Raw genomic sequence first — 56,761 nt, forward strand, 5'->3', positions numbered from 1 at the left:
TTCATGCGGTCCTGCTCGATCAAGCACCGGATGGCCAGCGTCATCTTCTCGCTGCAGATGAGCAAGTTCGAGATCGTCATGCGACTGCTCTCGGCGGAGGCCAGGATCAAACTCGCCGATATGCGCTCGGTCGGATGAGCGACGAGGACTGGACCAAGTTGGCCCCCGGATTAGCCAGATCAGCGCGGCGCCGCTGTTCATCGACGATTCGCCGAACCTGACCATGATGGAGATCCGCGCCAAGGCCCGACGGCTGGCCCAGAAGACGGACCTTCGGCTTGTCGTCGTCGACTACTTGCAGTCGATGAGCCTCGGGCAAGAAGTACGAGTCACGTCAGCAGGAAGTGTCGGACTTCTCGCGAAGCCTAAAGCTGATGGCCAAGGAACTCGACGTGCCGGTGATCGCGATCAGCCAGCTGAACCGAGGCCCGAGCAACGCACCGACAAGACGGCCGCAAGTGTCTGACCTTCGCGAATCGGGCACGCTGGAGCAGGATAGTCGACATGGTCCTGCTGCTGCACCGCCCCGACGCGATCGACCGGGAAGATCCGCGTGGTGGTGAAGCAGACATCATCCTGGGCAAGCATCGTAACGGCCCGACGGCGAATATCACTGTGGCGCACCAGCTTCACTTCTCGCGATTCACCAATATGGCGCGTAGGTCGTAGCTGTGTAGGTTCTCACGGAACGTGGCGGAATCTCACGAGTGATGGCGGAGCGATGGCGGATCCGCCAGGTTCGTGAGACACGCGGGTTGGTCAATCCGAGGCCTGCGCCGGCGGCTATGTGATGATCGGGCCGTCAGAGCAGTTAGATCCGATTGCAGGGCAGAGGTGGTTGCGATGGGCCGCAGTGGAGACAAGGTGCCGACTGCCTCTGTCTCATACCGACGTGCTGACGACCTCAGTGAGGTTGCCCGAGAGTGGGCTTCGGTGGGTATCAACGAACTTGCCAACGCGGCTCCGTGGCGGACGTTTCGGTGGCACCGCGGGCAGAAGCACTACTCGGGGACCTACTGGTCGAGCACCGTTGGCCGTCACGTCATCTATGAATCGCGACTTGAATTGTCCCGCTTGCTCTTTGCCGATTTTGATACCAGCGCGCGGCAAATTGTCGCCCAGCCATTCCTGCTCCGAGCTACGGTCGATCGCAAGCCACGAAAGCACATCCCGGACTATCTCTTGATCACCGATGCAGGCCCTGTAGTCGTGGATGTGAAGCCCGCCGGCCGTCTCTCGGATCCCAAGGTCGCTTTCACATTCGAGTGGACCCGCGGACTCGTTGAGGCGCGCGGCTGGCGCTATGAAGTGGCGACCGAACCCAACGCAGTTGAGTTGGAGAATGTCCGTTTCCTTGCGGGATACCGGCGCAGTTGGATGTTCCGCCCAGAGCTGCTGGCACAAGTGCGGGAGAAGAATCTGGTTGGCTTACAACTTGCGGATGCGTTCAGGTGTCTGCCAGGGGAGCCGATCAATCATGTCAAGTCTGCTGTGCTGCACCTTCTCTGGCGTCAAGAACTTCTAATCGATCTGAGCGAGCGACTAAGCGGGCGAACAGAACTGAGGATGTCGATATGACTTCAGCTGGGGTACGAATCGGTGTGGGTACTAGGCTCGTGCACGATGGTGAGTTGGTGGAGATCGTTGAGATCCACACTGGTCAGACAGGCATGGACGTCGTATTGAAAGGGACGTCGAAGAAGGCGGTCATCCGAGCCCGCCTCAATGACCTTCTCCTGTCAGACAGCACACGAGTAGTCCCGGATTCGGAGGGACCGTGCAGCGATGACGACTTCGAGCCTGCCGGGGTTGTTCTCGCACAGCTCAGCGACGTCGAGCGCAACGAGATGATCGAGCGAGCGGCGCACGTCCGCGAAGTGCTCACCGGATTCCGTTCGGGTAGTGCGGAGTTGGCGCTTCCTGGGGAGCCGCGGCCGGAGTACCAAGCCGTTGTGCCACTGTCGAGGCGTTACGCAAGCAAAGGGCGGGAGCTTGGTGCTGGGGTCCGGTCAATCGAACGTTGGGTTCAGCAGTTCCAGAAGTACGGTGAAGCGGGTCTGGCGTCGACGCGGGCGAAAAGGACTGCAGGCCCGGGGGCGAATGTAGACCCGCGGTGGACCGAGACCGCCATTGAAGTGATGGTGGAGCACACAGACCAGTCGCGTCCTTCGCAGACGATGGTAATCAACAGAACCAACGCTAGAGTCGTCGCGCGGTTCGGCGAGGGGGTCGTGGAATTACCGTCCCGCGCAACGGCATTCCGCGTCCTTGCCGAGCTGGAGAGCCGGTACCCGACGTTTCGGTTGAGCACCAAACGGAACCGCGACATTGCTGAACGGCCGGATGGTGTGTATGGAAAGCTGCGCCCGACCCGGCCGGGTGAGTACCTGTTGATGGACACCACGCGGCTGGATGTTTTTGCGATGGATCCGATCACGTTGCGGTGGGTGCAGGCCGAACTGTCGATCGGAATGGACTGGTACACCCGGTGCGTCACAGGAATCAGATTGACGCCGGTGTCCACGAAGTCGGTCGACGCAGCGTCAGTGCTGTATCAGGCTTACCGGCCCCGACCAGCGGGAAAGGATTGGCCAGCGCAAGCGGTATGGCCCGAGCACGGAGTCCCAAGGTCAGTCCTGATCGATGTCGACGCGATCGCTGGGTCCCTGGTCGGCGCGGCCGGGCCAGCGATCGTGCCGGAAACGGTCATTATTGATCACGGCAAGATCTATGTATCCGAGCATTTGACCAGCGTCTGTCAGCGGATGGGGATTTCGATCCAGCCTGCGCGACTGCGGACGGGACGTGACAAGGGCCCCGTGGAGCGATTCTTCCGCACCATCCGCGAGGACTTGTTGCAGGCGCTGCCGGGCTACAAGGGCCCGGATGTGCACTCCCGCGGACTGGATCCGGAATCTGAGGCGTTCTTCTACCTGGACGAGTTGGAGGCGATCATCCGCGAGTGGGTGGCTGTGGTGTATCACCGCCGACCGCATGACAGCTTGATCGATCCGCATGTGCCGGGATTGCGGATGTCGCCGGCGCAGATGTTTGAGCACGGCGTCGCTCGCGCCGGCTACATCGAGGCTCCGCGCGATCCCGATTTGGCCTACGAGTTCCTCAAGACCGAGTTCCGGAAGATCCAGCACTATGGAGTGGACTTCGGTTCCCGCCGCTACAACGGGCCGTCACTGAACCCGTTTCGTAACATGACCAGCCCGTACAAAGGGAAAGCCAAGGGCCGCTGGCCCATTCACTACGATCCTGACGACATCACCCGCGCCTATTTCCGCGATCCCGATACGCGCAAGTGGCACCCACTGGTGTGGGAGCATGCCCCGTCGTTGCAGATGCCGCTCAGTGAGGACGCGCTGCAGTTCGCGCGCAAGCTCGCCGCGTCGAAGTACACCTACCCCGATGACCGGCTCGCGGTGGCGGATCTGTTGGAGCGGTGGAACCTCGGACTAGGCTCTACGCTGGCCGAACGGCGAATGGCTTTGCGGCTCTCCCGCGACGCCACCCTGATCGACGAGACTGAGATACAGGACGAGGTCGCCGCTCTGCCGTCGGTCGCTCGCGTGTTGGCGACAGCAGATCCTGCCGCCGACGAGGACACGGACACGACGATCGAAGAACCCGATCCCGAGACCGGCGATGACGACGCCGAGGACGAACTCGACGACCCCGCCAACGACTTTTACGCCGACGCGCTGGACGACGCGTGATGGCCAAGAAAAATCCGGCCCAACCGGAGACCGAGGCCCGGCTGGACAATCTGACGTTGGCCCGCAAAGAGGGTTGGCAGCGATTTGTGAACACCGCTGCCCGGATTCCACCGGAGCCGTTGACCCGCAAGCAAATTGAGTCGCTCAGCGAAGATGCCCACGACGACTACAATCGGCAGCGCCGTGAGTGGCACGCCAATCTCGGCCCGATCAGAACACCGCAGCTGGCCGCCCTGCATGAAGACTTGTGGGACATCGTCGACAGTAACGTCCAAGACGGCGACAAGGCCAAAGGAGCGGTGGCGATCGATGCCTTTCCCGGACTAGGGAAGACCACATCGGTGCTGGATTTCGCCAGGAAGTTCCACCGTCGCGAGATCAAAGAATTGGGGACTGAAACCACTGAGGGTCACGAGCGGTGGCCGGTATGCCGGGTCGGGTTGACCGGCAACACCGGCATGGTCGAATTCAACCGGGCCATGTTGTCGTTCTTTGCTCATCCGGGGATGTCCCGCGGCAACGCCGCCCACTTCGCTCACCGGGCACTGGACTGCGTACTGGCCTGCGAGACCAAGCTGCTGATCGTTGATGATCTGCATTTTCTGCGATGGCGCAACACCGTCGGCGTGGAGATCAGCAACCACTTCAAATACATCGCCAACGAGTTTCCCGTCACCCTCGTCTTCGTCGGCGTCGGGTTGGCGGCGCGGGGGCTATTCTCCGAAGGGCATTCATACGAAGACGCGGTGATCGCTCAAACCGGCAGACGCACCACCAAGCTCGACATCGGCCCGTTCGTGATCAACACCGATGAGGGCCGCCGCGAATGGCGCCAACTGCTCCTCGCCCTCGAGCAGCGGATCGCGCTGGCTGACAAGCACCCCGGCATGTTGGCCGACGACCTCTCGGAGTATCTGTTCGCCCGCAGCACCGGACACATCGGTTCGCTGATGACTCTGATCAATCGGGGCTGCCAACGAGCCGTGCGCACGGGGGCGGAACTGTTATCCCGTGAGCTGATGGATCTCGTCAAGAACGACGAGGCATCGGAAAAGGCCCGCCGGGAACTCGAAACGGCCTTCGAGGCGCGAAGACTGACGACAAGGATCGGCAAGGCCGGATGAACGCCGTGCGCACACTGCCGATGCGCATTGCCCCGATCGGGGGTGAGGCGATCGACTCGTGGCTGGAAGCGATCGCTCACCGCACCCACACCGCCTTCGGAGACCTCCTGACCGCCGTCGGGCTGAGCCCCCACAACGGGATGGACACCACCGCCTGGATCGTGCGCCTGAATTCTGACGAAGCCGACATGATCAGGACGGCGACCGGAATCGACCGTGATGCGCTGGAAATGATGACGCTGCAGCACTATTCGGATCGGGCGGTGCGCATCAAGCCCGACTCACGGATGCTCAGTCGAGCCTTCCCCTGGGGCCGGGGACGGGGATCGCGGTTCTGCCCAGCATGTTTGGACACGACCGGGGGACGCTGGCAACTGAGATGGCGACTGGGCTGGACGTTCGCCTGCACCACCCATAACTGTCTACTGTCCGATGCCTGTCCACACTGCGACGCGGTCCAACGCCGTCGCACACACATCGGCGACATCATTCCGCAACCCGGACGCTGTTCGCACCCGGCCGCGGACGCAACCGGCCGCACCCCACCGAGGTGCGGCGCCGACCTCACCACCGCGACCGTCGCCTCATTCGATACAGATCACCCAGTGATACACGCACAGCGGGTCGTGAACAGCGTCCTCGACAGCGAGACCCCAACGTTCGGGGTGTACCAGGCATCGCCGCAGCCACGACTCAACGTTCTCTCGGATATCCGGGCCGTCGCCGGCCGCGCGCTGGCCTACGCCACACCCCAAGACCTGGAAGCCGTTATCCCGCAAGACCTCAACCGCATCTACCGGGCCACTGGTGAGCCCTCGGATGTCCGGCGCGGTCCGGCACGAACCGATACGAAGCCTGGGCTGGCGGCACCGGCACGGGCCGTAACTGCCGGCGTCGGCGTGGTAGCTGCCTTGAAAGCCCTTGATCGCCCCGACGTGGCGCACGCCGGGGACTCGCTGCGTTGGTTGGTGACCTCCTCGAGGGAACGCGGATCGGCTGTGAACGCCACGAACATCTCGTGGGGTAAGAACACGTCGCCGGTGCTCACCGGAGTTCAGCTCACCGCCCTGGGGCCACTGCTCAATCCAAGCGATCAATTGCGTTACCGTATCGGCACTCCAGTACCCGCTCAGCCGGCCGCTGGCGCGCAGCGCACCGCGGACATGTCGCGCCGTGTGCCCTCAATGCTGTGGCCGATCTGGTCGCTACCGCTGGCGATTGAGACGTGTCACCAATGGCAACTGCGTCCAGCACTGTCCAGCATCCTTCTGCTGGTCAACAGCAAGCTCAACCTCGACGAAGCCGCTGGCGCGATTGACTATCCCATCACGGGCCACGCCGTATCTCGGGTTCTGCAGCTGCTGCAAAAGCAGGACCAGTGGTCGAGTATTCGCGCTGCTCTCATCCGCATGGCCGACTACCTCGCCGACCATGGCGTTCCGATCAACTACCAGCGCCGCCGCCAGCTCGACTACACGATGCTGCTGCCCGACAAGATATGGACACAGATCTGCCGCGACACCGCCACCCCGGGACCGGGTCCGGCCAGGGCGCGGATCGCCCGCTGCTTTCTGTTCGAGCGCCTTAGCGGGCGTCCCGCCAGCACGTCGCCATGGGCTCGGGACGACAGCGCTTTTCGCACCAAGACCGCCGACTTCCCCGGCCACCTCACACCCGAACTGGCTCAAGCGCTCAAGGAACACGCCCGCGAGTTCTTGGCCGACCAGAACATCGACGACGAACCAGTGACATGGCACCCGCCAAAGGAAGTGCTCGACGGGCTCGATCTACCCGGACCCGACCCCGCCGTGGTCGACATCGCCCGTCTGCACCAAGTCATTGCGGCGGACAGAGTCAAGCTCGGTGCAGCTGCACAGCGGTTGAACACCAGCCTCGACGCAGTGCGCTACCTTCTGGAGACCCACCCCGTGCCCCGACCGGATCCGGATAATGGCGCGACGCTCTCGACCCCTTACAACCGCGCGTATCTGACCGCCAAGCAGACGCTTTCACGGGAGCGTTTGGCCGACCTTTACGAGCATGAACGGATGTCGCTCAAAGATATTGCGGCGTCGGTTGGAGTCAGTCGCCAGATCATCGCCCGACTCGCCCGTGATTACGATCTGGCGCTACGTGAACCTGGTCTGCAAGCCCGCACGACAATCGACCGGGACTGGCTCTACGACCAGTACGTCAACAAACGACGCACGCTACCCGACATTGCCAACGAGGCCGGTATGAGCACAGCCAACATGGCACGCTGGGCCAAAACTCACGCCATCCCGATGCGAGGACGAGGTGGCGGCAGCCACAGTTCCACCCTCGCCGCCGAGCAAGTCGCCGTTGAGGCACCGGATCTCATCCGGCCCGCACTGGCGGGAATCGGTGGACGGGAACGGCTCGAGCGATTCGCTGCGGCAACGCGTTACAGCACGCTCACGGTCGCCGCCGAAGAGCTCGGCGTCGGTCAGGCCGTACTGGTGTCTCAAATCAACCGCATCGAAAGCGAACTCGGCACCAAGCTACTCGTACGCGCTGAGCGCGGACGTCCCATGAGGCTCACCGACGACGGCGCACGGGTCGTTGCCACCGTACGGGCATGCCAACGTCGCGATTGGCAGTAGAGACTGATGCTGAATTGTGGGCGACGGCTCTGTGGTACGCACCACTTGCGCGACCGGCTGGTTACCTCAATACCGGCTCTTCAGTGGGGCCACTCCTGAGGGCCACCCGTCAAAAGTGCTACTAGTAGTGCAAAGCTATCAACGGGCCGGTACTGCGGTCGGCTGCGGCTGGGATGCGAGTAGTTAAGGCCCGGTGCCGGGGCTTGCAACGATCTCTCTACGCATTCATTGAGCGCCGAGCTCGCGGCGGTCCGAGCTCGGGGGTTTCGTGGGCAATTTCGGGCCTGTCTCGTCAACCAGCAGGTCGCCGGCCGGGATCCCGAGCACCTCCGCTAAGTCGTATAGCCGTTCGAAGAGCAGGCCACGCTTTCCATGCTCAACGTGGATCAGCACGTTGCGGGTCACTCCGGACTCCAGGGCAAGGGCCTCCTGCGTGAGCCCGCGTTCGATTCTCAAATTGCGAATGCGTTGACCTACTGCTTGTCGGCGCTGAGCCCAGAGTTCAGCGCGCTCCGGATCTGTTTGGCTGGGTCTGGTTGGCACGCCACAAGTACCCTGTGCGCCAACGAAAATGTCTGCCCTACTAACATTACGCTTATTGAGTACACGGACGAGCGCACCACTGATTGCGCCAGCATCGAGACACTAGGAGACTCCCCGCCCACGTGATGACGAATTCCCAACCGCGCAGCAGTGCGGACACGAAAAGGACCCAACGCAGCGGGTCCGAAACGCGTCAGCGCAATCGCGACTGCAAGGTCCGGCTGCTGGGTCCAGAAGCGGACTTTCTCGAGCAATTGGCGTTCGAAGAGGGAGTGTCTCGTCAGCAGCTGTTCCTACGAGAGTGGTTGTGGCCGAAGATGATCGCCGCTGGTATTGATGTCAGTGACGCTTCGTAGGGGCTCGACCCGGCGCCCTGACTGGTTGGAGAACGCCCGAATTGCGACCACCGTTCCGCTCCGGGTGCACGATCCTGCAGTCACGATCGGCGAGCCGACGATGACGCTGGTACTGACGAGACAGGAGCGATGAAGTACGACGCCGACGCACGCCGCGTCGAACTCACGACCCGAAACCTGCAGGCGCTCACCGACAAGTTGGACGACCCCCACAGCGCTCGCACCCTCGGCTCCCCGTGCGGCATGGTGCGAGTACGTGCGGTCGAAGACACCGACCGGACAGCGGCGCAGTCCCACGCCGGGACTGCGGAAGGTATGGTGCTCGTCACCCGCGGTGAGCTTGCGGCGATGCTTTCCGGGGAAACGGTGATGGTCGGCGGGATCCAAGTCGTTCCGGTGCCCGACGCCGCGCACTACGCCGATCGCCCGGCGGGTGATGTGATCATGCCGAGCACTGGCGAGCTCCGCCGTGGTGTGCTCGCGATGGTGCTCCGACACGTGTGCGAGTGCTGTGGTGTCGAGGAGGTCCTGACGCCGGACGAGGCGTACGAGGCGGGGTGGGACTACCCGCCGCGGCAAGGGCGGTTCGGCGTCATCAGTCCGCGCGTCTGTCCCGGTTGCCCGTCGACTGCCACGGTCTGGTGGGCGCTTATGTGCGATGGCTACACCCAGGAGATGCTGTCGGACCGGCAACGCGACGTGGTGGCGCGCATCCTCGCGGAGCCGGCGTCGATCATGGTGGAGCAGCCGTGAACGATCCGGTCATCCCCAGTGATCGCCCAGGCTGGCAAGCCTGCATTGACCGACTGGTCGTCGATCTCGCCGAGGTGGAACCCGCCGCCGTAGTGCAGATGATCGACGCAGCCACCCCAATTCCGAGGGCGGTCTTCACCGCCAACACCGACGCTGGGCGCGTGCTGGTCTGGGCAACGCTTGCAGAGCTGGCACACACCTGCGGCCGGTGCGGGAGGGTGGCGCCCGAGCGGATCACCTGGTGCGCGAAATGCGGAGAGGACCAGCGATGAGCCGGCTCCGGTGGACCACTGTCGCGGTGAAACCGCCCGGCGACACTGCGGTGCGGCTGACGTTCGCGGGCACTGCAGCAGTGGAATGCGACGGGCTCACCTCTTGCTTGACCGACCCAGCGGGGTCTTCGGCACACTCGCCCCCGAGTGCCCTCCCGGGCCCGCCCCACGGTCACAGTCAGCCGGTCGCGGTGGTGTACATCGCCGACGCTGGCGAGGTTCGGGCCGACATGCAGTTCGCGGATAGGGTCGGACACCTACATGGCGTCAGAGATTCGGGGAGCCCCCTTGAGCGGGCGCGGCAGCTGGCTGGCCACAGCGGGCCGGTGCAGTTACCCGTGATCTAGCCCGTCACAGGTCTCGACGTACCTAGACTCCACCGGTGAGCTCGAACGCGGTAGAACACGACACCGTTGCCTCGCGGCAGCTGCTCAAAGTCGCCCTCGACGATCAGATCAAACGTTGCAGGCGCTGCGACGGGCTGAACATCGACGGCGTTACCGCCTCCGCGCCCGGATACGGCTGCTTGACCTCACCGGTTGCGCTGGTCGGGCAGAGTCTGTGCGAGAAGTGTATGGAGACCCAGATCCCGTTCACCGAAGGCAGCGGTGACCTGATCGATGAGGCCATCGCGCTCGCCGGACGCGGCAAGAAGAATCTCTTCATCAGCAACGCGGTGCACTGCCACCCGCCGAAGAACCGCGCGTCTCATCAGCACGAGATCGTCAATTGCTCCCCGTTTCTGCACCGCGAACTGGAGATTGTCCGGCCGCGGCTGGTGATTACGCTGGGCCGTGACGCCGAACGGGTGATGAGGTTCTTCTTCCCGCGGGCGCGGGTTTCGGTGTCGCCGTTCGAGCCTCCGCGGGGACGGCTTCCGAAGGGCGTGCCGTACATCTTCAACGTGAAGCACCCGTCGTGGATCCAGCGCCAACACGACAGCGAACTGGAGGCCGGATATATGGCGAATCTGGCCGCGGCCATCCGGTGGAGTTTCGATCGCGCACGCGGGGATTCAAGGGGGTAGACGTCACGTGGAGTTTCGCTCCGACGATGAGGTTCTCGCGCACGGCTTCCGGTTTCGGCCTGCGTGGTGGACGCCGCGGGTGCCTGAGAGCTGGGGCAACTTCCTCGAACAGCTGCCCGCAGTGCACCGCGGTTACCGCACGATCACGAGGGCCGACCTGCTCGACACCGCAAACAGACACGGCCTGCCGCAGTCGCTGCTCGCTGGTTACGTCTGGGGTACCGGGAGTTCAGCGTTCCTCGTCGGCCGTCGCGCGCGGGTATTCCGGGATAACGACTCTCGCCGCGTGGACGACGCCCTGCAGTCGGTCGCCGAGACGGTGCAGAGAGGCAACACCGTCGACGCTTACATCGCGATGTTGCGAGGGCAGCCGCATTACCTCAAGTACCTCGGCCCGTCGTTCTTCACCAAGTTCCTCTACGCCGCAGACGCCCGTGACCGTCGAACTGGCCGAGCGCTGATCCTGGACCAGTTCGTGGCCGTGGCGTTGAAAGCGGTTGACGGTTGGGATATCTCGCGAAACGGGCCGTGGGATCCATCTACCCATTCGAGGTGGATTGACCACAATCACGGCATCGCAGCTGTCGAGGGTGTCCGAGCGGACGCGGTGGAGATGGCCTACTTCAACGAGGGCCGGAAGATCGCGGCCGCGCACATCAGGTCAGGTGACCGTCCCAGACGCCCTGCGGGGCCGGCCGAGTGATCGACCCAGCATGGACGCCAACTTGTCAGCACCCGTGAATACCTTCACCCCATGGTCCGAAAGTATTCAGGTTCACCGCGGGGTCGCTATGTGCGCGGTGACGTCTGCCCGCACTGCTCCGCGGACGAACCCCGCTCATCTCGGCTCGAAAGTGACATCTTCAGCGTGTTGCAGCTGGTACTAGGGCCTGGAGAACAGGGCGTGCCGGTTCCTGCCGATCAGCGGATTTGGCTCGACATGCTTTTCCGTGGTGGCAACGGCATCCCGATAGGGATCGAGTACGACGGCGCATACTGGCACGCCGGGCGCGAAGTCGCTGATCTCAGAAAGAGCGATCTGCTGATGTCCACCGGCACCGCAGCCATCGTCGTTCGCATCAGGGAGTCACCGTTGACTCCGTTGACTCCCGAGGACGTTGAAGTTCAAGCCAGGGCGTCCGCGCCGGAGATCGCAATCGCCGTCCTACTACATCTCATCCACCTCAGGGTCATCGACGGTGAAGTCAGGACGCGAGTCGCCGCCTTACTCGCCGCAGCTGCGGTGAAGGTGGGCCGGCAACACATATACTGCCGCCAATGCCAACGAATCTTGCTCAACCTGCTGCACTCTGAGAAGTGGCGCGGCGGTGAAGACAGGTCATGGCACCGGATGAACCAGGTAAGCCTTGGGTCCGAACCCCGCTCAAATCCCGAGCCGCCGAATGCCTCAGACACGCGAGTAGCCCCACCAATTGTGCGAGCGACCTCGGCTGGCGGTCTTCGAAGACCGCGGTAGCCCCATCCCGCAGCGGATCTGCGGGACTCGTTGGGGCGCCACAGTTTCCGAGGATCCGCCGATGTCCCGCACCGATGCCCACGCTCCGTTCGCCGTCCGCGTCGCACGCCGTGAAGTCGGCGTCGTTCCTGTCCACCGCTGCGCAGGCAGCGTGTGCGACCTTCCTGACCCTGATCCCGAATGGACCATCAGCCGTACCGGTCGCTGCTACTGGCAGTGGATCTTCACGGGTGTCGAGGTCTGCTCCTGCTGGATGTGCCACTGGCCAAAGCACCGTCAGCCCCACCGAGCTGGACGGGGTGCGCGCCGCGCCGCTCTTCGGGGAGTCGCCCGCGAGTGGAACGGCGGTGAGGCTGAGGCCGGTTGGGGGGTGTGAACTGAGCCAGCGCGGCATCCGGGGGCTGTCGGCACCCGCTTGTAGGCTGCCGCTCATGCCAGGTGGGGACGCTGAGTTCGGCGATGTCTATTGGGTACACAAGGATTCGACCGAGCACCCCGCGCGCGTCGGCAAGCCGGTGCGGCCGATGGCGTGCATGGATGACCGCCGCGACGACACGACGTGGGCCGGTCTCCCGCGAGTTACCAGCGATCCTAAACCCGGCGACAAGCCGAGCCGCGCGATGCCCGAGATCCACGCGACACGCCTCGGTTCCGCAGGATGGTGGACCTCCCGCTACATCCACCCGGTTCACAAGGCCGTCACGGGGCATGCTGGCAAGTGCGAGCACCTGGGAAAGCTGCCCGAGGATGAGGTGGAGGTGGCCCGAGAGGTCTACCGGAATCGGCTGTTCGACTCATGACCTGTACTCTGGCGATTCTTTTTCAGCGACGACCGTGGGAGGTGAGGAGTGAGCGGTGATCGACCGATAGGCGTACCGGCATCTGCGCACGAGCTCTGGGACCGCGGCGTGCAGGGCGATCAGGTCCGCGCCGGCGACCTGTGGATCCTGTCCTGGGAGGGCGAGGTGGCGGGGCTCGCGGTGATCGCCGCCGCGAAGCACGGGTTCGTCTTGGCCTGGCCCGTGACGCTTCCCGGTGAGGTGTCGTTCTCACCAGGCTTGGTGGTGGAGGACTCGCCGCTCGGTGTCTCCGTCACCCTGTGGCCCACCCGGGAGACTGGGATCGGCAACCATCTCCTGGACCGCAGCCTCGGCCGGCTGCTCCCGCCCGACCGGATCCCGCCGATCTCCTTCGCGCTGGACGACGGAGACGACCCCGGACTGGCCTTCGCGCCGGGCTCGGCCCGCGACGCGGAGAACACCGACGCCGACCGGCTGATGGTCGAACACTGGACCGAGCTGTGCTTCAACACCGGCGGCGCCGAGGAAGGGGCATTCCTCGACTCGGAGAAGGTCCGGCAAGCCGGGGGCACCTCGCGGATCGTCGCTGCGGTGCTGGGACTAGCGCTGCCCGAACTGCGAGCGCTGATGGACGGCGTCGTGCCAGTCACCGACGAGCAGCTCACCGCCGTCGCCGAGCGGCTCGGTGTCGACGGCGACTCCCTCGTCGGAGCCGACCCGCTCGCGGACGTCGTCATCGACATCGCCTGGCCGAGCTACAAGCATCTGGTCGTGGCACGGACCGAGGAGACCGGCATCGGGGAAGCCGACATCCGCCGCCTCGCCCGTCGTGAGTTCGCGCTGGCGGCGCGCAACGACAGCGACGCCCTCCGGGAGACCAAGCTGCGCGACGCCATCGGCCGAGCCGGCCGGGACGCCGGGTAGTCCCGTGGACGGGTGGGACGACCTCGCCGTCGGCCTTGATGCCCGAGCGATCGCCGCTCGAATCATTGAGGAGTGCACCACCTTCAACTTCGCGGCGCTGCGCGACAATCCGCTAGGAACGCTGTTGCGAAGTCCGGGGATTGAGGTGGAGATCGAGGACGGCCTCGTCGACACCGGCTGCGGCGGAGGCGGCTACTACCGTCCAACCCCGCCCACAATCCACCTCCACCCGGCCACCTACCGCCGTGACAACTTCACCCTGCTCCACGAGCTCGGCCATCACCTGCAGCAGACGCACGACCAGTGGGGGTTTTCGCTCATCGACATGGTCGACGGGGAGCGGCGCAAAATCGAAGAGCGGGTGTCCGACCAGTTCGCCGCGCAGGTTCTGATGCCCGTGGGTGAGAGCGACCGGCGCGATGCCTCGCTTCATCCGGCGGACCTGATGGCCGGCCTGTACGCCCGGACGGAGGCTTCCCGCCCGGCGACCATGCTGCGCGTGCTCGAGATGCTCCCGGCCGGTTCCCGTTGGATCCTCGCGGTCGCAGATCTCGACGGGGTCGTCACCACATCGGCGACGACCTACGACGACCCTCAGCCGCCGAAGGACTTCGCCCAGGAGGGGTTCAGGCGCATCGCCGCTGAGGCGATGGAGGCCGCCGTGCGGCGGGAGTTCCACGAGGGGATCGAGTACAAGACCGGGTCCGTGCTCGACGGGATGCGGGTGGAGGCGGCGATCGATCATGAGGAGCGGTACGTGTTCCTCGCCCTGAGGCCCACGACCGTGAACGGGGCGGGCACCTGGACCTTCCCTTCGCAGGAGTGCTCCAACCCCGTGTGCGAGAAGACATTCCAGGCGAAGTCGTCCAGCGGCCGCTGCGAGAACTGCCAAGACTTCAAGTGCCCGCACTGCCAGCGCTGCGGGTGTACGGCGCCCGCAGCCCCGACGAAGTGCGGCACGTGCTTCCTGCCATACACACCGGCTGAGATGGCGTCGGGCAAGCACGAGTGCTGGTGACCGAGCCGCGCCGCGGCTGCCGGCGAAAGGCCATCGTGCCTGCTCATTCCCCTGGCGATCGGGCGGTGTCGGTACCAGGATCTAGTCTGCCGTCAAGCACAATGAGGGACGAGCCATCGACTCAGGATGAGATGGGCCACGAGTAGAGGGAGCGCGGCCATATGCCCGACGAAGGCCTGACCAGCATCGATCTGTTCGCCGGTTGCGGTGGTCTGTCCCTGGGTCTGCACAACGCGGGGTGGGATGGTTTGTTCGCGATCGAGCGCGACCCGATGGCGTTCGACACGCTGCGCACGAATCTCGTTGGGGCGGACGCGTCCTACAACGCCTACGCGGAGTGGCCCGACTGGGTGCCTCAGGCCCCCCACGACATCGACACCTTCTTGGGCAACTCGGCGAACAAAAAGCGACTGCGCGGGCTGCGTGGTGCCGTCACGCTCGTCGCCGGCGGGCCCCCATGCCAGGGGTTCTCGGTGGGCGGCGCCCGCAACGGCACAGACGAGCGGAACCACCTGGTCCACCGCCTCCTGGAAGTCGTCGACCTCGTTCGGCCGAAGGTGGCTCTGATCGAGAACGTCGAGGGCATCACCCGCGCTTTCCGATCACGGCCCCGTGAAGATGCCCAGGAGTCAGTGGCAGCCGAGGTTGTGGCAGCGTTCAAGGAGCTCGGCTACGAGGCCGACTTCGGGATAGGCAATGCCAGCGAGTTCGGTGTCCCCCAGGTGCGCCGGCGGGCCATCATCATCGGCGTGCGGAACGACCTGGGGATCTCCCCCTCGGACTTCTTCCGCTACCTGGACAAGGTCCAGGAGGAGCACCTGCTCGCGCACGGACTCCCGACCGATAGGCCCGTGACGGCCGCGGAGGCGCTGGCGGACCTGCACAACCCGGGCGGCCGCGTGCAGTGCCCGGACTCGCCCAAATACGACTCCTCGAAGTACATCAAGGCTGAGGGGCCGTACGCGCGAGCCCTGCGCCGCGGAATCCGCGCCGGATCGATTCCGGACTCCCATCGGTACACGAAGCACGGGGAGCAAATCCTGGACCTGTACTCGACGGCCCACGCAACACAGCCGAAGGGCCGTCTGACGAAAGAGTTCCTGCTGTCCATGGGCACGAAGAAGGACAAGAAGGTGCTCATCGACCCTGACGCACCGGTGTCCACGATCACCACCCACCCGGACGAGTTCATCCACTACGCCGAGCCTCGCAACGTCACCGTTCGGGAGATGGCGCGGCTGCAGTCCTTCCCCGACGACTTCAAGTTCCGGGGCAGGTACACGATCAACGGCCCGCGGCGGAAGTTCGACGTCGCGCGCTGCTCGCAGGTCGGCAACGCGGTGCCGCCCCTGTTCGCGGAGGCGATCGGGCGAGCACTCAGGGGGATGCTGGGTGCCTGACGAAGTCGATGAAGTCACGGTCGAGGACGCCGACACCGACACGGATCAGTCCGACGCCCCTGATTGGGACCTGACGCCGGTCGTCAAGTTCCTAACCGCGCGCTCCGAGACGGCAGCCGAGGCCGCGTGGGTAGATGCGCTCCCAGCCATCAGCGAGGGATTCCCGCCTGCCGCCTGGGGGTACGACCACACCATCAACCCATACGGGCAAGGCGCGCACAGCAACTTGTACAACAACGAGAGCCAGAGCGATTTCAAGAACTGGCTGCAGGACTGCAAGGTATCGGTTGAGGAGTACGCCGACGCTGTCGGCCCGATCCAGTACGTGAGCATCCAGATTCACCTGCTGTCACTTGGACAACGGCTCAGGAACAACAAGGGCTGGCGTGTCCGGATCATGGGGTTTCCGTCGCTCGGAATCATCGCGTGCGGACTTGGGAGCCATTACCAGGGAACTCAGAACCACAACCTGATGGGTGAGGCGTCTGCCCGAATCCGATCGCGTGCACTCGAAGTGCTGAACGGGGAGACGCGAGCTGCGCTCGACGGCTGGCTGTCCGCCACCGCCGAAGACTGGGAGGAGCGCGGGCTGATGGCGAATCCGATCTTAACGATCGGCGACCTCAATATCGGATCGTTCGACGACGGGCGCGGGGCGAAGCTCCGTATGGTCCGAAACACCACGGTGAAGAAGGAGCTCGCGACCTTCTTTGCGATCAAGGGCATGACCGCTCCTGAGTTCCTTCAGGACGGTCCTCACTATCTGGAGACGTTGAGGAGCATCGCGGCCGACCTTGGGAGGTCAGCGTCGCGATGAGCAACCCCTTTACAGACGTCGACTCCTTCGAGGCGCTGCGCGCTGCCGCTATGGGGGACGATGAGGCATTCGAGCGCTACCGGCGCCGGGAAGCGGCGGCTGCCCGCCGGCACGTGTCACACGTGGTCGAGCTGCAGCTCTCCGCTCGCGTCGAGAGGATGATCGAGGTCGCGATCGCCTCGTCGCGCGCGGTGCTACTGGTTGGCCCGCCGGGCACTGGCAAGACCGAGATCCTTGAGCAGGTCATCGACAAGGCGGACAAAGACCCGGCGCGGTTCGGCTTCACCAGCGAGGGCATCGACTGCGCCTGGGTGACGCCCGAGGAGGAGTGGACGTTCGAGAAGCTGGTGCTCGGTGAGACGGTCGTGGACGGCGAGATCCGCAGCGTGGAGGGTGATCTCCTCGTGGCGGTGCGCAATAACCAGTGGCTGGTGCTCGACGAGACGAACCGAGCGGACATGGACCGCGTGCTCGGCGGGGTGCTCACCTGGCTGTCGGGCAAGCGGGTCAAGGTCGGCGTCTGGCGGGGCCCGGACGCGACAGGGGGCAGCGGCGATCAGACGGTCCCCGTGTACCTGGAGTGGACCGATCAGCCGGAGAGTCGGGTCCGACCAGTCGCCACGCCTCCGTCCCTGGAGTACGCGGCGGGTTCAGAGTGGCGTGTACTCGGGACGTACAACGCGGTGGACGCGCAGCGTGTGTTCCGGATGGGACAGGCTCTGAGTAGGCGCTTCAAGCACGTGCCCGTCCCGCCCGCGAGCGCCGACGACTTCCGAGCGATCATCGCGGGCCGCGTCAACGACGAGACGCTGCTCGACTGGCTGACAGACCGGGTCACCCGCCTGTACGCGGCTCACCTCGGGATCGAAGACGCCCAGCTCGGGCCTGGGCTGTTCGTGGACATCCCGGCCTACGTTGAGCACGGCCTGCGGATGCACACGTACGCAGACGCCGGCGGGGATGGCACGACGACCACAGTGTCTGAGGATGAATCCCAGTCCGGCGACGGTGACGGCGAGCCCGCCGAATCCGAGCCGGCGAATGGGGACGAGAAGCTGACACACCCCGCCGATCTGTTGGAAGAGCTCCTCGCAGAGGCGTACCTGGTGTCGGTGGGGAACCTTGTGGCCAAGTACGAGCCGGACCTACTCGACGACCTCTCGGTCGCGATCTCCAGCACCGCCGCTCTGACAGCCGGCAACTGGGCATGGGTGCAGCAGAGCCTGCACGCGATGCGCGCCTGATGGACGACACCGCGCTCTCGGTTCACGAGGGCGGGCTGATGCGGGTGCTCTCCGAGTGGTCGGGTGTCGGCAACCTGTACTCCGCCGTCGCGGCCGCGTCCCCGGCCCCCGTCGAACGGGAGTGGTCACCCGAGGACGTGGAGCGCCGCGCGATGCGGATCCTTCTCCTGCAGTGCAGCCCGATCCTCAGGAGGTGGCCGAAGTCGGCGAGGGAGTGGCAGAACCACCTCCCCACTTTGTCCAACCGCCACCGCTTCTGGTCGGACGTGCCGCAGACCCGTGTGGACTGGGCCAAGACCCGGCGGGCGGGCTGGCCGCCTTCGGCGTTCGCGATCCGCCGCCGTAGGCGCACCACCGATCAGCTGACTCTGAGCGTGCTCGCGTGGACGCTGGGCAAGCTCGACCAGGCGCTGGCCGCCTCGCAGAGCTTGACAGGGCCGCACACGGGGACGCTGATTGAGCAGCTGTCCGAGGATGTGGAAGGCACTCTCGTAAGAACTTTGCCGATCCTCGGCCTGCTCGACGAGGCCGACCAGACGCCGCCCTCGCGCGACGATATCGGCTCGGTACGGGCGTCTGGGTGGCCATGGAATGTGGTCGCCGAGGTCGCGGCCTTCTTCGCGGCGGTGGAGCGCGGCGGGGCGGAGGGTCTCGCGCGAAGGTTGCTGAGACCCGACGGGTTCCCGGAGGCGATCTTCCAGCTGGGCGTGCTCGGCGCGGTGATGATCGCTTGCGAGCGTGCGGGCGCCACGGTCACCAGCCTGCGCCCGATCGGCTACATGACGAGCGGGCCCGTCTACCGCATCGACTTCCCTGGTGGGGAGCCGTGGGACCTGTGGTGTGAGGCCGCGCGCTGCTGGGATGTGTACGGGGTCGCCGACAAGTACCGCGACCTCGCGCGAACACTCTCCTACAGGGGTGGGCAGGCGTTCCAGGCGCGGAACATCCGGCCGGATGTTCTCCTGGCGCGTCGCGGAGACCGGGCCCTGGTGCTGGAGTGCAAATATCCCGCCGAGAGCCTCGACCCCGGGTACGTCGCCCAAGGGATGTACCAGGCGGCGTTCTACGCGCATCAGCTCGTGCCAGCTTTCGGCACGGTGTCCGGCCTCGCCGTCGGGCCCACCGATCTTGTGCCCGGTCATGTTGATTGGCAGCTGGGGGCTGTCCGGGTCGGGGTGGCGAGCCCAGCGGACCTGGAGGAGCTACTGATGCGGTTCCTCGACGCCGGTAGCACGGGGGCGCCGCAGGCCATAGGGGTTGCGCCGGCCCAAGGGTGATCGCGCTCGCCGCGTAGCGCTCTGCCCCGAGCCTCTCCTTTGCGCCACACTGGTTCCATGGCTGAGAGCTGGGCATCCAGCCCCGCGGTGCGAGCCAGCATGCGCGGGAACCGCAGCAGGGACACCAAACCCGAGCTCGCGGTGCGGAAGTTGGTGCACCGCGCGGGCCTTCGCTACCGCGTTGATCGTGCGCCGCTCGACACCCACCGCCGGCACCGCGCCGACCTCGTATTCACGCGCGCCAAGGTGGCGGTGTTCGTCGACGGCTGCTACTGGCACGGCTGCCCCGAGCACCATCGGCTACCCGCCGTGAACACGGACTACTGGGAGGCGAAGGTAGCGGGCAACCGCGACCGCGACGCCCGGGTGAGCGCCCTGCTCACCGATGCCGGCTGGACAGTGATGCGGTTCTGGGAGCACGAGGATCCCGCCGTGGTGGCCGCCGTGATCGTGGATGTGGTCACCGCGGCTCGCACAGGATGAACTTGCTGGGCTACTGGCCTGCGTCCCACGTGAGCACCGCCATCGCCGCCGACGCGAGCTCCTTGCCCGCGTGCAGCATGTCGTCCTCGGTGGGGCCGCGGCCGTCCCACCGGGCCAGCGCGGCGGACAGCTGCTCAACGAGGTGCGCGGGGATCATGCTCCGGATTATCCCGGGGCACGGCTCTCTCCGCGCCGCGGTTCCTGTCGGGCACAGTGGCTTAGCCTTGGAACTGTGAGAGGCATCGAGGGCATCGAATGGACGGCCGTCAGCGTCCGTTCAGACATCGCGGCGGATCCCCAAGCACGACTCCACGCCCTCGGCTTCGTGGGGAAAGTCCCCGTCGCTACTGCCGAGGCGTCCCGCGACTATGTCGAGAACTGGATGATGGGACCCGACACGGTCGTCGAGGGCGACGGGGCCCTGGTCCACAACTCCTACACCGACCGCTTCGTGTTCCCCGTCGTGGGCACCGCTGACGGGGTGCCCGTCTACGCGATCGAGGGCTACGGGGCCTTCCAGCGGTAGTGCTACGGTTTGATCCACCGCGTCAGCTCAGCCGCCGACTCCGCCAGCGTCACGGCTTCAGTCCCCCGCAGTAGCCGGTGCCACTCGCGTTCCCCGGCCAGGTACTCCTCCACGGCGGTCGGCAACTGCGGCCCCGTCAGATCCTCCGCGAACTTATCCACGACGGGTTAGACGCACCTCGGACACCATCGGTTCCACCGAGTTTCGGACCCGCTCACCCCGCCGAACAGGTGTCGGTGCAGGTGCAAGTCGTGAGATAGGCTCACGACCAGGTGTGGCCGGTTGGGGGATTGGCATGGCAAACGAACTGAACGTCGACGCGGTCGGCCTACAGGCAGCGGCAACGAGTAGCGAGGCCGTCGCCGCGACTGAACTGAGCGGCGCGCAGGTCTGCGGTTCAGCATCCTGGCAGCCCAGCGGTGCCGGAGTTGATGCGGTCAACGCGGTGTGGGCCTCGGTGCGTCAGCGTCAGGCCGCACGTATCACCGGTCAGGCCGCCGACCTGTCGGTCAGCGGTGCTCGTTACGACACCACCGACGAAGAGGGGCGCGACGCGATCACGGTGACCGTGTGAGCCCTGCGGCGGGCGGTGACGCTGTGTCGCTGACGCGTTCGCAGATCGAGGCGTGGAGCACCACTCACCTGACCGAGGCCGCGACGGACTGGCGTGCAGCGGCCACCCAATCGGAGAACGCGTTCGATCAGCACCGGCAAAACATTGCCTCACCGGGCGGCACCACATGGGAAGGCGATGGCAAGGACGCCGCCCTGGATCGGGCGAGCGCTGATTGTTCGGTCGTGGGCAGCCAGGCCGACGCTCTACGTGAGGCCGCCGACCTCGCCGAGAGCGGTGTCACCGATATCAACGCCGCACACCGCGAGATTGTTGCCGCGATCACGGCCGCCGAAGAGGACGACTTCAATGTCAGTGAAGAGTTGAAGGCCACCGACACTCGCCGCTACGACATCACCACGATCGCCGCCCGGAACAGGGCTCTGGCCGAGCACACCGAGGACATCCGCTGGTACGCCGACCGACTCGTTCAGGCCGATACCCATGTTCGGGAACGGCTGCGGGCGAAAGCGGTTGAGCTGGCGGGGATTAAGTTCGAAGGCGAGGGCGAGGGAGGTGTAAGCCCATCCGACCACGTGAGGCTTGTCGACAACAAGGTCAAGTACGACGCCGACGGCAAAGACCAGCCGGGCGAGAAGAAACCTGAGGTTCCGGCGCAGGCGCCTGGTCAGATCGGCCCGTTCGCGGTGCCCAAGTCGGTGGAGGACGCCGCAAAGAAACCGGAGGGCAAACCCGCCGCTACCGGTGATGTCGGGGGCGACCTGCGCGACTTGCTGGGCGCCAACGATCCTGCGACCGCAGGGGCAGAACCGAAGCCCACCGCCGCGCCTCAGATACGCCCACAGGACGTCGAACAGTTCAAGACCCAGGCTCGGAACCTGTTGCGGCAGCACGGTGTACCGCCCGACCAGATCGAGGCACAGGTCAACGCCATGGTCGCGGACGCGCAGAAGACGAACACCGCGCTTGCGGACTCAGCTGCCCACACGCCGGCCAATCCGGACACCACGCCGGGTCCCGCGCCCGCCGACACCCGCAGCCTCGGAGAGAAGCTCGGGGATAAGTTCAACAATTTCGTCAACGAGGCTCACGACCAGTTCTACAACCGCCTCGACTCCACGGCGGAAACGTTGCAGAACCTCACCGGCACCGGCGGCGAGGGCCGCCCCGGCGTCCTCGAGTCGTGGCAACAGCTCGGGGAAGCGGCCGTCGAAAACCATATGAAGGATCCGCTGCATCTACGTGACCCGATGGGGCCGCTGGGGCCGTGGGGCGCGGTCAACGGGGTCGTGGACGACATACCGGAAATGATCGACAACCCCGGCAAGCACGCCGGCGACGTGTTGTTCGACGCAACCGCCATGGCCGCCACGGCACCTCTGGGCGCGGAGGGCTTGCTGGGCAAGTCGATGCTGCCCGAGGTGGGTGCGCTGGAACGTGGCCTGGTCTCGGAAGGCGGACGCACGCTCGAACACGGGGCGGCACCGGCGGTTCCGCACACACCCGACCCGCCCGCAGCGCCTCGCACCGCAGAAGCCCCTCCCGTCCCGCACAGCGCCGAGCCGGTCCCTCCCCACACCGCGGAGCCGCCTCCCGTTCACCACAGTGCGGGGCCACCACCAGTCGGACACCATGCGGATGCACCACCTCCGGCCCATCCGCCTGACTCACCGCCAACGGGGCCACTACCACCGCACGGCGAACCCGGGTCGTTCGGCTACGACGAGAACGGCGACCGTCTGAGGTATGCGAACAGCAGACCGGACTACGGGGCTGGGCAGGAAGAACAGGTCTGGAACAACTCCCGCAACGATCAGCTAACGCGGATCGATGGCGGCCGGGTCGACCTTCCGCAGCCCGGCCCGGACCGGCAATGGGTAGAGCTGCACCCGAACGGTCCGATCGGCGACGACTGGGTTGTCAAGGACGGCCATCGACTCGTCGAGTGGCAGCCCGGCGACCCCCGCGACGGGTTGTGGGACATGGGTCACGGGAACGGCCGTGAGTACCGAGATCTCCGACAGGCGTACCTGAGCGGAGAAATATCGTTCGAGGAGTATATGCGCGAGTTCCGAGACCCCGACAATTACCTTGTCCAAGACCCGTATCGGAACCGGTCCCACATCGATGAGCAACGATGACCGGCCCCTCGAACGATAGGGTGGCCGAGTGAGCCTGGTCTACGCCGCGCATCGGGGGTCCTACGAGGACTTCCTCAAGGAGTACACGCCGGGGGACGCTGCGAAGCTGTTCGGTATCGGTAGGCCACTGCTGTTCCAGTCGGTCGCGAACAAGGACGTCGAGGCGCGGGTGGCGATCACGAATCGACTGCTGGACGATGGCGCTGATCCGTCAATCGCCCCGGATGGTGTCAACGTCCTGCACGTGTTGTTCGATCAGCGAACGCATGACACGGAGTTTGAAGCGCCGATGCTCCGGCGACTTATTGAGTGCGGTGCCGACATCAACTTGGTTTCCAAGCGATCCGGCCCACCCCTCGCGGTTTTGATCCAGCACGGACCGACACCGGAAAGTGAATGCGTCCCGTTCTACGACGTGATCTTCGATCAGCCGAATCTCGACCTGACCCATCCCTACCTACACGATCTCATCTTCAATTCCGTATGGAACCTGCCGATCTTGCGTGAGCGGGTACGGGCATACGAGTCCGCGCGGCAATCGTCCTAGGCGGCCATGACACGGTATATCGAGTTCATCCCCAAGTCCGGCGTATGTCTGGCCACGGAGAACGTCATGGAGCGGCGCGGTGTTGTGCGATGGATGCTGCGACGGGAGTCGCAGCGTCCCGCAGACAACGGCTGGCGGATCATGAGCAATATCGACACGACCGAGTATCTCGATGATCCGAACAGTTGGCGGATCGTCGCCTTCAACGATGTGTGCAACATCGAACCGGCACTCATAGGTATCTACGATTTCCCAGTCGGGTCGGACCTGCAGATCGTGCGCGACGAACGCGGCATCAGCATCTACGACACCCCGACCGGTCGGCAGATCCCCGTTGAGGAGTTCTACGTGCCGCCTCAGTTCCGTGACTGAGCGCGACCGAGGCCGATGATGATGGCCTGACGGGGACGGGGGACAGCTGGGGGAGCATCTCGCGCCGGGGCCGGTTCCGTGCCGTTCGTGGCGAACAAGAAGTTCCGCTTGCCAGCCGAAGACATCGTGCCGGGCCTCGATCCAGGGGACGGCTGCACGGCGACCGACCGAATCCTGGTGGACGGCAGCCCGGTCGGCTACATGTACTGAGACGGCACGGGATGGGTGTTCACCGTCGGCGACGAGACCCCGGAGTGCCTGGCCGAACCCAGCCACGTGAATCTGCTGTCGCTCAACGAGATCGCCAACTACGACCGCTCGATCGTCGCCTACCTCGAGTGGCTTCGGTCGGTCTCTCGAAGAATCACGCGATGACCTTCAGTCATTCGTCTATGACACGCCGGTACCGACACCGGCTGCTGCGATCACGGAAGTGCTTGGGGTCCGTGACGGTCGGAAGCCGATGGCAGTACGTCGGCGGCGTCCTGTGGTTGTGCATCGCTCCAGCGTTTGATGAATTGCTGGACTGAATCCGGAAAGTAGGCAACCCGATCGACGCTGGGGGTACGGCTGCCGCGTAGGCGCTTGAGGTTGTCGAGCACCATGGACTTGAGTTCGCGCTCGAGTATCCTGCCCAGCGCCTTGCAATTCTCGTGGGCGTTGTAGACCACCGAGGGCAGGATTTTGACGAGGATCTTCTTGGACAGGAAGTTGTGGTCGCGATCGAGGGTGAACCCGACGTGGTCTAGGGCACCGACGATCATCTCGACGTTTCGTCGCACTCGGTCGGCTGCCTCGGATTCGTCCATGGGGCGCAGGGATTCGAGAAATTCGTAGCGCGGGGCCAGTGGGCCGGGGTCACCCGAGGAGTGCCCGATGTAGAAGAGCCCGTAGTCGGCGTAGTGCAGCATGCGGATGTAGGGGTCGTCGTCGATGTCTTCGACGTTCTTCCAGTAGGACTCCATAGTCTCGTCGGCACGGTGTTCGTGTTGCCGACGCCTGAACATCTCCGTCCACGAGTCTGGATCGTCGCTGTTGCATTGACGGTAGAGGTCGGTCAGGGCGTGAAACGGCCTGGCCACGACGAAGCTGACGAAGTAGCCGTCCCTGCGGTCGACTTCGATGGCGCCCAGCAGGTAGTTCATCAACTCGTTGTCGGACAGGTGCGATCCCCGCGCGACATCCCAGCCCGGGTCGATCGGCGCGACGTCGCTGGCGGGGTGGCCGTGTTTGATGAACCAGTTGACGATGGTGGCGAAGAGGTCCAGTTGGCTGGACTTGACGGCACCGGCGAACACCGGTGGATTGCGGCGGTCGCGGATGTGGCGCAGCACGTCGTGGCTCAGTCGTACGCCTTCGCGGACCATCGCCCCGTAGGAGTTGGCGAATTGGTAGTGGTTGGACCACCGTTCCTGCAGGGTGACGGTTCCGTCGCGGAAGTGCACCCGCGGGGTCGGTAGTTCCTCGCCGGCGCCCAGCGACTTGCCGTGGCCGGTGAACACGCGCTCGTCGGCGCGCCATTGGACGACGTCGGTCGCGCATTTGGCCATGTGCTCGTAGGAGCTGTCGGTGAGGCCCTCGCTGCGATACATGAACGGCGCCATCACCATGCCCCCGTTGATCGGGTTGTCGATGGCACTTCGGGTCAGCGGGACGCTGTAGAGCGGCGAACGGGGTCGCTTGGCCCCCTTGGGCAGTTCAAGGTAGACGACGCTGTTGTTGAAGGTGATGACTTCCGCGCCGGCGGCGTCGACGAATTTAGCGCCGGTGTCGATCTGCATCACGCTGGAGTAGGTGCTGCCGTCGCTTCCGGAGACGGTTGCGTTGATCCAGTCGACCGGTTCGATTGCCGCACCGGGGTGGATCAGGCTGATTGCGGTCGTCCCGTAGATCCGGCGCCGGAGCTCGGCCCTAAGCACGGCGGGATGCACATCGATGCGCTGGGCGGGGTCGCCGTTGGGTGAGGCCACCGTCGCCGACGAGGGAATGGTGATGGCTTGGCGGGTTAGGCCCAGCCGGGCGTAGCAGAAGGTGTCCAGCGTGAGACGCTGGTCGCGGATGCGGTGATGGTGGGCGATGTCGGTGGCGTCGCCGTCGGCGCAGATGTCGACGTCGGCGTTGTAGGCGGCGACCAGGTCCAGGACGAGGTCCTCGACCAGACGTCGCGGGTCGACTCCGCGGAGCGCGATGGCCGCGTCGCGCAGGACTGTGTCGCGTTTGCCCTGGATGTACTCGCGGGCGTCGACGAGGGCGGCGATCACCTCGGTGGGGCGTTGGGCGTGCACCATCTCGTCGATATCGGCCAGCGTGAGTGCGGTGTCGGCGTGCAGCGCGTCGGCGAGGGTGTAGCGCACGCCGTCGCCGGTGGCCGATGAAGGGCGTTCCTCGAGGTGGCCGATCGCGGTCATTCGACGGACGATCTTGTAGTAGACCGGCAGCGACACGGTATCGCGGATCGGTTCGTCGGCGGTGGGGAAGTGGGTGCCGGTCTCGGTGAGCGTCCGGTGGATCTGCGGGACTGTAGCGCCCACGCCGGGGTCGTCCAGGTTGCGCAGGTAGCGGATGATCGCCTGTTCGCGTTCGGCGACGTCGTATTGGCGTGCCGACATGTCAGGCACCGTGATCGGGCAGTGTCTTCTTGGCCGCCCAGCCCAGCTTGCGGATGGTGGCGAACATGTCGGGGGCGTGGCCGCCGTGGCTGGTCCGTCGTCGGCGGACGTCGACGACGGTGGCGTGGCGGACGGTTTCGGCGACCCCGCTGAGCAGGCACGTCCCGACCGGGAGTCGGGGCAGGCGGTGGATGATCTCGGGTGGGGCGTCGGCGAACACGCCCTTGAGGCTGTCGAGTTGGTCGGGTTCGATGGTGTGCACGAACCGGGTCAGAAGACGCTTGAGGATGGCCCGGTCGACGTCCGCGGGACTCTGAGTGGTCAGGATGAGACCGAGGCCGAAATGGCGTCCGATGCGGGCGATTTCACGCAGCACCTGGGTGGACACCAGGTTCTGCTCGTTGGGGCACACCAGGTGGAACTCGTCGATCGACAGCGCCACGAACGGAATGTCGGCGACGTTCCTGACGACGTACTGCAGTTCACGGGCGACACCGGCCACGACGATCCGCAGGTCGCTCAGCGACAACGACCAGCAGTCGATGTTGACCACGGCGCCGGGTTGCAGCAGCGCACGCCACGGCGTCGGCGCGCCGATGTAGGCGCGCTGCCTGAGGGCGGCGGTGCGGGTCTTTGCCGGGTGCAGAGTACCGGCGGCTTGCATGCCCATTGCCGGTGCCATCGCCTCAATCTGATCGACGAGATCGTCGACTCCGAAGATCTGACGCCGGCCGAACCGGATGTCGTCGTGCAGCGCGTCGATCGCGGCCCCGATCAGCGTCTCCATGTTGGTGCCGCGTCGGATTCCGTTCTGCTCCACCATCTCCAGCACGTCCTCGCGGGTCAGGGAGGACAGGGCCAGGGTGAAGTCGTCGCCGGGTACGAGGGTGCGCCCGCCCAGTTGCGCGGTGGCATCGACCATTTCGCGGTTGACGTCGATGTTGACCTGACAGGTGCCCAGGCAGTGCAATTCCTCGGCCAGCACACCGCGGGTGTAGCTCTTGCCCGAGCCGGTGCCGCCGACGATGAGCATGTGCCGCTGGATCGCATTGCTGACCAGCACGGCTGGGGTGTCGGTGCCGTGCACGACTCCGATGTCGACGCCGTCGTGCGGGTCGGCCAGCAGACCCAGGGCGCGGCTGATCATCTCGCCTTCGGCGCGGACCACGGTGCCCCCCGCCAGGGGCAGGGTGCGCACTTCGTGTGGTGAGCCCAGGCCGTGGGCGTCGAAGGGGATCTCCTCGACCGGTTCGCACGCGGCGATGCGGTAGATCACCGTCGAGGACCCTTCGGGGGCGTATCGGGTGTCGAAGGTCAGCACGTCGCGCACCGTGGAACTCAGCGCATCCTCGTGGGGGTTCACCTCGTGGACGTCGAGCACGCGGCACACCACCCACGCGTCCGCGCCGTCGAGGTGTGCGTGCGCGGCGACCAGCTCGCCGGGAAACACCGCGGCGTTGGCCTCGAGCCGGAAGGCGATGTCGGTGAAACTCGGCGAGGTGCCCTCGCTGATCACCTTGCCCAGTACCGGCGAGCGCGGGCCGAGCAGCTCGCCCTCGAGAACTTCTGCCGTCGGTTCCTCACCGTTGGGTGACCAGCTCGCGTCCATCACCGCTCCTAACCACTAACCCTTACGAGTAAAGGGTTACACGGAAATGACAGCGATGCAAGTAGTGCGGGCTCGGGGCGTGGCTAGGGCAGGAGGGCCGCGAGCTCAATGGCGATGTGGCGGGCGATGGCCTCGGCCCACAGTGGGGGGAAGGCGTTGCCGACGACGCGGGCCTGGTGCGACTGGTGCCCGACGAAGACGAAGTCGTCGGAGAACCCCTGCAGGCGGGCCGCCTCGCGCACGGTGATGGTCCGATTCAGCTGATAGTGCAGGTAGCGACCGCATCCGGGATTGTGGAAGTTCGTCGTCACCGTGCGCGCGAGACCCCTCCGGTGCAGACGGGTGTAGGCCTGCGAGTAGTACCGGCGACCGTTGGTGGCCTCCAGCGGAGGACGTGATCCCTCGGGCACCAGGCTCATCCGCGCGGTGAGATCTCCGCGGTGATTCCACGGCACGTGGTTGGACGGCGGCCCGGATTCGCGCAGCGCCAGCGAGCTCGCGTACGCGGAGCGCGCTGTGGTCCCGGCGGCGGCGAGGTCGCCGATCGCGTCGCCGACGGTGACGAACGACGGCAGCTGCGACAACCTGTCCCCGTAGTGGCCACCCATGCCGTAGGCCCCGCCGCTGAGTCGCGGTGCGGCGCCGAGGATCGCGTCGATTGACGCCAGGGTGGGTGTGACCGGCTGCTCGGTGCGGTAGTTCCACACCTTGCGTCGGCCGCCGTGCGTGGGTGGTGGGCACGTCGGGGTGATGCCGGTGTCGCGCCGGTACCCGATGACGATGGTCCGTTGACGGGTCTGCGGCAGGCCGTAGGCGGCAGCGTTGAGCACGCCCGACCAGATCCGATAACTTCGCGTCGTCCTATCCAGCTCCGCGCGAAGCTCGCTTCGGTCCGCCACCGACGGCACGTTCTCCATGACGAAGAACACCGGCCTAAGTGAACGAACCAGACGAAAGTATTCCAGCAGCAACCGATTCCGCTCGTCGTCGACTTGCCGGCTGCCCGCGGTCGACCAGCCCTGGCACGGCGGGCAACCCAGTAGCCCGAACATCGAGTCCACTCCGGCTTCGCCGAGGATCCGGGGCCCGGTCACGTCGCGGACGTCGCGCAGGTCGTAGGGAACGTCGTCGACGGAGTTGACGCCGAACGTCTTGGCGACCAGCGGGTCAACGTCGTTGAGGTAGGTGATCTCGAACGGCCCGCCCCGGGCGAATCCCGACGCCACCGATGCGACGCCGGCGAAGACCTCACACACCGGCACGGTGCGCCGCGCCGACCGCTGGGGCGGTTGCTCGAACATGACTGGCATGCGTAAAATTATATAATTATGGAAGCCCCTTCGGCAAGTGCCGCACGTCGTGTCACCAGCATTAAATGGGCTGAATCGGTCGATGCGCGACTACGGATTCTGGTCAATCTCGCCGCCGAGGAACTGGGACGACCGACGAGTGCAGCTGAACTGTTGGCCGGCTTAATCGTCAGGGAGCCGTTGAACGGCAAACGCGCCGCGAAGACCGCTCAAGCGGCGACTGCGCGCAAGTTGCGCGCAGTCGAGCGTGAGAATGCCGAACACATCGCCCAGGCCGGGCCGCATCGTGGTCGCCCCCGTGGGTCGGCGGTGGCGGAGGGCTGAGGGCGTCACCGGCAGTGGCATCGGGCGCGGTTGCGCGCGGTCCGATGACGGGGCCGGACCAGATCCAACGCGGTGTCAATGACATCGATTGTGGGTGGCACGATCTCAGGTCGGAACTGAGGCGGTTGTCGCCGTAGCAGGGGTTTCCCATAGCCCGCTGCGCGGGCTTGGTGTCCGGTTCAGCGGCGGCGATGACGTCGGCCCGCGGCACGGGGCGACCGCGGTAGGCATGGGAATGAGCTGTACCGGCCCGAGTGGCTTGGGTCGAATAGTCCCGGCCGTCGGTTTCGCGGCCGCACCCGCTGTCGGTGACGTGGTGGTACAGCTTCCGGCGGCCATGGTCCCGCGTCCTATCGCGTCGCCCCAAGGAAAACCTCCGAACTCAACAGGCAGCGGCGAGACTCACCGGTCAGCTGGCCGCGGGGCCGAACAGTGCGGGAAAAGGCGGGCACGACAAGCTCTTTCGCGCATCTCCCCAGTAAAGATGCCGTTGGGTCATGTCGAAACAATCGATTCTGAACGCGCAGAAGTACTGATGCGGAAGGCCGAGCCATCTTCATCCCCTTCGTGCGTTGACACCCGGTGGGCGCAGGGGCGCTGGCACTGCACCTGCGTCTAAATCTGCGGGTGCCCTGGAATAGGCAGGTCATTCACGAGATGGCCCGCGTCGATGCCAAGGCCATGGGCGATCTTGACGATGGTCTCCAACCGCAAACTGCGTTGACCCCGCTCGACCTTGCCCAGCTGTGTCCAATGAATGTCGCAGCGCACCGCGGCCGCTTCCTGACTGAGCCCGAGCGCTCGCCGGCGGCTACGCACTCGTTCACCGAAAACGCGCGTGGTCTCGTTCACTGCGGGACTGGACGGATCGGCTGGCACAGAAATACACCACATACGGCCCGTGCGCAATAGGCCAGAGCGCACTGTACGCATGCGCATTGCACCCATGCGTAATAGTCCTTAATATGGAACAACTTTGACGACGGCACCGCTCACCGGGTGGGCGGAACCCCATCCGTTCGGGGCGCCACCCCGAACGGGCACGGGACTCGGGTGGGCATGACGTGAGGGGAGCGAAAGAACGTGTCGGCCTGGACGAAGACCGCAAATTCCGGTCGCCTTTTCGAGTCGCAGGCCAGCGCGTTGGCCCGCGCGGCAGCCGAAGCCGGCATCGAAGGATTCGCGCTCGTCGACGCCGAGCGCGACGGCGACGACGTCGACCTGATCTTCACCGCCTCCGGCGAGAACTTTCTATCCGAACTCGTCGCGCAGCAAGATCAGATTCGTATCCAGTTCGGGTTCGGCTTCTTCGCCGGTTGCCGGCAACACGGGCGTCGCTTCGTCCTGTCCTTCTCCGATGACCACCCCAAGACCCGACATGTGGCATACAAGCGGGCCATGCAGCAGGCAGACGCTGAAGAGCGCCGACGCGCCGATGCAGAGAATCGCCTGAATCGCCAACGGGACCGCGAACGGAGCGCCCTGGCCGAGCAGGTGGCCGACCTGCAACGTCGTTGCGCACGGCTGACTCAGCAACGCGATGCGCTGCGGGCCGACTATGCGGCGCTCGCGGCGGCCGAGCGGGAACGCCACCGCGCCGAGACCGCAGCCCTGGCCGAGCAGTTCGCAGACGAACTAGCGAAGTATCCCCGCGAGGAGGTCCACTTGCGCGGCGGCGCTCACGACTGGGACCACCGCATCATCCACCACGAATTGCCGGCCGACCAGTGCGTCACCCTGGCCGAGATCGGGCCACGGTAGATGAGGATCGTCGGCGGCGCCATGGTGCTCGTCGGCCTGGGCGGAGCGATGGCGCTGCTCAATGACCGTCACGGCGGCCACGGCGACACCTTCGGGATCGTTCAGCTGATCCTGCTGGGATGTTGTGGGATAGCTGTCGTCCTGGTGGACAGATCCCGCAGGCGCCAGCGGCAACGCGATGTGCTTGCCCTGGAGGAAATCGCTACTCGCTGGCTGCGCGAAGACGATCCGATTACTGCCATTCTCGCCGAACGGATCGGCGATCCCGAACCGTGCACCTCACAGTTCGCCCAAATCGACACGTCATGGCCGGCCAACGTCCTTCGCGACCTCGTCGCGAGCTGCACCAGGTCGGTCGAGATTCTTGATGACTGGCGACAGATTGCGCGCCGCGCCGGAACACCGGACGCTATCGCCTCTGTTGAGTGGTTGTCCGATTACCGTGGTGCGCTGCTCACAGCGGCGAGCGCGGCGCTTGCCCAGGCCGAGCAGCACGAGGCTGAACATGAACGCGCGCAACGTGATCGCGTTGAGGCTGAACGTGCCGAACGTGAACGCCAACAGCAACGAGACGAAGCCGACATCCAGCGGTTGATGGATGACATTCGACGTGAACGTGGTGCGCAGTGAACGATGTCGACGACACGTGGCGGAGTGGGGGATTGCTGGACGAGGCGCAGCGGCGATTGGATGCCGAATCCGGAGGTGAGCGGGGCGGGGCATCTGTCCGGCAGGAATCTGGAGGTGAACTTTCGGAGCCGACCATTGCGAGCGACCGTCTGGGGCGGCTACGCGCCGAAGCGATACGGCGAGTCGTCGCCCAAGAGGTCAAGCACCGCTACGGCCAAATCCTGCACGAGTTGGTCAGCGATGGCACATTTTTCACCCTGATGAACCGCGTCGGACTTACCTGCACCGAAACCACAATCCGCACCAACGACAATCACACAACCACCCAGGTCACGACGGTGACCGCGCCGAGTCTGATCGGTGTCGCGGTGACTAAGAGCGGGTTAGAGCTCACTTTCGCCGGTGTGCTGGGGCAAGGACTCGACAACTGGACCGCCGCGCGCTCCGCCCTGCGGAGCACCTTCGCCGCGCCGCTGCTCACCATCAGCGAAACGCGCAGCGGTCAATTCGTTACCAAGCTTAATGATCAAATCACGCCGACATGACCGCTCAGAGCTCAACGCCGGGGGCCCGTTCACCGTGACGCGGTAGGTGTCTGGGGCTATCGAACGAATGCACCCCTTGATGATATGGCCGCTGGGAAGCGGCGGCTCGCTCAAAGCCATGCGCCGCGAGAAGGTCGCCATCACCATCAGCCGCATGCCCCTCGGCTGACGACCGGTGCGTATGCCTCGCGGGGAATGGAACCGCCAGACCTCCCAAGACTAAGCCTCCCTTCGCCTCTGCGGAAACAAGCAATCCCACCCGACAACAGCTCGGTCCGCTGCGTGTGTGCATCGAATCGGCAGGGCGCCGGTATCAGTGGACGAAGAGCAACGGAATAATTGGTGGAGGTGCTCTGTGCACTCGTCGGCTTCCCGTCGTCGTAAACGCCCGGATAGGCGAAATATCTTGCGTGGTAACGTAACCCCGCAGTTGGCGCAGGTATACGTGTGAATGGAAGGGTCGATATTCCTGCCGCCGGGGTGAAATTGCGCGTAACGATCAGTCGGCGAGATGAGGCGTGACTTATGACGGCGGAAGTGGTCGACCAAGGTTTCTTCCGAAATGTGTTGGGTAGATTCTGCACGGGGATCACCGTGGTTACTACCGTCGATCAGGGCACACCGGTTGGGTTCACGTGCCAGTCGTTCGCGGCGTTGTCGCTGGATCCGCCACTGGTCCTTTTTTGCCCCACGAAGCGATCCGGCGCCTGGCACGCCATTCATGCAAGTGGACACTTCTGCATCAATGTCCTGAGTGAGAAGCAAGAGAACGTATCAGCCAAGTTTGGGTCTCGCACACCTGACAAGTTTGGCGGAATCCAGTGGCGCCCGTCGAGGTCGGGATCGCCAATTCTTGCTGATGCGTTGGCGTTCATCGACTGCACGGTGTATGCCGTACACGAGGGCGGAGACCACTTCGTCGTGTACGGTGCCGTGCAGGAATTGTGGGAGTCCGGCGAATCGGATGTACGTCCATTGCTGTTCTACCGGGGCGCGTATGCGGGTATCGACCGCACGGCAAGTGCCGTGGCCGCGATGCGGACCGATGCACAAGCTGTTACCACGGCGAATGTCGCAGACGGTTGGATATAACCCCTGGAAAGGGTCGTCCGCTGAAGGGTTGAAGTCCAAATCGCGTGTCGGAGACGGCGCAGTCAGTTGCGCCGTGGACACCAGTCATCGCATAGCGGAGCCCAACACGCCGCCTGCGTAACCTACTTCGTAGTAACATCGGCACGATCAGTCGCTTCGGGTGAATGGGGAGCCACGATTGAGCGGAAAAGCAGCGTCAGGCAGCTCAGACGGTGAAGGTTCCGAGCTCTCGGTCAAGCTGAACAAGCTTTTCGCCACATTGTGGAACCCGGCCGATGGGCCGTCGTCAAACGTTAGCGCAGCGCTGGCGATTACCCGCAAGACGGGCGTCTCGATCAGCTCGGCGTACCTCTGGCAGTTGCGCACCGGAGCGCGGGTGAATCCGACCGTGCAGCATCTTAGGGCGATCGCCGAGTTCTTCGGTGTAGCGCCCTCTTTTCTGATCGACCCAGGATCTGATCCAAAGATCGATCTCCACCTTCAGACCTTGCACGTACTGCGCGACAAGCACGTTCGAGACCTCGCAGTGCGCGCATCAGGACTCACTCCGCAGGCGCTCACCAGTCTGGCCGCTATGGCTGATCTCGCGCGTCAGATTGAGAGGTTGCCCCCGGCCGCCAGCTGGGTCGATAGTGACCGCTAGGTGTAGCAGCTAGGTAGCTAACTGTGTGCCGCGGCGTCGTGGGTTGCTTGGCTTTGCGACCACCAGAGGTGTATGAGCAGGTCATCTGTCGGGGAAATGTTTCGCTGGCCTGCCGCAACAACGCGCCAGGGGCGCGGTCGGAGGGATAACCTGGGCCAGGCGGCTTTTGGGCCGCATCGCCGGTCATGGTGAGAGGCGGCGGCGGGCGCGTTCCGCGGCGAACTCCTTGCTCAGGTCCGAATCGATATCGGTGTGCGAGACAATGACTTTGCAGGTAGGACACACGAGATTCAAATCGAGCTCCGTACCGCATACCTGATGGCGGATATGGACCGCCAAAGGCTCGGTTGGGTCCTTCTGCCAAATCTCACCCCAGGCACGCAGAGCGAGGATGACCGGCAGGAAGCCACGGCCCATCTCCGTTAGGTGGTAGTCATGGCGAGCGGGCCGCTCGCTGTAGAGGTGCCGCGCGACAAGCCCTTCCGATTGCAACTGTTTGAGCCGCGCTGCGAGCATCTGAGCGGTGGCGCCTGTTTGTACCTGTAGATCGTCGAACCGGGTCGTGCCAAGAAACATCTCGCGGAGCACGACGATCGACCAACGGTCGCCAATAACCGCAGCAGCGCGCGCAATAGGGCATAACGTCTCTTGCGCTGGTTTGCCTCTGGGCATTGGCGCGTTCCTCTCTGGACTCCCCCCACTTACTATGATATTCATAGTAAGTGGGGGAAGGTCCACCGTTCTCATCGTTGGCCGCACCCCTGGGGAGACTTGGGAGGGTTTCATGGCCAGTGAGTTAATCCGTTCGGAGCGTACCGGGCTTCTTCTCGTCGATCCGTACAACGACTGGCTTTCTGACGAGGGCAAGCTCTGGCCTCGCATTCGCGATGTCGCGGGAAAGGTCAATCTTCTGGAGAACCTCTCGGAGCTCTTGAACGCGGTTCGAGGAGCCCGCATTCAGGTGTTCGTGGTGCCGCATCGTCGCTGGGAGCCGGGCGACTACGAGGACTGGTTGTATCCGAACCCCACGCAAGAGCTCATGAGCAAGACTCACGCGTTCGCCCGTGGCGAGTGGGGTGGCGAATGGTACCCGCCGCTAGCTCCTCAGCGAGGTGACGTGATCGTCAAAGAGCATTGGGCACAGAGTGGTTTCGCCAACACCGACCTTGACTTCCAGATCAAGCAACGTGGAATCACTCATCTGATCGTGGCCGGCCTCCTGGCGAACACCTGTATCGAGTCGACCGCGCGCGCTGCAATGGAGCTGGGGTATCACGTGACTCTCGTGCGGGATGCGACAGTCAGTTTTTCCGCGGCAATGATGAATGCCGCGCATGCATTGAACGGTCCAACGTACGCACATGACATCGTCGACGTCGCTGAGATTGTGAGTCGGGTGGCGACTGCCACCACACCCTTGCTTGCTCGCGGGTAGTTGGGTGTCGTCTCAGCAGATGCGGCCACGCACCTGCTTCACTGCTTCCTTGCGCAGAAGCTATTGATCGCGATGTTTGCCGTGACCTAGGTCGCGGCTTGCGTTTGCGCGCACAGGATTCGTCCAGATGCACCAAAATATGTTGTTAATTAAGGCATATTCAAGATCACCTGGAACAGTCTGCGAAATTTTCTGCGCTCAACCGTCGCGCCATTCAACGTTGCTCGATGTGAGGTTTTTAACACCGTCAGCGCGTTTTCAAGCGTATACGCTACGGCCAGTACGTTAGCTCACATAAATGAGTGGAGTGCTAGTTCGGGGCTGTGGGGAGACGACCTCCACCGCGTTGCGAGGCAGGCGTACTTCATACCGTTGGTAAGCGAGGGGGGCTTCGTTATGGCTAGGCACGGTAAGGAAAGACACCGCCAAGAGGTGGGTAGTCCGCACATCTTCGGTGGTGTCACGCACTCACTAGCTGATGCTGAGATGACGTGTGACCGGACCGGATCGTGCCGCCGATTACGGCAGCTCCATTCAGACACTTTGGCTTACTGCGCTTTACGCGCCGATCAACGTTTGCGTCGTGGCCTTGGTCATCGCGTGGGGCGTGGGTGATGACGCGGTCAAGGCTCGGTGCCAGCCAGATTGTCGGTCCTCGTGGAGAACGTGCTTCAGAACGGGTACTCGAAGCCCTCGGCGGCACGAATGACGACATCGTGCAGGTCGCCCTCGACGATCTTCGCTGCGATTTCTCTCCCCGGTCCTGCGGCGTCGACGCCAAACATGTTGACCTGCTGGCGCAGTCGCAGGCGGTCATGCCGCCCGTGATCGTCCACCGCTCAACCTTGTCTGTGATCGATGGCGCTCATCGCGTCCATGCCGCTCGGCGGCAGGGAGTAAGAACGATCGCCGCGAGGTTCTTTGACGGCAGTCGAGAAGAAGCGTTCCTTCTTGCCGTCCAGGCCAATATTGCGCACGGTCTGCCTCTGCGGCTGTCGGACCGAAAGAAGGCGGCAGTCAGGATCGGGCAGATGTACCCGCAATGGTCTGATCGACGCATCGCAGAAGCTGCTGGGCTCTCTCACAAGACGGTGGGTGCATTGCGCGCACGGCCAACTGGGGAAATTCCCCAGTCGGAACGCACGATTGGACGAGACGGACGCGTACGGCGCGCCCAGAAGCGGCCTGCGCGCCAGCCAGTCGAGAACTCGCCGGTCCAGCCCGAAGGCACGCCTAGGAGTTCCGAAATATCCGTTCTGGGACCAGCATCGACGACAGCGTCGCGTGCCGATTCTGGCGGGCACGTCCTTGCGGAGAACGCGGGCTCCCGACCCGAACTCCCCGGAGATGGCTGGCCGAGCAGTGACAGCAACCTGACGCGGATCATGCAGGGTCTGTCGACAGATCCGTCGCTGAGGTTCAACAATTCTGGTCGGCTGTTCTTACAGTGGGTGACTGCAGGGCCTCGCACGCCGCAAGCCGCTGTCAGCTTGGCGGCCGCACTGCCCCAGCACTCCGTGGATTCGGCGTTCCGGATCGCGCGGCGGAACGCGCAGATGTGGAGCGTGTTCGCGGTCAATCTCCGCGACCGGATGCTCTCCGAGGATTCCGAACCCGATTGCGCCCTACTCGCCGACGGTGAGTTGTCAGGTTATGGAGATCGATGAACCCTGCGCGCCATCGAGCGCGGACCGGATCGATCACCTACCTCGCTTGCGGAGCTGATGCAGGTGTTGACGGAGTCGCACCGACAACGGCCCATTCACGAGGGGTCGTCCTGACAGATTGGAGATACAACAATGCTTCTCACTCGACTGGCGGCTTTCGCCTACCGAGCGCCAAAACGAATCCTGTTAGCCGCCCTGGTCTTCCTGTTGGCAGGGGCTGTCTACGCGACGCCGGTGATCACCGATTTGCCGTCGGGCGGATATGACGTACCGGAATCGGAGTCCGTGCGAGCGGAAACGGTGCTCAACGAGGTGTTCAGCGCCGGCGGCCTTCCGGTCGTGTTCGCTATCACCGCCGAGAATGCCGACAACGCACTGGCAGCATCGCGTGCACACGAAATTGTGCATGCACTGCAGGGATCTGCCTACGCGCACCAAGTCATCTCGTATTGGACCGCACCGCCACCGCTACAGAAAGCACTGGTAAGTGACGACGGTCGAACCGGTCTCGTCGTGGCGCGTATGGAGGGAGGCGACCGCGACGCACCGCAACGGGCCCATGATCTCGCGCAACCGTTGATCGGAGAAAGTGACGGAGTGAAGGTCACCGTCGGTGGCCAATCAATCGCCTATTTCGAGGGCAGCGCACAATCCCGACGCGATCTGGTGATGCTGGAAGCGGTTGCAGTTCCGCTGACAGCACTCGCGCTGATCTGGATCTTCGGAAGCTTAGTGGCCGCAAGCCTGCCGTTGCTCGCCGCGGCAATCGCAGTGGTCGGCACGGGAGCTTGCCTATGGACGATCCATCAATTCACCGATGTGTCGATCTTTGCCGTCAATCTGGCGACGGCTCTGGGGCTTGCTTTCGCGGTGGACTACACGTTGTTCATCTTGAGCCGCTACCGCGAAGAACGAGGCAAGGGTCTAACTGATCGCGAAGCGCTGATTCGAACGATGAATACGGCAGGGCGTACCGTGATCTACTCAGGTCTGACGATGGCGCTCACGATCGCGACTCTGTTCGTTTTCGAGCCCTACCTGCTGAGGTCCTTGGCCTATGCGGGCATCGCAAGCGTCGGATTCGCCACGGCCGCCTCGCTGTGCGTCGCGCCAGCGTTGCTGGTGTTCTGCGGCGACCGCATCGACTCCTTGGATATTCGTCCCTCATTGCGAAAGCTGCTGGGTCGAAAGGCCAAAGTACAGCCGAAGAACGAGGAGTCGTCGGTGTGGTACCGGCTCGCGCTGTGGGTGATGCGGCGTCCTGCTGTGGTCTTGCTCGTGCTGTCGGTGGCGTTGGTCGCATTGGCGACGCCGTTGCTGGGCATCCGACTTTCCTACCCCGACGATCGCGCGCTGCCCTCATCAGCGCAATCGCGTCAAACCGGAGATGTGCTGCGTGCAGGGTTCGAAACCGATCTTGCCGGGACGGTCGCCATCGTCATGCCCAGTGACGTGACCTCTGCAGACGCGGTGGGTCGATATGCCAGCCAATTGTCTGAAGTCCCTGACGTGGTGTCGGTGGCAGGCCCGGATGGCACCTATGTGCGGGGAGCGAGGATCGCGCCGTTGTCGGTCGACTCGCAGATCAAAGAAGGTGCGGCCTACCTGACGGTCTCGACTATTCACGATCCGTATTCCCATGAGGGGAAAACGCAATTGGCGGCACTGCGGGCTATACCGGCACCAGCGCCCACGCTGTTCGGGGGTATCGCCCAGCGTGACCACGACAACGTCGCCGGCATTGTGAACAAGGTGCCGTTGGTCGTTGGACTAGTGGCTGTGATCACGCTGGTGTTGATGTTCATGATGACCGGCAGCGTGGTCCTGCCAGTCAAGGCCCTGATCACCAACGCGCTGTCGCTGACCGTCGCCTTCGGTGTCATGGTGTGGGTGTTTCAGGATGGGCATCTCGGCGGACTTGGGAGCACCGCGACAGGCAACATCACGGCATTCATTCCGCCGTCGCTAGCCGTGATCGCCTACGCACTGTCCATGGATTACGAAGTGTTCGTCCTTTCACGAATCAGAGAGGAGTGGCTGCGGTCCGACAAGACATCAGCAGGCAACGTGCGCTCAGTTGGTTTGGGGTTGGCCCGCACCGGACGAATCGTCACTGCGGCCGCCGTCATCATGGCTGTCGTCTTCGTCGCCATCGCTGCCGGCCAGGTGTCTTTTATGCGCGGTCTCGGGGTCGGACTTGCGGTCAGCGTGCTCGTCGACGCCTTCGTCGTCCGCACCATCTTGGTGCCGGCCGCGATGGGAGTCATGGGTCGATGGAACTGGTGGGCGCCAACTGGGCTCGCTCTCTGGCACAGCAAGCGAGGGTTCGTGGAAAGTGAGCCTGATTCGCTTTCCACTGCACCGGCCAGCCAGGAACAACCCACCTAGAGTCCGACTCGGCGACGCTCTGCGGGCGCAGGGACCTGCGCCCGCATCGTGTTGCACGGAGGACAGTGTGCGCCGGCCCGCCGTTGGGAACTGGCCGATTGCATTGCGGGACGTCACTTCTTGAGAAACCCGACGGTTTGGTCAGGGCTGCCAGCGTGGGCGTGCTGGCCCGCGTAGTCGGTATCCCACGGTGGCCCTAGTTCTTTTTTGGAGACAGTGCCAGCGTCACTTGCGTACCTGAATCGGAAGTAAACTGTTTGCTATTGAAAGACGTCCCGCTGCTCTCGGCAACGCTTTTAAACAGCTTTCGTAGTAGCGTGTAAAACGGATGCGCGAGAGGTAAATATCTCGCGCAAGTGCGCGATGAACCATCGTATTGATGCGTTGCGTGGCATTAAGTATCCGGCGTTGGAATGATGCTCCAATTCGGCCACGTCGAGGTGGCGGAGCGTCATCGTCTGCGCGCGTGAAGGACGTCCCCGAAAGAAACGTCAATTGGAACGGAGAGGCACGAAACGTGGATAGCCTGAACCGCTTTGAGACGAGAACCACGCATCTGATCTCGCGTGCTGAATGGCTGGTTGGCCTAGGCGGATCAGTGACTCTGGCCCTACTTCACTGGGGTGAGATCAATTGGTTGGCTTTCGCTGGGTTTTTCGCTGTAATTGACGTATTGGGGTACCTTCCGGGTGCGATCGCGTTTCGTCGAAGCCAAACAGGGAAGATTGGCCGAGGTTATTACGTCGCCTACAATGTGATGCACAGCCTTTTAACTGCCGCATTGATCGCCGGCGTATGGTCGATCGTGTTTCAACCCGAGTGGGCGCTGCTTGCACTACCTATCCACCTTTTCGGTGATCGTGCCCTGTTTGGCAATACGACAAAGCCATTCGGTGTGCCGTTCGAGCCCGCCATCCTGCAGGAATTCGTGCAGTTCGAGCGTGAATACAAGGAAATTGAGGTCTAAACAATGCCTTCGGAACCCGATCGCGCGGTGAGATTCCTTGAGCGGGAACGTGCGGCACTGAATCGCTTGCTACCCGGACTCGATGAGGCGCTGACAGCCCAGGGTCTGGCAGTTCTTGAACGGGCTGACGCACCTGGGGCCGGGTTGTTCCGAGCTGCTGGCGGGCCGGGGTTACTGATACCAACGGAATACCAGGGCAAGGGCGCTACAGCGCTGGAAGCGGTGCGTGTGCAACGTGCGATCGGCTCACGCTCGCCATCGCTCGCTGTGGCGACCACCATGCATCACTTCTCTGTGGCCAGCCTTGTGGTCCTGGCGGAACTGGGAGGAAACGAATGGCTCCTCCTGGAGGCGGTCGCCACTCAGAACATGCTGTTGGCATCTGGTTTCGCCGAGGGCAGGTCTGACGGTCGCATCCTGACGCCCACCATGAAATCGGTATTGGTTCCTGAGGGTGTCCGCGTCAGCGGCTCCAAGAAGCCGTGCAGTCTGGCTCGGTCGATGGATCTCCTTACTGCCAGCCTGCTGCTGCCAGCTCCCGACGGCAACGGCGAGCGACTGGCGATCGCGCTGATCCCCGCGTCGGATCCGGGCGTCACGGTCACTCCGTTCTGGTCCAGTTTCGCCCTTGCCGGCGCTGAAAGTGACCAGATCGACATCGACGACGTCTTAGTTCCGCAGAATCTGGTTGTCCTAACCGACATAACCGACACCGGAGTGCTCGATGAGATCCAAACGGCGGGCTTCGTGTGGTTCGAGCTCCTGATGATGGCGTCCTACCTCGGTGCCGCCAGCGCGGTCGTCGAAGGGGCGATGACCTGCCCGACTGCATCTGATACAGACCAGCTGGCGTTAACGTCGCGGGTCGAGACCGCGATGGCTGCCATCGAGAACATTGCCCGGCAGGTGCCCGAATCCGCACGCACACAGGAACTTCTCGTCGCCACATTGCTAGCGAGGTACGCCGTTCAAGACGTTATCGCGGCGGTGGTGCCCTATGCCACTGAACTGCTGGGCGGTCTGAAATTCATGGGTTCGGACGACATCGGGTACCTCGCAGCAGCGGTCAACGGCCTGGGATTCCATCCGCCGTCACGAGCGCGTATGACCGGTCCGCTAGCCCGGTACTTCGCCGGGGCCCCCCTTCAGATCAGTTAAGGAGTTCACGAATGACTTGGCGGAAAAAGACGATCCTGGTCACCGGCGCCTCCGGCGTGGTGGGAAGAGCTTTGATCGACGAGCTGGCAGGCGATTTCGACATCGTCTGCATGCGCAACCGGACACCGGTCGCCGACGTGCGGGTCAGCGAATTCGTAGGGTCCTTCGAACAGCCCATGCTGGGCATGTCCTCAAGCGACTATGCATTACTGGCCAGGCGTGCCGACGCCATTGTCCACGTAGCAGCCGCGACCAGTTGGAAGGAAGACCCGGCGCGGATCCGCGAAGTGAACCTCGGCGGGCCGCGTGCATTGCTTCAGTTGGCCACGGTAGCCGATGCTCCGCTGTACTTCTTGAGCACCGCGTTCGTGGCCAACCCGCCGGCACCCAATGGACATTCACCGGGCGCGGCGGCCTACGTACGGTCGAAAATCGATGCCGAGCAGCTCGTTCGGGAGCACCCTGCCCGCACCGTGATTGTGCGACCGTCCATCGTATCCGGGGACTCGCAGAGCGGCCGAATGGCCGGATTTCAGGGGCTTCATGCTGTGCTGGGCGCCATCGTGCGGGGCAGCGCACCCATGCTGCCGATGCCCGAAGATGCGCTGATCGACTTCGTGCCACAAGATCTGCTGGCTGGAGCCCTGGGCCAGATGCTGCGAGAGGGAACCGATCAAGGCGAATACTGGCTGACTGCCGGCCACCATGCGTTACATGCTCTCGAGATCCGGGAGATGTGCATGGGGATCGCCTCCGACATCGGACTCTCCCCGCCCACACCGCGATTCATCCCGGGGGAAGCCGTGGACAGACTGATTCTACCGCTGCTCGAGGACTCGCTGCCGCCGTCGCTGCAAAGCAAGTTCCGCGACCTACTCGAATTCGCCTGGCTGTTTCAGACCAGCGAGCCGCTTCCCAACTCGCACGCAGCACTGGGGTTACAGGAGCGCATCACCGGCAGCGCCCTGCGGCGCTCGTTGACGAAATCGATGATGTACTGGGCAGCTGCAAAAGGCCTCATCGCTGGTGGGCGCGACGAGCAGGTCGCATGACCGCCACAACCATCGTCACCACCCACACCGAGGATCTGTGCCGCGCGCATCAAGGTTCGGGGAAGGCCACGTTGGGACGCCTGCTCGGCGGCATGCAAGAGGTGGCCTCCGAGGGTGCCTGGTTGACGATGTCCAACGGTGGCCGCTACCTGAACTTCGGCGGCCACGGCGTCTACCTGCTCGGCCACCGACATCCCAAAGTTGTTGCCGCAGTGAAACACCAGCTCGACAATCACCCCATGGCCACCCGTGTGTTCTTCGATCCGGTAGCCATCGGCGCCGCTGCGGCGTTGTCATCGGTCACGCCCCACGGGCTTGACCTCGTGCACTTCGTCAACTCAGGTGCTGAGGCAGCCGAAGCGGCGATCAAGCTGGCGCGCGCACACGGAAAGACCGCATTGGTCACCACCGACCGGGGCTTCCACGGCAAGACGCTGGGTGCGCTGAGCGTCACCGCGAACCCTAAGTACCAGCTACCCTTCGAACCTCTGCTGCCGGGCGTACGTAGCGTCCCGTTCGGCGACATCGAGAGCCTGGACGCCGCGCTGGCACAAACACGGGGGCGCGGATGCTTCATCGTCGAACCGGTCCAGGGCGAGGGCGGGGTCAACATTCCTCCCCGTGGCTACCTGCAGGCCGCCGCCGAACTCTGTGCACGCCACCAGGCGCTGCTGATCCTCGACGAAATCCAAACAGGCCTCGGGCGTCTGGGTACTTGGTGGGGGGCGGACCCTGAAGCCGTCATCCCCGACATCCTGTTAGTCGGAAAAGTGTTGTCCGGCGGCGTGGTTCCGGTAGCCGCCATGGTCGCCACCGCACGAGTCTATGAACCTTTTGGTGAGGATCCCTACCTGCACTCTTCTACCTTCGCCGCCTCACCGGTGGCATGCGCTGCCGCCGCAGCAACGGTGCAGGTGCTGCGCGAGGACGGTCTCATTGAGCAGGCAGCCACCCTGGGAACCAGACTCATGCACGATCTCGGGGACCTGCTGCGCAACCACGGCCTCGATGGCCGGGTACACCTGCGCGGGCGCGGGCTGCTGATCGGCATGGAGTTCAACGACCCCATGGTCGTCGGTGAGCTCTATCTGGGGCTCGTCGAGCGCGGTGTTTTGGTCAACCACTCGCTCAACTCCTCAACCGTCCTGCGTCTGACACCACCGGCCATCGCCTCCGACACTGACCTCGACCACTTCATGTCCGCGTTCGAACACACGATCACTGACGTTCTGTGAACGACTCTGTGAAGGAGAACAATTCATGCCCACCATCGAACTAGCATTCCACTGCGAGGCGATCACCCCGGCCGCCGCCTTCGACCGGATCCAAGACTTCGAAAGCTATCCCCGATACACCGAAGCGGTCGTATCGGTGGACATCGAAGACAATGACCCGCACGCGGTGATCTCCGTATGGACGGTGCGGTTCCGCAAGGGCCTGCTCCGGTGGACCGAACGCGACGACATCCGCCGCGACGTTGCCACGATCGACTTCTGCCAAGTCAGCGGCGACTTCAAAACTTTTCAGGGCTCGTGGCGGGTCCGCGAAGAAGAACAGGGCGCCACGATCGTGTATTTCACCGCCGAGTTCGACCTCGGAATGCCTTCTCTTGCAGAGCTACTCGATCCCATCGCCGCTGCCGCGCTGGCCGAGAACATCGAGCTGATCCTGGGCGGACTATTCGGCGCGGTCCGTCAAGTCGACCCGACCATCGCAGCATGACTCAGACGACGCACGACGCACTGGCCATCCTGGAAAACCAAGGACAAAGCGCATCGGCGTTCCTGTCGCTCAACGCGGGGAACAAGTACTTCACCGTCGATGAGGCGGCAGGCATGATCACCTACCGTCCAGTCGGGCGGCAGTGCTGGATCCAGTTCACCGGACCTTGTGCAGCGACCGACGCTGACCGCGCCGTTCTGACAGAGGCGTTCGCACAGTCGGCTGCGTCACAACGCAAGCGCATCATCGCCGTGCAACTGTCCCGACACGACGCCGAACGCGCCGCCAACGACGGTTGGGTCGTCAACCAGTTCGGGTGCACCTACAGCATCGACCTATCCCAGTTCAGCCTGCGCGGTCAGAAGTTCGTCAAGACCCGCAACATGGTGGCGCGTTCGCGCCGGGAGGGCGTGCATGTCGTCGAGGCGACCGCGGACATGCAGCAAGACCTGCGATTCGCCGAACAACTCGACCGCATCGACCAGCAATGGCTACGCAATAAAGGCCGCCATGTCAAGGAACTACGTCTGATGGTTGGCGAACGCAACGACGCCGTACAGGATCATCGTCGGCTCTTCGTCGCGATGCTCGGCACCCACGTCGTCGCCTACATCTCGTTCTCGCCCGCCTATGGCCCGCAGCCAGGCTGGCTCTACGACCTCACTCGCCGCTTGCCCGATGCTCCGCCGGGTGTCATCGAGCACATCTTCGTCGAAGCAGCCGACGTGCTTCGTGCTGGCGGGGCCGAATGGATCCATCTCGGCCTCACGCCATTCGTGGGAATCGACCCCGAACACGAACTGCCAGGCGCCTCCAGCCCGATTCTGAGCAAGGCAATCTCGCTGATACGTGAGCGCGGCGCCTTCCTCTACCCAGCACAAAGCCAGCTGGCCTTCAAGCTGAAATGGCGTCCCCACCAGATCGAACCCGAATACATCGCCTTCCCGGGCCGAATACGCCTGCGGGACATGTGGTGGCTGGCACGAGCAACCAATTCACTCTGAGGACAGGACACAATGGTAGACGCGACGAGGTGCCTCGACACCGCACCGATCTGGTTCCAGATATCAGAGTTCGTCACCCCCAAGCCGCAGCTCAACGGCACTGTTGAGACCGACCTGGCCATCATCGGCGCCGGCCTGGCAGGACTGGCGACAGCGTATTACGTGTCCAAATATGCACCAGGACTGTCGATCACAGTCTTGGAAGCTGGGCGGATAGGCGCGGGGGCGACCGGCGGATGCACCGGCATCGTCAGCCCCGGCTTGAAGATGGCGTTGCCCCAGTTACGGCGCAAGTACGGAGACGAAGGGGCGCGCGCGGCATTTGACGCATCCCAGCACGGGGTCGACCTGCTCCGTCAGATCGTCAACGCAGAACACATCGACTGTGACCAACGCGATGAACCGCACACACTCGCCGCGACGACCGTCGGCCAAAAACACCGCATGCAAACACATTTGAAAGCACTGGCTGAGCTGGACCGCGGCGTCGACTGCCTCAGCGACACCGAACTCACTGAACGGGCCGGGCCAGGATTTTTGGCTGGATTGTCCTACGACAACACGATGTTGGTCGATCCCTACCAATTGCTAGTGGGCTTGACCGACACCGTCATCACTCTTGGCGTCACCGTGTTCGAACAAAGCCGCGCCTTAACGATGGAGCCACTGGCCACCGGACGCGGTACGCGCGTCAGCACGGCGACAGGCTCGGTCGTCGCGGACAAGGTGCTGCTCGCCATGGACGGCTATGCCCACGATCTCAACCCGTTCCCACACAGCGTGGTGCCCATCCGCGCGCACGTTCTTGCCACCGAGCCTTTGACCGCCGATCAGCAAGAACAACTGCAATGGAACGGCCGGGGCGGAGTGATCGACCAGCGCAACTTCTTCAATTACTACCGGATGTCGGCTGACGGCCGCCTGGTATTCGGCGGTGGTCCGGTGATCGTGCCCACCGGGGATCCAGTACCGGATTCACGAAGTGCCGACGCGGTCCAGCAACGGCTTTATCGCGAGCTGACAGAGCGATTCCCAGCCCTCGCGGGTGTCAGGGTCAGTGCCCGATGGTCGGCATTGGGCGCCAGCACCCAAGACCGCTTACCGATGGTTAGTACCGTTCCCGGATACACCGGCGTCTACCACGCGGGTGCGTGGTGCGGACATGGGCTTGCCCTCGCTGTCGACGCGGCGTGGAGGTTCGCCCGACAGCTCGGCGGGCACCCTGCTGAGACGCTGCCATGGTCGCGGCGGCGCGCGCTGTCGATGCCGCGTCCAGCATTGTATTTCGGAACCAAGGCGTATCTGAAGCTGCTCGATTTCGCCGATCGACGTGAGGGCCGAGACATCGCCGTCGCCGTACCGCAACCATCGCCGAACAAACCCGCCGCGACGAGAAAGGTCGCCCTGTCATGACCGAACAAGCGATCAGCCGCGAACCCGACGTCGACGCGAGCAAGGACCGCGCGGAATCGCCACCCAAAAAGACACCGGCGCCTGTGACATCGAGCAGCGCCACGGCTGCTGTCACACACGAGCGCGCAGACATCATCATCGTCGGAGCCCGCATCGCTGGCTGCGCACTGGCCATCCGCATGGCTGACGCCGGTAAATCGGTGATTCTCTTAGACCGCGGCGAACGCGAAACCGATGTGCTGTCAACCCATTACCTGCAAGATCTACGGCTGTGGGACGAGCTCGACATCCTTAACGAGCTTCACGCTCTCGGAGCGCCGCCGCTGCACGCCACCCGAACCGTCATGGACGGCGTGGACATGTCCGTCCGCCATCCGCAGTGGCCTCGCATGTGCGTCCGACGGATTCTGCTCGATGAGATGCTGCGCAAGCGCGTGGAACGCGCGCAGGTCAACGTGCGCACAGGCATGTCGGTCACCCGGCTGCTCACCGAGAACAACGGCAGAGTGCGCGGCGTGGTCGCCGTGGATCCTGACGGCAACCAGCATCACATAAGTGCGCCCCTGGTGGTCGGCGCCGACGGTCGAAACTCCACAATTGCCCGGCTGGTCGGTGCCGCCAAGTACGCAGTGACGACCAACGACCGTGATGCGATCTGGCGGTACTACGCCAACTTGCCTGTCCCGCATGAGTTTCAGCTCGTCCGTGACGGCCGCCAGATCTACTTCATGGTGCCCTGCGATAGCGGCATGACCCTCGTCGTGGCGCAACCTCCCCGTGATGATCCGCGCGACTACCGGGACAAAAAGGTGTTCGAAGAGAACGCCCAGCGCATCATCCCAACGCTGCAAGGGCTGTTTGACCGCGCGCAACAGGTGGGCGAAGTCTGCGCGGTGCGCAGGATGGACGGCTTCTTCCGCGAGGCCGCCGGCGAGGGCTGGGTACTCGTCGGCGACTCCGGGCACTTCAAGGACGTCATCACCGGACAGGGGATCTCCGACGCGTTACGTCAGGTGCGGTCGCTGTCGGCGCATCTGACACCGGCTTACGGAAGCCCACGCACTATCGATGCGGCTACCGCCCGGTGGTGGGGACACCGCGACGCGGACGCACGACCGATGTACTTCTTCTCCCGTTCCATCGGTTTGGGGCTGCCGACAAATTCGATCGACGTCGAACTCTTCCGCTATATCAGCCGGTCTGAACGGCGCCGCCGGAATCTCACCTTGATGCTTCGGCACGAGTACAACCCACGGCGCCTGATGGGGCTTCCGGCAGCTGTCTCCTTTGCCCGCGCAGTCTGTCGCCCAGGCAACTCCTTCTCAACGGTCTTGGCAGACGCGCAAGCTTCGATGTACCGCCAGTTCGGCCGAAAGCAGGCGAGGTGACCACGATGACACCCAAAGGATGGCAACGCACCTGGTGGCGCGACAGTGCTCTAGGCGCCGAAGGATCGAGGCGACTTGCGAAGGGGGCGGTCCGTTTCTTCGAATCCGGGCAGGGCGAACCCGTGGTGTTCGTACACGGTGCGCTGGTCAATGCGAACCTCTGGCGAAAAGTCGTGCCCCTCCTCGCCAAGAAATACCGGTGCATCACCTTCGACTTACCGTTCGGCTCTCATGACCACGGCCTGCCCGCAGCCGATGTGTCGCTGCCCGGGCTGGCGAGCCTCGTCGCTGATGCCATTGATGAGCTTGGGTTGATCGGCACGACGATCGTCGCCAACGATACCGGGGGCGCAGTGGCGCAATTGGTTGTGGCCCAACGTCCTGAGCTCATAGGCCGCCTGGTGTTGACATCGAGTGATGCCTACACCGATTGCCCGCCACGCGAATACATTCCCATGAAGTGGATCGCCCGCGTCCCAGGCGGACTCCTGGCCTTGCTGACACCGCTGCGCCTCCGTGCTCTTCGGCGGCTGCCCGTGGCGCATGGCTTGCTAACCCGCCGGCCTATCGACCATCGTGCGGCCGACACCTACGTATTGCCGGCTGTGCTGGATAAGGCTGTCCGCAACGACCTACGCCGGGTCTTGGACGGGTTGCAGTCGCGCTACACCGAGGCCGCTGCCCGTCATTTCGGACGGTTCACCCGCCCGGTTCTGATCGCGTGGTCGAGCGAGGACCGATTCTGTCCGATAGCCAACGCCCACAGGCTGAAGAGGGACTTCCCCAACGCGAACCTCGAGTGGATCTCGGATGCCTACACGTTCGCTCCAGAAGACCAGCCAGCCAAAATCGCCGAACTCGTCACACATTTCATTGAATCGAACGCCCTGGAGGTCACCTCGTGATTGATGAAGATGCCCGCCCGTGGTGGCGCCACCGCAGCCTCGGAGAACGACACCGCCTGACGTTGTCCTCTGGTGAGATCGCCTACTTCGACGTAGGAGCTGGTGAGCCGCTGATTTTCCTGCACGGCCCGCTGATGAACAGCAACGTCTGGCGCAAGGTCGTCGCCACGCTAGCCGGCGGTATCGCTGCATCTGCATCGACCTACCGTATGGGGCTCATCAGACGCCCATGCCGGAGGCGGATCTGTCCTTCCCTGGGCTGGCCGGCCTGGTGGCGGAGACGTTGGAAGCTCTGGGGATAAGTGCCGCCACCGTCATCGGAAACGACGGGGGCACGCCGGTAGCTCAGCTTCTGGCCGTCACCCGCCCCGACTTGGTGGCACGACTGGTGCTGGCGTCCGGCGGGGCTTACGACAACGCCCCACCTAAGCGCTACCGCCCCGTACTGAAGGTCATCGCGCATTCTCCCGGCGCGCAACTGTTGATGTTGGGGCCGTTGCGCATCCGGGCGTTGCGCGCGCTGCCGTTCTCCTATGGATGGCTGACCCGGCGCCCGATTGAACCGGCGACCTCGGACTCATGGGCCTTACCCGCCATCGTCGACGGTGAGATCTTTACCGACCTTCAACGTATGCTGCGAAGCCTCGACAGTCAGGACGTTCTTTCCGCAGCAACGCGTTTCAAGGAATTTCACGGACAGGTTCTGGTGGTCTGGTCACCTCAGGACCGGACGTTTCCCGCAGCCCATGCCGAGCGGCTGGCGGCAGACTTTCCGAACTCTCAACTTCGCTGGATACCGAACTCGTGCTCACTGCTGCCTGAGGACAAGCCGTTCGAGCTCGCCGAGCTCATCACACAATTTTTGAAAGAAGAGGTGAACACCCATGCTTAAGGCATCGAGGCTCGACGTAGAGGGCAGCCGGGAGTTCGACGTCGTCATCGTCGGCGGTGGCATCGGGGGCAGCACTTTGGCGACCATTCTGGCTCGCCACGGTGTGCGGGTGGCCATCATCGAGGCCGGGGGGCATCCGCGATTTGCGATCGGGGAATCGACGGTACCCGAGACGATCGTGGGGCTGCGCGTCCTAGCTCGCCGATACGACGTGCCGGAGCTCGGATTTCTCGCCGGTCATCACACCCTGCGACGCAAGGTGAGTGCTAGTTCAGGTGTCAAACGCAACTTCGGATTTGCTTACCATCGTGAAGGGGAGCCGTTCCGGCCCGAGGAATGCAATCAGCACCCCACCTGGGCTCCGCCGATCGGGCCCGACTCACATTTCTTCCGCCAGGACGTTGATGCGTACCTCTATCAAGTCGCATTGTCCTACGGCGCCACCGGATTGACCCACACCCCAGTGGTCGCCGTCGACTTCGACGATGACGGCGCCACCATTCGTACAGCCACCGCAGGGGAATACCGCGCACTCTATGTCGTCGATGCTGGCGGCATGCGCAGCCTGCTCGGTGAGCAACTCGGTCTTCGGATCGACCCGGCGCCCTACCAAACCCGCTCTCGCACCATTTTCAACCATTTCGTCGGGGTCGAACCTTTCGACCGGGTGATCGCCCCGCGGCGCGAGCATCGCATGCCCAGCCCCTTCTCCCAGGGAACACTGCACCATCTGTTCGAGGGCGGCTGGGCCTGGGTGATTCCTTTCGACAACCATGTCGGAACCACCAGCCAACTGTGCAGCGTCGGTATCAACCTCGATATCGACATGTACCCGCAACGTGACGGTGAGTCGGCCGAACAGGAATTCTGGGCTCACATCAACAGATTTCCCACGTTCCAGAAGCAGATGCGCAAAGCCTCAGCGGTGCGGGCCTACATGTCGTCCAACCGCAGCCAATTCGCCTCAAAGCAGATCATCGGTGACCGATGGTGCTTGCTGCCCCACGCCTCCGACTTCATCGACCCGCTGTTCTCCAGCGGGCTCGCGGTGACCGTCATGATCCTCAATGCGCTCGGGCACCGCTTGATTGATGCTGTCCGCGAAGATGACTTCTCCACCGATCGATTCGAGTATCTGCAGACCTGGACCAAGAAGTCGTTCGACTACTACGACAGCCTGGTGGCCAATTCCTACACCGCATTCCAGGACTTCGACCTGTGGAACGCATGGTTTCGGGTGTGGTGCCTGGGCACCATGTACGGCGCCAATGCGCAACTGCAGAGAATCATCGAATTCGAGAAGTCCAAGGACACGCAGGTCTTCAACAGACTCGAACAGGCGCCTTACCGTGGCCTGCAGGCGATCGACAACCCGCGTTTCGAGGCGCTGTTCACCCGAGCGTGCGCCGCAGTTCAGGCCGTCAAAGACAAGGAGATCGACTCCCCGGAAGCTGTCCACCGCATCCACGCAGCATTGCGGGAAAGCGGGCTGGTGCCCTCGTCGACCTGGACAGGGTGGCGCGCTCTGGACCCCGATAGTCGGCTTCCCACAGGCACGTTCACCCTGCTGAGCATGACACGCGTTCTGCTTTGGGGGCGCTATGGAAGCCCCAGCCATGTTCGGGGTACCTACTTCACCGGCGGATTCGCCGATGTCAGTAAGGAGGCCGCACGGTTGACCCTGGCCGAAGTGCAGGCAGGCGCGTCTGTGGCCGCCCAACCTGTTCGCGATATGCTGACCTACCGCAATAAGGACTGGCGACACGTCGGCGGAATCCTGTAGGCGCGCAGATGACTTCCTCGGTGAACCTCATCGCCCCCCTGACCGCGCACGCGTTGCTTGTCTTCCTCATCCAGCTTGCGGTGGTTCTCACGGCTGCGCGATTGTTGGGTGGATTAGCGCTGCGATGGGGATTTCCCGCGTTGACCGGCGAGCTTCTGGCCGGCATAGTCGTTGGCCCGACAGTTCTGGCCCACGCCCTCCCGGGGCTGTGGAACTGGCTGTTTCGGGCCGACGGCATACAAACGCACCTGCTTGACGCCGTTGGGCAACTCGGCGTCCTGTTGCTGGTCGGCCTCGCCGGCATCCAGCTCGAGACCCGCGGCTTTGGTCGCAAGGCGCGCAGCGCAGGCATGGTCAGTTTCTTCGGGGTAGTCATCCCGTTTGCAGCAGGATTGGCGATCGGGTTCGCGCTGCCGGAACCCATTCGTCCCGAGCACATCAGCCCTAGCGTGTTTGCCCTGTTTCTGGGGGTCGCGGTCTGCGTGACCGCGATCCCCGTAATCGCCAAGACGCTCATGGAACTGAAGATGACTCACCGCAACGTCGGGCAGCTCATCATGACCGCAGCGATGATCGACGACCTCTTGGCGTGGTTCCTGCTTGCACTGGTGTCCGCCGTGGCCACCGCTGGAGTCCTTCACGCCACAGCGATCCTGCTACCTCTGGCCGCGCTGGCCGCGGTCGTCCTGTTCGCGATGACGATCGGGCGATTCCTTGCGCAGCGCATCGTGGACTGGGTAAGTCGCTCCGGAGATTCCGGGACGATCGGAGCCACTGTCGTCGTCCTGATCATCGCGAGCTCGGCGGTGACCCAGGCGATGAAGCTGGAAGCTCTGCTCGGCGCTTTTGTGATCGGCATCGTCCTGGGACGTACTCGGCTCGAACCCAAGGCGATCGCTCCGCTGAACACGGTCGTCCTATCCGTCCTCGCACCAGTGTTCTTCGCCACTGCCGGCCTGCGAATGGACCTATCGGCACTGGTCAAATGGCCTGTGCTGCTCGCCGCGATCGGTGTTATCGGTACAGCGATCATCGGCAAGTTCCTCGGCGCGTTCCTCGGAGGCAAACTCAGTGGACTGAGCCGCCACGATTCCTTTGCGTTGGGCGCGGGCATGAACGCGCGCGGCGTCGTCGAAGTGATCGTCGCAACAGTAGGGTTGCAGCTCGGTGTACTCGGGCCGGAGGCGTACACAATCCTGGTGCTGATGGCAGTGGTGACTTCCATCATGGCGCCACCCATTCTTCGCCGCGCAATGCGCAAGTCGCAGGAGTCCGAGGAAGAAACGCTGCGGGCCAACCGCATCTACGAAGCCGCCGGCCTGGGCTGCACTATCGAGCGAGGCCGCCGATGACCGTCACCGACCTCTCCGCAAGCCGGGGGCAAGAGTTAAGGCTGCCGCCGGGCCCACGTCTGCCAGCCTGGTTGCAGACGCTGCTGTTCACGCTGGCGCGGCATCGACTCTACCCTGCGATGAGGCGCAAGTACGGCGATACGTTCCTGCTGAAACCGACTGCGCCGTACCGCCACATGGTGGTGTTGGGAAGACCGGAGGACATCAAGACGGTCTTCGCGGGGGCTCCCGATGTTTATCATGCGGGTGAGGGAAACTCGATCATGAGGCCCGCGATGGGCGATCACTCGGTACTGCTCACCGACGAAGACGAGCACAAACGCACCCGCCGTCTACTCGCCCCGGCCTTCACTGGTCGCGCATTGGACGGATATCGCGAGATGGTCACCGAGCGGACCCGCCATGCGGTTTCTAGATGGCCTGTCGGACAGCCACTTAGCGCCCTCGACCGCATGCAAGAGTTGATGCTCGAAGTCATCGTGTCCGTCGTGCTGGGTGTGACGTCCAGGGAGCGGCTTACGCAGCTGAGGCCAGCAATTCACCACATCACCGGCATCGACCCTGTCACGCTGATGGGACTGCATTACCCGCGCCTCCACCGGCTACCGCCCTGGCGTACACACTTGCGGCATCAGCGAAAGTTCGACGAGATCACCTACGCCGAGATCGCGGAGCGCCGCGCCAGCGGCAGCTACCGCACTCGCCACGACGTGCTGTCCCGGCTGATGCAGGTCTCCGATGGCGACAGTGGCCGCGGCCTCGATGATGTCGAATTGCGGGACAACATCATCTCGGTGTTGCTCGCCGGACATGACACCACCGCAGCCGGACTGGCCTGGGCTCTACACGAACTGGTTCGTAACCCAGAGCAACTCGCCGCCGCCCAGCAGGCCGCACTCGATAATGACGACGACTACCTGGCTGCGGTTGCCAAAGAGACCTTGAGGATCAAGCCAGTAATCAACGATGTGGCAAGGCAATTGACGGAACCGGTCCGTATCGGCGAGTACCACTTGCCCGCAGGGATCACTGTCTTGCCAGCCATTGCTCTGGTGCATGCCGATCCGGCACGACACACCGCACCCACCGAGTTTGAGCCGTCCAGATTCCTGGGCCAACAACCCGAAGCCAACACCTGGATACCGTTTGGCGGCGGAGCTCGCCGTTGTATCGGGGCACTCTTTGCCGTGATGGAGATGACGATCGTCTTGAAGACGGTCCTGCAGACCTACGATCTCAGGCCCCATCGCCGTGCACCGGAAACGAGAAAAGCCAAGAACATCATCACCGTGCCAGCACGCGGAGGCCGAATCATCGCAACGCGCCGCTCCGACAGCAAGAAGGACCACACATGACAACATCGACATTCGACGGCAAGGTCTGCGTCGTCACGGGTGCAGGCTCGGGCCTGGGCCGTGCTCTAGCAGAAGGGCTCGCGCGACAAGGAGCTTCACTCGCGCTATCTGACATCGACACAGCGGGCCTTGCTGAGACGACGAGTACATGCCTGGCGTACGGCGTCGGCGTGCGCGAAGACAAAGTCGACGTCACCGACTATGCGGCTATGTTGGCACACGCGGAAGAGGTGGCCGAAGAATTCGGCGGCGTGAACCAGATCTACAACAATGCAGGCGTAGCCTACTTCGGCACCGTGCTTCAAAGCGAGATCGCCGACGTCGCACGCGTCATGGACGTCAATTACTGGGGCGTGGTACATGGTACGAAAGCATTCTTACCGCACCTGATCACCTCTGGCGACGGACACGTCATCAACATCTCCAGCCTCTTCGGGCTCCTGTCTGTAAGCGGCCAAAGTGCCTACAACGCCGCTAAATTCGCAGTGCGAGGCTTCACCGAAGCCCTAGCTCAGGAAATGTACGCTGCGCGAATACCGGTGCGCGTCACTTGCGTTCATCCAGGTGGGATCAAGACCGCAGTCGCGCGCAACGCCGTTACCGCCCGCGACGTCGACTCTGCAGCCATTGCACAAATATTCGATACCAAACTGGCTCGACACACCGCAGACAATGCAGCCGAAACAATCCTCAACGGAGTGTCCAAGCGCCGTACCCGAGTCCTCGTCGGCTCGGAGGCACACGCGTTGGATGCACTCGTTCGGTTGATGGGGCCGAGCTATCAGCGGCTGCTGGTACGTGCTAATCCATTTGGCGCATAACGACCCATCTACAGCCAACGACATCCAGGAAGAGGGAGATATGAAGACCAAAGGCGCTCTGATCTGGGAGTTCAATCAACCGTGGTCGATCGAGGAGATCGAGATCGGTGACCCCGTCAAGGATGAGGTCAAGATTCAGATGGAAGCCTCGGGCATGTGCCATTCCGATCACCACCTGGTGACCGGCGACATCCCAGCGGCGGGCTTCCCGGTCCTCGGTGGCCACGAAGGCGCCGGCGTCGTGACCGAGGTCGGCCCCGGTGTCGAGCACCTCGCCCCCGGCGATCACGTAGTGCTGTCGTTCATCCCGTCGTGTGGTGAGTGTCCGGCTTGCCAGGAAGGTCTGCGCAACCTGTGCGACCTCGGCGCCCTATTACTATCCGGAACGTCGGTGTCTGACGGCACCCATCGCATCCATGCGGTCAAGAACGGTCAGCCCGTCATCCCGATGACCCTGCTGGGCACGTTCAGCCCGTACATGGTGGTGCACAAGAGCTCGGTCGTGAAGATCGATCCGTCCATCCCGTTCGAGGTGGCCTGCCTCGTTGGCTGCGGCGTCACAAGCGGTTATGGTTCGGCGGTGCGTAGCGCCGATGTGCGCCCCGGTGAGGATGTCGTCATCGTCGGTGTCGGCGGCTTGGGCACCGGTGCGCTGCAGGGCGCGCTGGCCGCAGGCGCACGCAACGTATTCGCGGTGGATCCGGTCGAGTTCAAGCGCGACAACGCGCTGAAATTCGGTGCCACGCACGCCTACCCGGACATCTTCTCCGCGATGGCCGGCGTCGTCGAGGTCACCCAGGGTCGGATGGCGCACAAGACGATCGTCACCGTCGGCGAGCTCAAGGGCGAGGACATCGACCACTACATGAACATCACCGCCAAGGGCGGCACCGTGGTGGCCACCGCCGTCGC

Annotated in this window: 57 protein-coding genes and 2 pseudogenes (1 of these 59 cut by a window edge); 50 read left to right on the forward strand and 9 right to left on the reverse strand. The window is 63.8% G+C overall.

Annotation, left to right across the window (positions count from 1 at the left end):
- From ACNQVK_RS02265 to ACNQVK_RS02290, 6 genes and pseudogenes are all read left to right on the forward strand, one after another.
- Positions 1–503 (forward strand): annotated as a pseudogene (locus tag ACNQVK_RS02265) (DnaB-like helicase C-terminal domain-containing protein); the annotation flags it as partial.
- A gap of 1 nt (position 504) precedes the next feature.
- Positions 505–669 carry a DnaB-like helicase C-terminal domain-containing protein gene (locus ACNQVK_RS02270; RefSeq protein WP_418028451.1) on the forward strand — a complete coding sequence of 55 codons (165 nt, stop codon included), beginning with the start codon at positions 505–507 and terminating at the stop codon, positions 667–669.
- A 264-nt stretch (positions 670–933) separates the two neighbouring features.
- The gene (locus tag ACNQVK_RS02275; RefSeq protein WP_418028071.1) at positions 934–1,578 is read left to right on the forward strand and encodes a TnsA-like heteromeric transposase endonuclease subunit; all 645 of its coding nucleotides are present in this window, start codon (positions 934–936) and stop codon (positions 1,576–1,578) included.
- Positions 1,575–3,725 (forward strand): Mu transposase C-terminal domain-containing protein, encoded by a 2,151-nt coding sequence (locus tag ACNQVK_RS02280; protein WP_418028070.1) that lies wholly within the window; start codon positions 1,575–1,577, stop codon positions 3,723–3,725. Before ACNQVK_RS02275 ends, ACNQVK_RS02280 begins: the two co-directional genes overlap by 4 nt.
- Complete coding sequence (locus ACNQVK_RS02285) at positions 3,725–4,849, forward strand: ATP-binding protein (protein WP_418028069.1); 1,125 nt, start codon at positions 3,725–3,727, stop codon at positions 4,847–4,849. Before ACNQVK_RS02280 ends, ACNQVK_RS02285 begins: the two co-directional genes overlap by 1 nt.
- Positions 4,846–7,473 (forward strand): TniQ family protein, encoded by a 2,628-nt coding sequence (locus ACNQVK_RS02290; protein WP_418028068.1) that lies wholly within the window; start codon positions 4,846–4,848, stop codon positions 7,471–7,473. The genes ACNQVK_RS02285 and ACNQVK_RS02290 overlap by 4 nt, the downstream gene beginning before the upstream one ends.
- A 225-nt stretch (positions 7,474–7,698) precedes the next feature.
- Here the strand turns inward: ACNQVK_RS02290 and ACNQVK_RS02295 are convergent, their stop codons facing one another.
- Positions 7,699–8,016, reverse strand: a complete 318-nt coding sequence (locus tag ACNQVK_RS02295; RefSeq protein WP_418028067.1) for a helix-turn-helix domain-containing protein — start codon at positions 8,014–8,016, stop codon at positions 7,699–7,701.
- Positions 8,017–8,501: 485 nt separating this feature from the next.
- On the opposite strand from ACNQVK_RS02295, the gene ACNQVK_RS02300 reads away from it, so the two are divergent.
- The 12 genes from ACNQVK_RS02300 to ACNQVK_RS02355 all read left to right on the forward strand — a co-directional run bounded on the left by ACNQVK_RS02300 (position 8,502) and on the right by ACNQVK_RS02355 (position 19,864).
- A complete protein-coding gene (locus ACNQVK_RS02300; protein WP_418028066.1) occupies positions 8,502–9,125 on the forward strand; it encodes a hypothetical protein in 624 nt (207 codons plus the stop codon).
- Complete coding sequence (locus ACNQVK_RS02305; RefSeq protein WP_418028065.1) at positions 9,122–9,397, forward strand: hypothetical protein; 276 nt, start codon at positions 9,122–9,124, stop codon at positions 9,395–9,397. Before ACNQVK_RS02300 ends, ACNQVK_RS02305 begins: the two co-directional genes overlap by 4 nt.
- A gap of 382 nt (positions 9,398–9,779) precedes the next feature.
- Positions 9,780–10,424 (forward strand): uracil-DNA glycosylase family protein, encoded by a 645-nt coding sequence (locus ACNQVK_RS02310; RefSeq protein WP_418028064.1) that lies wholly within the window; start codon positions 9,780–9,782, stop codon positions 10,422–10,424.
- Between the two features lie 79 nt (positions 10,425–10,503).
- Positions 10,504–11,127 (forward strand): hypothetical protein, encoded by a 624-nt coding sequence (locus tag ACNQVK_RS02315; RefSeq protein WP_418028063.1) that lies wholly within the window; start codon positions 10,504–10,506, stop codon positions 11,125–11,127.
- 1,205 nt (positions 11,128–12,332) lie between these two features.
- Positions 12,333–12,701: a hypothetical protein gene (locus tag ACNQVK_RS02320; RefSeq protein ID WP_377151813.1), complete on the forward strand. Its 369-nt coding sequence runs from the start codon at positions 12,333–12,335 to the stop codon at positions 12,699–12,701.
- 48 nt (positions 12,702–12,749) lie between these two features.
- Complete coding sequence (locus ACNQVK_RS02325) at positions 12,750–13,625, forward strand: hypothetical protein (protein WP_418028062.1); 876 nt, start codon at positions 12,750–12,752, stop codon at positions 13,623–13,625.
- A gap of 4 nt (positions 13,626–13,629) precedes the next feature.
- Positions 13,630–14,643 carry an ImmA/IrrE family metallo-endopeptidase gene (locus tag ACNQVK_RS02330; protein ID WP_418028061.1) on the forward strand — a complete coding sequence of 338 codons (1,014 nt, stop codon included), beginning with the start codon at positions 13,630–13,632 and terminating at the stop codon, positions 14,641–14,643.
- Between the two features lie 161 nt (positions 14,644–14,804).
- Positions 14,805–16,043, forward strand: coding sequence for a DNA cytosine methyltransferase (locus tag ACNQVK_RS02335; RefSeq protein WP_418028060.1), 1,239 nt, complete (start codon positions 14,805–14,807; stop codon positions 16,041–16,043).
- Entirely contained in the window at positions 16,036–16,860 is an 825-nt protein-coding gene (locus tag ACNQVK_RS02340) for a hypothetical protein (RefSeq protein ID WP_418028059.1), read from the forward strand. The genes ACNQVK_RS02335 and ACNQVK_RS02340 overlap by 8 nt, the downstream gene beginning before the upstream one ends.
- Positions 16,857–18,104 (forward strand): AAA family ATPase, encoded by a 1,248-nt coding sequence (locus ACNQVK_RS02345; RefSeq protein WP_377151823.1) that lies wholly within the window; start codon positions 16,857–16,859, stop codon positions 18,102–18,104. The genes ACNQVK_RS02340 and ACNQVK_RS02345 overlap by 4 nt, the downstream gene beginning before the upstream one ends.
- Complete coding sequence (locus tag ACNQVK_RS02350) at positions 18,104–19,381, forward strand: hypothetical protein (RefSeq protein WP_418028058.1); 1,278 nt, start codon at positions 18,104–18,106, stop codon at positions 19,379–19,381. Before ACNQVK_RS02345 ends, ACNQVK_RS02350 begins: the two co-directional genes overlap by 1 nt.
- Before the next feature lie 57 nt (positions 19,382–19,438).
- On the forward strand, positions 19,439–19,864 hold the full coding sequence (locus ACNQVK_RS02355) for a very short patch repair endonuclease (protein ID WP_418028057.1): 426 nt from the start codon (positions 19,439–19,441) through the stop codon (positions 19,862–19,864).
- A 10-nt stretch (positions 19,865–19,874) separates the two neighbouring features.
- Here the strand turns inward: ACNQVK_RS02355 and ACNQVK_RS02360 are convergent, their stop codons facing one another.
- On the reverse strand, positions 19,875–20,021 hold the full coding sequence (locus ACNQVK_RS02360) for a hypothetical protein (protein WP_418028056.1): 147 nt from the start codon (positions 20,019–20,021) through the stop codon (positions 19,875–19,877).
- Between the two features lie 75 nt (positions 20,022–20,096).
- Here ACNQVK_RS02360 and ACNQVK_RS02365 point away from each other — a divergent pair, with 75 nt between their 5' ends.
- Positions 20,097–20,390, forward strand: coding sequence for a hypothetical protein (locus ACNQVK_RS02365; RefSeq protein WP_418028452.1), 294 nt, complete (start codon positions 20,097–20,099; stop codon positions 20,388–20,390).
- 2 nt (positions 20,391–20,392) lie between these two features.
- Here ACNQVK_RS02365 and ACNQVK_RS02370 read toward each other — a convergent pair whose 3' ends face one another.
- On the reverse strand, positions 20,393–20,551 hold the full coding sequence (locus tag ACNQVK_RS02370) for a hypothetical protein (protein WP_418028453.1): 159 nt from the start codon (positions 20,549–20,551) through the stop codon (positions 20,393–20,395).
- Between the two features lie 134 nt (positions 20,552–20,685).
- On the opposite strand from ACNQVK_RS02370, the gene ACNQVK_RS02375 reads away from it, so the two are divergent.
- From ACNQVK_RS02375 to ACNQVK_RS02400, 6 genes are all read left to right on the forward strand, one after another.
- Positions 20,686–20,964: a hypothetical protein gene (locus ACNQVK_RS02375; protein ID WP_418028054.1), complete on the forward strand. Its 279-nt coding sequence runs from the start codon at positions 20,686–20,688 to the stop codon at positions 20,962–20,964.
- Entirely contained in the window at positions 20,961–23,105 is a 2,145-nt protein-coding gene (locus ACNQVK_RS02380) for a GH-E family nuclease (RefSeq protein WP_418028454.1), read from the forward strand. The genes ACNQVK_RS02375 and ACNQVK_RS02380 overlap by 4 nt, the downstream gene beginning before the upstream one ends.
- Before the next feature lie 28 nt (positions 23,106–23,133).
- Entirely contained in the window at positions 23,134–23,652 is a 519-nt protein-coding gene (locus ACNQVK_RS02385; RefSeq protein WP_418028455.1) for a hypothetical protein, read from the forward strand.
- A 6-nt stretch (positions 23,653–23,658) separates the two neighbouring features.
- On the forward strand, positions 23,659–24,024 hold the full coding sequence (locus ACNQVK_RS02390; protein ID WP_418028456.1) for a DUF2185 domain-containing protein: 366 nt from the start codon (positions 23,659–23,661) through the stop codon (positions 24,022–24,024).
- Positions 24,025–24,111: 87 nt separating this feature from the next.
- Entirely contained in the window at positions 24,112–24,234 is a 123-nt protein-coding gene (locus ACNQVK_RS02395) for a hypothetical protein (RefSeq protein WP_418028457.1), read from the forward strand.
- A 15-nt stretch (positions 24,235–24,249) separates the two neighbouring features.
- A complete protein-coding gene (locus ACNQVK_RS02400; protein WP_418028458.1) occupies positions 24,250–24,399 on the forward strand; it encodes a hypothetical protein in 150 nt (49 codons plus the stop codon).
- Positions 24,400–24,449: 50 nt separating this feature from the next.
- Here the strand turns inward: ACNQVK_RS02400 and ACNQVK_RS02405 are convergent, their stop codons facing one another.
- The 3 genes from ACNQVK_RS02405 to ACNQVK_RS02415 form a co-directional block, all read right to left on the reverse strand.
- Positions 24,450–26,633: a hypothetical protein gene (locus ACNQVK_RS02405; RefSeq protein ID WP_418028459.1), complete on the reverse strand. Its 2,184-nt coding sequence runs from the start codon at positions 26,631–26,633 to the stop codon at positions 24,450–24,452.
- A gap of 1 nt (position 26,634) precedes the next feature.
- Positions 26,635–28,242, reverse strand: coding sequence for an ATP-binding protein (locus ACNQVK_RS02410; protein WP_418028460.1), 1,608 nt, complete (start codon positions 28,240–28,242; stop codon positions 26,635–26,637).
- 83 nt (positions 28,243–28,325) lie between these two features.
- Positions 28,326–29,552, reverse strand: coding sequence for a DNA cytosine methyltransferase (locus ACNQVK_RS02415; RefSeq protein WP_418028461.1), 1,227 nt, complete (start codon positions 29,550–29,552; stop codon positions 28,326–28,328).
- Between the two features lie 18 nt (positions 29,553–29,570).
- Here ACNQVK_RS02415 and ACNQVK_RS02420 point away from each other — a divergent pair, with 18 nt between their 5' ends.
- Entirely contained in the window at positions 29,571–29,876 is a 306-nt protein-coding gene (locus ACNQVK_RS02420) for a hypothetical protein (protein WP_418028462.1), read from the forward strand.
- Between the two features lie 615 nt (positions 29,877–30,491).
- Here ACNQVK_RS02420 and ACNQVK_RS02425 read toward each other — a convergent pair.
- A complete protein-coding gene (locus ACNQVK_RS02425) occupies positions 30,492–30,770 on the reverse strand; it encodes a helix-turn-helix domain-containing protein (RefSeq protein WP_418028469.1) in 279 nt (92 codons plus the stop codon).
- Between the two features lie 189 nt (positions 30,771–30,959).
- Between ACNQVK_RS02425 and ACNQVK_RS02430 the strand changes: the two genes are divergently transcribed.
- From ACNQVK_RS02430 to ACNQVK_RS02450, 5 genes are all read left to right on the forward strand, one after another.
- Positions 30,960–31,637, forward strand: a complete 678-nt coding sequence (locus ACNQVK_RS02430) for a hypothetical protein (RefSeq protein ID WP_418028463.1) — start codon at positions 30,960–30,962, stop codon at positions 31,635–31,637.
- Positions 31,638–32,267, forward strand: coding sequence for a hypothetical protein (locus ACNQVK_RS02435; RefSeq protein ID WP_418028464.1), 630 nt, complete (start codon positions 31,638–31,640; stop codon positions 32,265–32,267). It begins immediately after the preceding gene.
- Positions 32,264–32,812: a hypothetical protein gene (locus ACNQVK_RS02440; RefSeq protein WP_418028465.1), complete on the forward strand. Its 549-nt coding sequence runs from the start codon at positions 32,264–32,266 to the stop codon at positions 32,810–32,812. Before ACNQVK_RS02435 ends, ACNQVK_RS02440 begins: the two co-directional genes overlap by 4 nt.
- A gap of 525 nt (positions 32,813–33,337) precedes the next feature.
- Positions 33,338–33,904 carry a 3-hydroxy-9,10-secoandrosta-1,3,5(10)-triene-9,17-dione monooxygenase reductase subunit gene (gene hsaB / locus ACNQVK_RS02445; protein WP_067776368.1) on the forward strand — a complete coding sequence of 189 codons (567 nt, stop codon included), beginning with the start codon at positions 33,338–33,340 and terminating at the stop codon, positions 33,902–33,904.
- Positions 33,905–34,082: 178 nt separating this feature from the next.
- Positions 34,083–34,547: a helix-turn-helix domain-containing protein gene (locus ACNQVK_RS02450; RefSeq protein WP_067776377.1), complete on the forward strand. Its 465-nt coding sequence runs from the start codon at positions 34,083–34,085 to the stop codon at positions 34,545–34,547.
- 183 nt (positions 34,548–34,730) lie between these two features.
- Here the strand turns inward: ACNQVK_RS02450 and ACNQVK_RS02455 are convergent, their stop codons facing one another.
- On the reverse strand, positions 34,731–35,219 hold the full coding sequence (locus tag ACNQVK_RS02455; protein ID WP_067776214.1) for a winged helix-turn-helix transcriptional regulator: 489 nt from the start codon (positions 35,217–35,219) through the stop codon (positions 34,731–34,733).
- 112 nt (positions 35,220–35,331) lie between these two features.
- Here ACNQVK_RS02455 and ACNQVK_RS02460 point away from each other — a divergent pair, with 112 nt between their 5' ends.
- Positions 35,332–35,982 carry an isochorismatase family cysteine hydrolase gene (locus ACNQVK_RS02460; protein WP_067776225.1) on the forward strand — a complete coding sequence of 217 codons (651 nt, stop codon included), beginning with the start codon at positions 35,332–35,334 and terminating at the stop codon, positions 35,980–35,982.
- Between the two features lie 671 nt (positions 35,983–36,653).
- Here ACNQVK_RS02460 and ACNQVK_RS02465 read toward each other — a convergent pair.
- Entirely contained in the window at positions 36,654–36,818 is a 165-nt protein-coding gene (locus tag ACNQVK_RS02465) for a hypothetical protein (protein ID WP_418028450.1), read from the reverse strand.
- Between ACNQVK_RS02465 and ACNQVK_RS02470 the strand changes: the two are divergent.
- From ACNQVK_RS02470 to ACNQVK_RS02555, 18 genes and pseudogenes are all read left to right on the forward strand, one after another.
- Positions 36,798–36,890 (forward strand): annotated as a pseudogene (locus tag ACNQVK_RS02470) (hypothetical protein); the annotation flags it as partial. The gene ACNQVK_RS02465 and the pseudogene ACNQVK_RS02470 sit on opposite strands and share 21 nt — an antisense overlap.
- Positions 36,891–37,433: 543 nt before the next feature.
- The gene (locus ACNQVK_RS02475; RefSeq protein ID WP_231965843.1) at positions 37,434–37,649 is read left to right on the forward strand and encodes a hypothetical protein; all 216 of its coding nucleotides are present in this window, start codon (positions 37,434–37,436) and stop codon (positions 37,647–37,649) included.
- A 132-nt stretch (positions 37,650–37,781) separates the two neighbouring features.
- Positions 37,782–40,037 (forward strand): MMPL family transporter, encoded by a 2,256-nt coding sequence (locus ACNQVK_RS02480; RefSeq protein WP_067776221.1) that lies wholly within the window; start codon positions 37,782–37,784, stop codon positions 40,035–40,037.
- A 466-nt stretch (positions 40,038–40,503) separates the two neighbouring features.
- Entirely contained in the window at positions 40,504–41,004 is a 501-nt protein-coding gene (locus tag ACNQVK_RS02485; RefSeq protein ID WP_231965844.1) for a hypothetical protein, read from the forward strand.
- A gap of 3 nt (positions 41,005–41,007) precedes the next feature.
- Entirely contained in the window at positions 41,008–42,162 is a 1,155-nt protein-coding gene (locus ACNQVK_RS02490) for an acyl-CoA dehydrogenase (RefSeq protein WP_418028466.1), read from the forward strand.
- Between the two features lie 11 nt (positions 42,163–42,173).
- Positions 42,174–43,214, forward strand: a complete 1,041-nt coding sequence (locus ACNQVK_RS02495; protein ID WP_067771796.1) for an SDR family oxidoreductase — start codon at positions 42,174–42,176, stop codon at positions 43,212–43,214.
- Positions 43,211–44,449: an aspartate aminotransferase family protein gene (locus ACNQVK_RS02500; RefSeq protein ID WP_418028467.1), complete on the forward strand. Its 1,239-nt coding sequence runs from the start codon at positions 43,211–43,213 to the stop codon at positions 44,447–44,449. The genes ACNQVK_RS02495 and ACNQVK_RS02500 overlap by 4 nt, the downstream gene beginning before the upstream one ends.
- Before the next feature lie 25 nt (positions 44,450–44,474).
- Positions 44,475–44,936, forward strand: coding sequence for a type II toxin-antitoxin system RatA family toxin (locus ACNQVK_RS02505; protein WP_067771802.1), 462 nt, complete (start codon positions 44,475–44,477; stop codon positions 44,934–44,936).
- The gene (locus tag ACNQVK_RS02510) at positions 44,933–45,940 is read left to right on the forward strand and encodes a DUF2156 domain-containing protein (protein WP_067771805.1); all 1,008 of its coding nucleotides are present in this window, start codon (positions 44,933–44,935) and stop codon (positions 45,938–45,940) included. Before ACNQVK_RS02505 ends, ACNQVK_RS02510 begins: the two co-directional genes overlap by 4 nt.
- A 12-nt stretch (positions 45,941–45,952) precedes the next feature.
- On the forward strand, positions 45,953–47,353 hold the full coding sequence (locus ACNQVK_RS02515) for an NAD(P)/FAD-dependent oxidoreductase (RefSeq protein WP_082957773.1): 1,401 nt from the start codon (positions 45,953–45,955) through the stop codon (positions 47,351–47,353).
- Positions 47,350–48,741, forward strand: a complete 1,392-nt coding sequence (locus tag ACNQVK_RS02520) for an NAD(P)/FAD-dependent oxidoreductase (RefSeq protein WP_082957774.1) — start codon at positions 47,350–47,352, stop codon at positions 48,739–48,741. Before ACNQVK_RS02515 ends, ACNQVK_RS02520 begins: the two co-directional genes overlap by 4 nt.
- 5 nt (positions 48,742–48,746) lie before the next feature.
- Entirely contained in the window at positions 48,747–49,646 is a 900-nt protein-coding gene (locus tag ACNQVK_RS02525; protein ID WP_067771974.1) for an alpha/beta fold hydrolase, read from the forward strand.
- A 196-nt stretch (positions 49,647–49,842) separates the two neighbouring features.
- A complete protein-coding gene (locus ACNQVK_RS02530) occupies positions 49,843–50,538 on the forward strand; it encodes an alpha/beta fold hydrolase (protein ID WP_418028470.1) in 696 nt (231 codons plus the stop codon).
- Entirely contained in the window at positions 50,531–52,321 is a 1,791-nt protein-coding gene (locus ACNQVK_RS02535) for an NAD(P)/FAD-dependent oxidoreductase (protein ID WP_418028468.1), read from the forward strand. Before ACNQVK_RS02530 ends, ACNQVK_RS02535 begins: the two co-directional genes overlap by 8 nt.
- 8 nt (positions 52,322–52,329) lie before the next feature.
- Positions 52,330–53,673 carry a cation:proton antiporter gene (locus ACNQVK_RS02540; protein ID WP_067771810.1) on the forward strand — a complete coding sequence of 448 codons (1,344 nt, stop codon included), beginning with the start codon at positions 52,330–52,332 and terminating at the stop codon, positions 53,671–53,673.
- A complete protein-coding gene (locus tag ACNQVK_RS02545; protein WP_067771814.1) occupies positions 53,670–55,028 on the forward strand; it encodes a cytochrome P450 in 1,359 nt (452 codons plus the stop codon). The genes ACNQVK_RS02540 and ACNQVK_RS02545 overlap by 4 nt, the downstream gene beginning before the upstream one ends.
- A complete protein-coding gene (locus ACNQVK_RS02550; protein WP_067771817.1) occupies positions 55,025–55,849 on the forward strand; it encodes an SDR family NAD(P)-dependent oxidoreductase in 825 nt (274 codons plus the stop codon). The genes ACNQVK_RS02545 and ACNQVK_RS02550 overlap by 4 nt, the downstream gene beginning before the upstream one ends.
- A 40-nt stretch (positions 55,850–55,889) precedes the next feature.
- Positions 55,890–56,761 carry the 5' portion of an NDMA-dependent alcohol dehydrogenase gene (locus ACNQVK_RS02555; RefSeq protein ID WP_067771820.1) on the forward strand. It continues 262 nt past the right edge of the window, so only the first 872 of its 1,134 coding nucleotides appear in the window; its start codon is at positions 55,890–55,892; its stop codon lies off the right edge, out of view.

This window comes from Mycobacterium sp. 134 (assembly GCF_048282715.1).
GTDB classification, from domain to species: Bacteria; Actinomycetota; Actinomycetes; order Mycobacteriales; family Mycobacteriaceae; genus Mycobacterium; species Mycobacterium septicum.

What these genes read in the sequence shown, in the direction of transcription:
- ACNQVK_RS02425 (WP_418028469.1), bottom strand. Translation starts at nt 30,770, where the DNA reads ATGTGGTGTATTTCTGTGCCAGCCGATCCGTCCAGTCCCGCAGTGAAC.
- ACNQVK_RS02270 (WP_418028451.1), top strand. Translation starts at nt 505, where the DNA reads ATGGTCCTGCTGCTGCACCGCCCCGACGCGATCGACCGGGAAGATCCG.
- ACNQVK_RS02480 (WP_067776221.1), top strand. Translation starts at nt 37,782, where the DNA reads ATGCTTCTCACTCGACTGGCGGCTTTCGCCTACCGAGCGCCAAAACGA.
- ACNQVK_RS02535 (WP_418028468.1), top strand. Translation starts at nt 50,531, where the DNA reads ATGCTTAAGGCATCGAGGCTCGACGTAGAGGGCAGCCGGGAGTTCGAC.
- ACNQVK_RS02390 (WP_418028456.1), top strand. Translation starts at nt 23,659, where the DNA reads ATGACACGGTATATCGAGTTCATCCCCAAGTCCGGCGTATGTCTGGCC.
- ACNQVK_RS02495 (WP_067771796.1), top strand. Translation starts at nt 42,174, where the DNA reads ATGACTTGGCGGAAAAAGACGATCCTGGTCACCGGCGCCTCCGGCGTG.
- ACNQVK_RS02405 (WP_418028459.1), bottom strand. Translation starts at nt 26,633, where the DNA reads ATGTCGGCACGCCAATACGACGTCGCCGAACGCGAACAGGCGATCATC.
- ACNQVK_RS02505 (WP_067771802.1), top strand. Translation starts at nt 44,475, where the DNA reads ATGCCCACCATCGAACTAGCATTCCACTGCGAGGCGATCACCCCGGCC.
- ACNQVK_RS02345 (WP_377151823.1), top strand. Translation starts at nt 16,857, where the DNA reads ATGAGCAACCCCTTTACAGACGTCGACTCCTTCGAGGCGCTGCGCGCT.
- ACNQVK_RS02520 (WP_082957774.1), top strand. Translation starts at nt 47,350, where the DNA reads ATGACCGAACAAGCGATCAGCCGCGAACCCGACGTCGACGCGAGCAAG.
- ACNQVK_RS02415 (WP_418028461.1), bottom strand. Translation starts at nt 29,552, where the DNA reads ATGCCAGTCATGTTCGAGCAACCGCCCCAGCGGTCGGCGCGGCGCACC.
- ACNQVK_RS02540 (WP_067771810.1), top strand. Translation starts at nt 52,330, where the DNA reads ATGACTTCCTCGGTGAACCTCATCGCCCCCCTGACCGCGCACGCGTTG.
- ACNQVK_RS02360 (WP_418028056.1), bottom strand. Translation starts at nt 20,021, where the DNA reads ATGATCCCCGCGCACCTCGTTGAGCAGCTGTCCGCCGCGCTGGCCCGG.
- ACNQVK_RS02320 (WP_377151813.1), top strand. Translation starts at nt 12,333, where the DNA reads ATGCCAGGTGGGGACGCTGAGTTCGGCGATGTCTATTGGGTACACAAG.
- ACNQVK_RS02500 (WP_418028467.1), top strand. Translation starts at nt 43,211, where the DNA reads ATGACCGCCACAACCATCGTCACCACCCACACCGAGGATCTGTGCCGC.
- ACNQVK_RS02300 (WP_418028066.1), top strand. Translation starts at nt 8,502, where the DNA reads ATGAAGTACGACGCCGACGCACGCCGCGTCGAACTCACGACCCGAAAC.
- ACNQVK_RS02460 (WP_067776225.1), top strand. Translation starts at nt 35,332, where the DNA reads ATGGCCAGTGAGTTAATCCGTTCGGAGCGTACCGGGCTTCTTCTCGTC.
- ACNQVK_RS02510 (WP_067771805.1), top strand. Translation starts at nt 44,933, where the DNA reads ATGACTCAGACGACGCACGACGCACTGGCCATCCTGGAAAACCAAGGA.
- hsaB (WP_067776368.1), top strand. Translation starts at nt 33,338, where the DNA reads ATGACGGCGGAAGTGGTCGACCAAGGTTTCTTCCGAAATGTGTTGGGT.
- ACNQVK_RS02490 (WP_418028466.1), top strand. Translation starts at nt 41,008, where the DNA reads ATGCCTTCGGAACCCGATCGCGCGGTGAGATTCCTTGAGCGGGAACGT.
- ACNQVK_RS02410 (WP_418028460.1), bottom strand. Translation starts at nt 28,242, where the DNA reads ATGGACGCGAGCTGGTCACCCAACGGTGAGGAACCGACGGCAGAAGTT.
- ACNQVK_RS02285 (WP_418028069.1), top strand. Translation starts at nt 3,725, where the DNA reads ATGGCCAAGAAAAATCCGGCCCAACCGGAGACCGAGGCCCGGCTGGAC.
- ACNQVK_RS02545 (WP_067771814.1), top strand. Translation starts at nt 53,670, where the DNA reads ATGACCGTCACCGACCTCTCCGCAAGCCGGGGGCAAGAGTTAAGGCTG.
- ACNQVK_RS02335 (WP_418028060.1), top strand. Translation starts at nt 14,805, where the DNA reads ATGCCCGACGAAGGCCTGACCAGCATCGATCTGTTCGCCGGTTGCGGT.
- ACNQVK_RS02290 (WP_418028068.1), top strand. Translation starts at nt 4,846, where the DNA reads ATGAACGCCGTGCGCACACTGCCGATGCGCATTGCCCCGATCGGGGGT.
- ACNQVK_RS02420 (WP_418028462.1), top strand. Translation starts at nt 29,571, where the DNA reads ATGGAAGCCCCTTCGGCAAGTGCCGCACGTCGTGTCACCAGCATTAAA.
- ACNQVK_RS02435 (WP_418028464.1), top strand. Translation starts at nt 31,638, where the DNA reads ATGAGGATCGTCGGCGGCGCCATGGTGCTCGTCGGCCTGGGCGGAGCG.
- ACNQVK_RS02455 (WP_067776214.1), bottom strand. Translation starts at nt 35,219, where the DNA reads ATGCCCAGAGGCAAACCAGCGCAAGAGACGTTATGCCCTATTGCGCGC.
- ACNQVK_RS02550 (WP_067771817.1), top strand. Translation starts at nt 55,025, where the DNA reads ATGACAACATCGACATTCGACGGCAAGGTCTGCGTCGTCACGGGTGCA.
- ACNQVK_RS02355 (WP_418028057.1), top strand. Translation starts at nt 19,439, where the DNA reads ATGGCTGAGAGCTGGGCATCCAGCCCCGCGGTGCGAGCCAGCATGCGC.
- ACNQVK_RS02515 (WP_082957773.1), top strand. Translation starts at nt 45,953, where the DNA reads ATGGTAGACGCGACGAGGTGCCTCGACACCGCACCGATCTGGTTCCAG.
- ACNQVK_RS02375 (WP_418028054.1), top strand. Translation starts at nt 20,686, where the DNA reads ATGGCAAACGAACTGAACGTCGACGCGGTCGGCCTACAGGCAGCGGCA.
- ACNQVK_RS02350 (WP_418028058.1), top strand. Translation starts at nt 18,104, where the DNA reads ATGGACGACACCGCGCTCTCGGTTCACGAGGGCGGGCTGATGCGGGTG.
- ACNQVK_RS02280 (WP_418028070.1), top strand. Translation starts at nt 1,575, where the DNA reads ATGACTTCAGCTGGGGTACGAATCGGTGTGGGTACTAGGCTCGTGCAC.
- ACNQVK_RS02525 (WP_067771974.1), top strand. Translation starts at nt 48,747, where the DNA reads ATGACACCCAAAGGATGGCAACGCACCTGGTGGCGCGACAGTGCTCTA.